The sequence below is a fragment of the Rhizobium indigoferae genome (assembly GCF_034554815.1).
Lineage (GTDB): Bacteria > Pseudomonadota > Alphaproteobacteria > Rhizobiales > Rhizobiaceae > Rhizobium > Rhizobium leguminosarum.
Genome location: NZ_CP140637.1, coordinates 632,584 through 687,865, shown reverse-complemented (window position 1 = coordinate 687,865; position 55,282 = coordinate 632,584). Strand labels below are relative to the sequence as shown.

At 61.3% G+C, this 55,282-nt stretch carries 54 protein-coding genes (2 of these 54 running past the window's edge); 22 read left to right on the top strand and 32 right to left on the bottom strand.

Annotated elements, in window-relative coordinates; all coding sequences use genetic code 11:
* Positions 1 to 707: the 3' portion of an agmatinase gene (speB, locus tag U5G49_RS29675; protein ID WP_193442689.1), read on the top strand. The gene continues 244 nt to the left of window position 1, outside the view; 707 of the gene's 951 nt are visible here — the last part of the coding sequence; its start codon lies beyond the left edge, outside the window; the stop codon is at positions 705 to 707.
* 143 nt (positions 708 to 850) lie between these two features.
* Here speB and U5G49_RS29670 read toward each other — a convergent pair whose 3' ends face one another.
* From U5G49_RS29670 to argE, 6 genes are all read right to left on the bottom strand, one after another.
* On the bottom strand, positions 851 to 2,308 hold the full coding sequence (locus U5G49_RS29670; RefSeq protein WP_193442692.1) for an NAD-dependent succinate-semialdehyde dehydrogenase: 1,458 nt from the start codon (positions 2,306 to 2,308) through the stop codon (positions 851 to 853).
* 15 nt (positions 2,309 to 2,323) lie between these two features.
* Positions 2,324 to 3,367, bottom strand: a complete 1,044-nt coding sequence (locus U5G49_RS29665; protein WP_193442694.1) for a tartrate dehydrogenase — start codon at positions 3,365 to 3,367, stop codon at positions 2,324 to 2,326.
* 9 nt (positions 3,368 to 3,376) lie between these two features.
* Entirely contained in the window at positions 3,377 to 4,840 is a 1,464-nt protein-coding gene (locus tag U5G49_RS29660; RefSeq protein ID WP_193442696.1) for an aldehyde dehydrogenase family protein, read from the bottom strand.
* 130 nt (positions 4,841 to 4,970) lie between these two features.
* The gene (locus U5G49_RS29655) at positions 4,971 to 5,324 is read right to left on the bottom strand and encodes a cupin domain-containing protein (protein WP_193442699.1); all 354 of its coding nucleotides are present in this window, start codon (positions 5,322 to 5,324) and stop codon (positions 4,971 to 4,973) included.
* Positions 5,325 to 5,349: 25 nt separating this feature from the next.
* A complete protein-coding gene (locus tag U5G49_RS29650) occupies positions 5,350 to 6,273 on the bottom strand; it encodes a 2-hydroxyacid dehydrogenase (RefSeq protein WP_193442701.1) in 924 nt (307 codons plus the stop codon).
* A gap of 27 nt (positions 6,274 to 6,300) precedes the next feature.
* A complete protein-coding gene (argE, locus tag U5G49_RS29645; protein WP_193442703.1) occupies positions 6,301 to 7,422 on the bottom strand; it encodes an acetylornithine deacetylase in 1,122 nt (373 codons plus the stop codon).
* Between the two features lie 262 nt (positions 7,423 to 7,684).
* On the opposite strand from argE, the gene U5G49_RS29640 reads away from it, so the two are divergent.
* The gene (locus U5G49_RS29640; RefSeq protein ID WP_193443040.1) at positions 7,685 to 8,605 is read left to right on the top strand and encodes a GNAT family N-acetyltransferase; all 921 of its coding nucleotides are present in this window, start codon (positions 7,685 to 7,687) and stop codon (positions 8,603 to 8,605) included.
* A gap of 31 nt (positions 8,606 to 8,636) precedes the next feature.
* Here the strand turns inward: U5G49_RS29640 and U5G49_RS29635 are convergent, their stop codons facing one another.
* Positions 8,637 to 8,837, bottom strand: a complete 201-nt coding sequence (locus U5G49_RS29635; protein WP_082229840.1) for a hypothetical protein — start codon at positions 8,835 to 8,837, stop codon at positions 8,637 to 8,639.
* Positions 8,838 to 9,265: 428 nt separating this feature from the next.
* A complete protein-coding gene (locus tag U5G49_RS29630) occupies positions 9,266 to 9,577 on the bottom strand; it encodes a hypothetical protein (RefSeq protein ID WP_193442705.1) in 312 nt (103 codons plus the stop codon).
* 260 nt (positions 9,578 to 9,837) lie between these two features.
* Here U5G49_RS29630 and U5G49_RS29625 point away from each other — a divergent pair, with 260 nt between their 5' ends.
* Genes U5G49_RS29625 through U5G49_RS29615 form a run of 3 tightly spaced genes read left to right on the top strand, consistent with a single transcriptional unit; the run spans position 9,838 to position 12,244 of the window.
* A complete protein-coding gene (locus U5G49_RS29625; RefSeq protein ID WP_047620799.1) occupies positions 9,838 to 10,743 on the top strand; it encodes a LysR substrate-binding domain-containing protein in 906 nt (301 codons plus the stop codon).
* 56 nt (positions 10,744 to 10,799) lie between these two features.
* Positions 10,800 to 11,930: an HPP family protein gene (locus U5G49_RS29620; RefSeq protein ID WP_193442707.1), complete on the top strand. Its 1,131-nt coding sequence runs from the start codon at positions 10,800 to 10,802 to the stop codon at positions 11,928 to 11,930.
* Positions 11,931 to 11,965: 35 nt separating this feature from the next.
* Entirely contained in the window at positions 11,966 to 12,244 is a 279-nt protein-coding gene (locus U5G49_RS29615) for a DUF6522 family protein (RefSeq protein ID WP_018445068.1), read from the top strand.
* 154 nt (positions 12,245 to 12,398) lie between these two features.
* Here the strand turns inward: U5G49_RS29615 and U5G49_RS29610 are convergent, their stop codons facing one another.
* The 5 genes from U5G49_RS29610 to U5G49_RS29590 all read right to left on the bottom strand — a co-directional run bounded on the left by U5G49_RS29610 (position 12,399) and on the right by U5G49_RS29590 (position 17,480).
* Positions 12,399 to 13,133 (bottom strand): ABC transporter ATP-binding protein, encoded by a 735-nt coding sequence (locus tag U5G49_RS29610; protein ID WP_193442710.1) that lies wholly within the window; start codon positions 13,131 to 13,133, stop codon positions 12,399 to 12,401.
* Positions 13,130 to 13,948, bottom strand: coding sequence for an ABC transporter ATP-binding protein (locus U5G49_RS29605; RefSeq protein WP_131598470.1), 819 nt, complete (start codon positions 13,946 to 13,948; stop codon positions 13,130 to 13,132). The genes U5G49_RS29610 and U5G49_RS29605 overlap by 4 nt, the downstream gene beginning before the upstream one ends.
* Positions 13,945 to 15,252: a high-affinity branched-chain amino acid ABC transporter permease LivM gene (livM, locus tag U5G49_RS29600; protein WP_193442712.1), complete on the bottom strand. Its 1,308-nt coding sequence runs from the start codon at positions 15,250 to 15,252 to the stop codon at positions 13,945 to 13,947. Before livM ends, U5G49_RS29605 begins: the two co-directional genes overlap by 4 nt.
* A 15-nt stretch (positions 15,253 to 15,267) precedes the next feature.
* A complete protein-coding gene (locus tag U5G49_RS29595) occupies positions 15,268 to 16,185 on the bottom strand; it encodes an ABC transporter permease subunit (RefSeq protein ID WP_018517823.1) in 918 nt (305 codons plus the stop codon).
* Between the two features lie 179 nt (positions 16,186 to 16,364).
* On the bottom strand, positions 16,365 to 17,480 hold the full coding sequence (locus tag U5G49_RS29590) for an ABC transporter substrate-binding protein (protein ID WP_193442714.1): 1,116 nt from the start codon (positions 17,478 to 17,480) through the stop codon (positions 16,365 to 16,367).
* 307 nt (positions 17,481 to 17,787) lie between these two features.
* On the opposite strand from U5G49_RS29590, the gene U5G49_RS29585 reads away from it, so the two are divergent.
* The 6 genes from U5G49_RS29585 to U5G49_RS29560 are packed head-to-tail and all read left to right on the top strand — an operon-like array spanning position 17,788 to position 26,490.
* Positions 17,788 to 19,869 carry a hydantoinase/oxoprolinase family protein gene (locus U5G49_RS29585; protein WP_193442717.1) on the top strand — a complete coding sequence of 694 codons (2,082 nt, stop codon included), beginning with the start codon at positions 17,788 to 17,790 and terminating at the stop codon, positions 19,867 to 19,869.
* A 10-nt stretch (positions 19,870 to 19,879) separates the two neighbouring features.
* Entirely contained in the window at positions 19,880 to 21,547 is a 1,668-nt protein-coding gene (locus U5G49_RS29580; RefSeq protein ID WP_193442719.1) for a hydantoinase B/oxoprolinase family protein, read from the top strand.
* On the top strand, positions 21,544 to 22,755 hold the full coding sequence (locus U5G49_RS29575) for a pyridoxal phosphate-dependent aminotransferase (protein WP_193442721.1): 1,212 nt from the start codon (positions 21,544 to 21,546) through the stop codon (positions 22,753 to 22,755). Before U5G49_RS29580 ends, U5G49_RS29575 begins: the two co-directional genes overlap by 4 nt.
* 12 nt (positions 22,756 to 22,767) lie before the next feature.
* Positions 22,768 to 23,580 (top strand): NAD-dependent epimerase/dehydratase family protein, encoded by an 813-nt coding sequence (locus U5G49_RS29570; protein WP_193442723.1) that lies wholly within the window; start codon positions 22,768 to 22,770, stop codon positions 23,578 to 23,580.
* Positions 23,581 to 23,589: 9 nt separating this feature from the next.
* Positions 23,590 to 24,783, top strand: coding sequence for an NAD(P)/FAD-dependent oxidoreductase (locus U5G49_RS29565; RefSeq protein WP_018245955.1), 1,194 nt, complete (start codon positions 23,590 to 23,592; stop codon positions 24,781 to 24,783).
* Between the two features lie 21 nt (positions 24,784 to 24,804).
* Positions 24,805 to 26,490: a thiamine pyrophosphate-binding protein gene (locus U5G49_RS29560; protein WP_193442725.1), complete on the top strand. Its 1,686-nt coding sequence runs from the start codon at positions 24,805 to 24,807 to the stop codon at positions 26,488 to 26,490.
* A gap of 150 nt (positions 26,491 to 26,640) precedes the next feature.
* On the opposite strand, the gene U5G49_RS29555 is transcribed toward U5G49_RS29560, so the two are convergent.
* Both U5G49_RS29555 and ydiJ read right to left on the bottom strand, forming a co-directional pair.
* Complete coding sequence (locus tag U5G49_RS29555) at positions 26,641 to 27,372, bottom strand: FadR/GntR family transcriptional regulator (protein ID WP_047620780.1); 732 nt, start codon at positions 27,370 to 27,372, stop codon at positions 26,641 to 26,643.
* Positions 27,373 to 27,417: 45 nt separating this feature from the next.
* On the bottom strand, positions 27,418 to 30,477 hold the full coding sequence (gene ydiJ, locus U5G49_RS29550; RefSeq protein WP_018445057.1) for a D-2-hydroxyglutarate dehydrogenase YdiJ: 3,060 nt from the start codon (positions 30,475 to 30,477) through the stop codon (positions 27,418 to 27,420).
* A gap of 98 nt (positions 30,478 to 30,575) precedes the next feature.
* On the opposite strand from ydiJ, the gene U5G49_RS29545 reads away from it, so the two are divergent.
* Positions 30,576 to 31,325, top strand: a complete 750-nt coding sequence (locus U5G49_RS29545) for an SDR family NAD(P)-dependent oxidoreductase (RefSeq protein WP_018445056.1) — start codon at positions 30,576 to 30,578, stop codon at positions 31,323 to 31,325.
* Entirely contained in the window at positions 31,318 to 32,067 is a 750-nt protein-coding gene (locus U5G49_RS29540; RefSeq protein WP_018445055.1) for an SDR family oxidoreductase, read from the top strand. The genes U5G49_RS29545 and U5G49_RS29540 overlap by 8 nt, the downstream gene beginning before the upstream one ends.
* Here U5G49_RS29540 and U5G49_RS29535 read toward each other — a convergent pair.
* The 3 genes from U5G49_RS29535 to groES form a co-directional block, all read right to left on the bottom strand.
* Positions 32,048 to 32,305 carry a hypothetical protein gene (locus U5G49_RS29535; protein WP_018445054.1) on the bottom strand — a complete coding sequence of 86 codons (258 nt, stop codon included), beginning with the start codon at positions 32,303 to 32,305 and terminating at the stop codon, positions 32,048 to 32,050. The genes U5G49_RS29540 and U5G49_RS29535 overlap by 20 nt on opposite strands.
* A gap of 54 nt (positions 32,306 to 32,359) precedes the next feature.
* On the bottom strand, positions 32,360 to 33,988 hold the full coding sequence (groL, locus tag U5G49_RS29530; protein WP_018445053.1) for a chaperonin GroEL: 1,629 nt from the start codon (positions 33,986 to 33,988) through the stop codon (positions 32,360 to 32,362).
* Positions 33,989 to 34,147: 159 nt separating this feature from the next.
* Positions 34,148 to 34,462 (bottom strand): co-chaperone GroES, encoded by a 315-nt coding sequence (gene groES, locus U5G49_RS29525; protein WP_018245947.1) that lies wholly within the window; start codon positions 34,460 to 34,462, stop codon positions 34,148 to 34,150.
* 351 nt (positions 34,463 to 34,813) lie between these two features.
* Between groES and U5G49_RS29520 the strand changes: the two genes are divergently transcribed.
* The 4 genes from U5G49_RS29520 (at position 34,814) to U5G49_RS29505 (ending at position 36,374) form a co-directional block, all read left to right on the top strand.
* Complete coding sequence (locus U5G49_RS29520) at positions 34,814 to 35,104, top strand: hypothetical protein (RefSeq protein WP_130729566.1); 291 nt, start codon at positions 34,814 to 34,816, stop codon at positions 35,102 to 35,104.
* 108 nt (positions 35,105 to 35,212) lie between these two features.
* Positions 35,213 to 35,569 (top strand): hypothetical protein, encoded by a 357-nt coding sequence (locus tag U5G49_RS29515; protein WP_018245945.1) that lies wholly within the window; start codon positions 35,213 to 35,215, stop codon positions 35,567 to 35,569.
* A 53-nt stretch (positions 35,570 to 35,622) separates the two neighbouring features.
* On the top strand, positions 35,623 to 35,949 hold the full coding sequence (locus tag U5G49_RS29510) for a DUF2934 domain-containing protein (protein WP_026188723.1): 327 nt from the start codon (positions 35,623 to 35,625) through the stop codon (positions 35,947 to 35,949).
* A gap of 5 nt (positions 35,950 to 35,954) precedes the next feature.
* On the top strand, positions 35,955 to 36,374 hold the full coding sequence (locus U5G49_RS29505) for an HD domain-containing protein (RefSeq protein ID WP_032981504.1): 420 nt from the start codon (positions 35,955 to 35,957) through the stop codon (positions 36,372 to 36,374).
* A gap of 141 nt (positions 36,375 to 36,515) precedes the next feature.
* Here U5G49_RS29505 and U5G49_RS29500 read toward each other — a convergent pair whose 3' ends face one another.
* Both U5G49_RS29500 and U5G49_RS29495 read right to left on the bottom strand, forming a co-directional pair.
* Positions 36,516 to 36,785: a hypothetical protein gene (locus U5G49_RS29500; RefSeq protein ID WP_018245942.1), complete on the bottom strand. Its 270-nt coding sequence runs from the start codon at positions 36,783 to 36,785 to the stop codon at positions 36,516 to 36,518.
* Positions 36,786 to 36,829: 44 nt separating this feature from the next.
* Positions 36,830 to 37,093 carry a hypothetical protein gene (locus U5G49_RS29495; protein WP_018245941.1) on the bottom strand — a complete coding sequence of 88 codons (264 nt, stop codon included), beginning with the start codon at positions 37,091 to 37,093 and terminating at the stop codon, positions 36,830 to 36,832.
* Between the two features lie 249 nt (positions 37,094 to 37,342).
* Here U5G49_RS29495 and U5G49_RS29490 point away from each other — a divergent pair, with 249 nt between their 5' ends.
* Entirely contained in the window at positions 37,343 to 37,849 is a 507-nt protein-coding gene (locus U5G49_RS29490) for an HIT family protein (RefSeq protein ID WP_047620770.1), read from the top strand.
* 47 nt (positions 37,850 to 37,896) lie between these two features.
* Here U5G49_RS29490 and U5G49_RS29485 read toward each other — a convergent pair whose 3' ends face one another.
* The 7 genes from U5G49_RS29485 to U5G49_RS29455 all read right to left on the bottom strand — a co-directional run bounded on the left by U5G49_RS29485 (position 37,897) and on the right by U5G49_RS29455 (position 46,006).
* Complete coding sequence (locus tag U5G49_RS29485) at positions 37,897 to 39,747, bottom strand: DUF2264 domain-containing protein (RefSeq protein WP_193442727.1); 1,851 nt, start codon at positions 39,745 to 39,747, stop codon at positions 37,897 to 37,899.
* Between the two features lie 76 nt (positions 39,748 to 39,823).
* On the bottom strand, positions 39,824 to 41,098 hold the full coding sequence (locus U5G49_RS29480; RefSeq protein ID WP_047620768.1) for an ABC transporter substrate-binding protein: 1,275 nt from the start codon (positions 41,096 to 41,098) through the stop codon (positions 39,824 to 39,826).
* A gap of 40 nt (positions 41,099 to 41,138) precedes the next feature.
* Positions 41,139 to 41,864 carry a YesL family protein gene (locus tag U5G49_RS29475; protein ID WP_047620766.1) on the bottom strand — a complete coding sequence of 242 codons (726 nt, stop codon included), beginning with the start codon at positions 41,862 to 41,864 and terminating at the stop codon, positions 41,139 to 41,141.
* Between the two features lie 20 nt (positions 41,865 to 41,884).
* On the bottom strand, positions 41,885 to 42,994 hold the full coding sequence (locus U5G49_RS29470; protein ID WP_193442729.1) for an ABC transporter ATP-binding protein: 1,110 nt from the start codon (positions 42,992 to 42,994) through the stop codon (positions 41,885 to 41,887).
* 15 nt (positions 42,995 to 43,009) lie between these two features.
* Positions 43,010 to 44,182, bottom strand: a complete 1,173-nt coding sequence (locus U5G49_RS29465) for a glycoside hydrolase family 88 protein (RefSeq protein ID WP_193442731.1) — start codon at positions 44,180 to 44,182, stop codon at positions 43,010 to 43,012.
* 4 nt (positions 44,183 to 44,186) lie between these two features.
* Positions 44,187 to 45,023 (bottom strand): carbohydrate ABC transporter permease, encoded by an 837-nt coding sequence (locus U5G49_RS29460; RefSeq protein ID WP_168298388.1) that lies wholly within the window; start codon positions 45,021 to 45,023, stop codon positions 44,187 to 44,189.
* Entirely contained in the window at positions 45,020 to 46,006 is a 987-nt protein-coding gene (locus U5G49_RS29455; protein ID WP_193442734.1) for a carbohydrate ABC transporter permease, read from the bottom strand. Before U5G49_RS29455 ends, U5G49_RS29460 begins: the two co-directional genes overlap by 4 nt.
* Positions 46,007 to 46,137: 131 nt before the next feature.
* On the opposite strand from U5G49_RS29455, the gene U5G49_RS29450 reads away from it, so the two are divergent.
* From U5G49_RS29450 to U5G49_RS29435, 4 genes are all read left to right on the top strand, one after another.
* Positions 46,138 to 47,934 carry a heparinase II/III domain-containing protein gene (locus U5G49_RS29450; RefSeq protein WP_130729575.1) on the top strand — a complete coding sequence of 599 codons (1,797 nt, stop codon included), beginning with the start codon at positions 46,138 to 46,140 and terminating at the stop codon, positions 47,932 to 47,934.
* A 124-nt stretch (positions 47,935 to 48,058) separates the two neighbouring features.
* Positions 48,059 to 48,967, top strand: a complete 909-nt coding sequence (locus U5G49_RS29445; protein ID WP_130729576.1) for a carbohydrate-binding protein — start codon at positions 48,059 to 48,061, stop codon at positions 48,965 to 48,967.
* Positions 48,968 to 49,066: 99 nt separating this feature from the next.
* Entirely contained in the window at positions 49,067 to 49,735 is a 669-nt protein-coding gene (locus U5G49_RS29440) for a response regulator (protein ID WP_047620756.1), read from the top strand.
* Positions 49,725 to 51,125 (top strand): sensor histidine kinase, encoded by a 1,401-nt coding sequence (locus U5G49_RS29435; RefSeq protein ID WP_193442736.1) that lies wholly within the window; start codon positions 49,725 to 49,727, stop codon positions 51,123 to 51,125. The genes U5G49_RS29440 and U5G49_RS29435 overlap by 11 nt, the downstream gene beginning before the upstream one ends.
* Before the next feature lie 76 nt (positions 51,126 to 51,201).
* Here the strand turns inward: U5G49_RS29435 and U5G49_RS29430 are convergent, their stop codons facing one another.
* The 5 genes from U5G49_RS29430 to U5G49_RS29410 form a co-directional block, all read right to left on the bottom strand.
* On the bottom strand, positions 51,202 to 52,083 hold the full coding sequence (locus tag U5G49_RS29430) for an ABC transporter permease (RefSeq protein ID WP_193442739.1): 882 nt from the start codon (positions 52,081 to 52,083) through the stop codon (positions 51,202 to 51,204).
* An 11-nt stretch (positions 52,084 to 52,094) separates the two neighbouring features.
* Positions 52,095 to 52,913: an ABC transporter ATP-binding protein gene (locus tag U5G49_RS29425; RefSeq protein WP_112907804.1), complete on the bottom strand. Its 819-nt coding sequence runs from the start codon at positions 52,911 to 52,913 to the stop codon at positions 52,095 to 52,097.
* Positions 52,914 to 53,008: 95 nt separating this feature from the next.
* On the bottom strand, positions 53,009 to 54,022 hold the full coding sequence (locus U5G49_RS29420; RefSeq protein ID WP_112907238.1) for an ABC transporter substrate-binding protein: 1,014 nt from the start codon (positions 54,020 to 54,022) through the stop codon (positions 53,009 to 53,011).
* Between the two features lie 239 nt (positions 54,023 to 54,261).
* Positions 54,262 to 55,272 carry a GlxA family transcriptional regulator gene (locus tag U5G49_RS29415; protein WP_130748199.1) on the bottom strand — a complete coding sequence of 337 codons (1,011 nt, stop codon included), beginning with the start codon at positions 55,270 to 55,272 and terminating at the stop codon, positions 54,262 to 54,264.
* On the bottom strand, positions 55,269 to 55,282 hold the final stretch of the coding sequence (locus U5G49_RS29410; protein ID WP_018245925.1) for an isochorismatase family protein. 565 nt of this gene lie beyond the right edge of the window; 14 of the gene's 579 nt are visible here — the last part of the coding sequence; its start codon lies off the right edge, out of view — the gene reads right to left on this strand; its stop codon occupies positions 55,269 to 55,271. Before U5G49_RS29410 ends, U5G49_RS29415 begins: the two co-directional genes overlap by 4 nt.

Genomic DNA, 55,282 nt, shown 5'->3' with positions numbered 1-55,282 from the left:
TCACCTATCTCGAAAATGTCAGGATCGTAGACATAGGCGACGCCGACATCGTGCACACTGACACGATGTCGAGCCACGCGAATATCGAGTTTGGTGTTCGCAAGATCCTTGTGGCGGGGGCGCTCCCCGTCGTGCTCGGCGGTGACCACTCCATCAACATTCCCTGTATCAATGCTTTCAGCGATCAGGAGCCCATTCATTTGGTGCAGTTCGATGCCCATCTCGATTTCGTCGATGAGCGTCACGGCGTCCGCTATGGTCATGGCAGCCCGATGCGCCGTGCCTCGGAAAAGCCGTGGGTTACGGGCATGACGCAACTCGGCATCCGCAACGTCTCCTCCACCGCTAAGGAAGGCTATGACTATGCCCGAGCGCATGGATCGGAAATCCTCTCCGTTCGGCAAATCCGCAAGCTCGGCGTGGAAAATGTGCTGGAGCGCATTCCTGCGGGAAAGCGCTATTATCTCTCCATCGACATCGATGGTTTCGATCCTTCAATCGCGCCTGGCACCGGCACGCCGAGCCACGGCGGCTTCATCTACTACGAGGTTCTGGAACTGATTGCAGGGTTAGCGAACCGCGGCAAGATCGTCGGCATCGATCTGGTCGAAGTCGCGCCCGACTACGACCATACCGGCTCGACGGCTATCCTCGCCGCCCAGATTTTGCTCAATACCATCGGTCGCACCTTCGCGGTTAGCAGTTAAGCTCAGCAGTGAATGCCGCTTTGCGAAACTCTTGTCTTTTCAGTGTGCGTAGCGGCAAGCTGCCATTCATATCGCAAAAATTGTAGCTTCGAGCCGACTGGGCTTAGTAGCGGGCGCCGCCTTTTCGGCTCTCCTCTCCTCTCTTAGGCGAGCCCACCGATGTGGAAACTCTTCATTTCCAGATATTCGTCGATGCCGCATTGGGCGCCTTCACGGCCGAGGCCGGACTGCTTGACGCCGCCGAAGGGAGCCACCTCAGTCGAGATCGCCCCCGTGTTCAGGCCGAGCATCCCGAATTCGAGCGCTTCGGCGACACGCCAGGAGCGTTTCAGGCTCTCGGTGTAGAAATAGGCCGCAAGTCCGAAGGGCGTGGCGTTGGCGATACGGATCGCCTCTTCCTCGTTGTCGAAACGGAAAAGCGGGGCAACGGGTCCGAAGGTCTCTTCGCTGGCAAGCTGCATCTCGGTCGTGGCGCCGCCGAGCACCATCGGCACCGCATATTGATCGCCTTCAGGCACGGAACCCGCGGTGGCGAGGATCCTCGCTCCCTTTTCCACCGCATCGTCGACGTGACGCTTGATCTTCTCGATCGCCGCCTTGTTGATCATCGGCCCGATATCCGTGCCGGCATCCGTACCGGCCCCGACCTTCATGGCCGATACGCGTGCGGAAAGTTTGGCGGCAAAGGCCTCGTAGACGCCGGACTGGACGAGAAGGCGGTTGGCGCAAACGCAGGTCTGCCCGCCATTGCGGAATTTCGATGCGATTGCGCCTTCCACGGCAAGATCGAGATCGGCGTCGTCGAAGACGATGAAGGGCGCGTTGCCACCGAGTTCGAGGCTGAGCCGCTTGACGCTGTCGGCCGCGCCGCGCATCAGCAGGGAGCCGACGCGGGTCGAGCCGGTGAAAGAGATCTTGCGGACGGTTTGGTTCGCCATCAGTTCGTCGCCGATGCCGGCCGGCATGCCGGTGACGATATTGATCACGCCCTTCGGGATGCCGGCGCGCTCCGACAATACGCCGAGCGCCAACGCCGAATAGGGGGTCAGGTCCGATGGCTTGATGACGACCGTGCAGCCTGCGGCGAGCGCCGGCCCGACCTTGCGGGTGATCATCGCATTCGGAAAATTCCACGGCGTGATGATCGCCGACACGCCGACAGGCTCCTTCAGAACGACGATCCGCCGGTCCGTCGTCGGCGAGGGAATGGTCGTCCCGCCGATGCGGCGCGCCTCCTCGGAGAACCATTTGATGAACGAGGCGCCGTAGCGGATTTCGCCGCGCGCTTCCGTCAGCGGCTTGCCCTGCTCCCGGGTGAGGATCAGCGCCAGGTCCTCGATATTGTCGAGCATCAGATCATGCCAGGCTTCCAGCAGTGCGCCGCGCTCGGCATTGGTCTTTGCGCGCCATGGACCGAAGGCCTTTTCCGCCGCGGCGATCGCCGCCCTCGTATCGGCTCCGTCCATGTCGGGCACCGTGCCCAGCACATGCTGCGTCGCCGGGTCGATCACCTCGATCGTGCGCCCGGCTTCAGCCCCGCGCCATTCTCCGTCGATCAGCCCCAGCTCGCGAAGCAGGCTGCTATCCCTTAATCCGTTCATTCTGTTCTCCATTGATCAGCCAAGTGCCGAAAGCACCGATGCCGTGATCGCGTCGGTCTTGTCCTTGCCGGGAATTGCGCCGATGCCGCGTGCCGTCGTCGCCTCGATGGCGGCCATCACCCTTGCGGCGGCAGCCTGTTCTCCCAAATGCTCCAGCATCATCGCGCCCGACCAGATGGCGGCGATCGGATTGGCGATGCCGAGATGAGCGATATCGGGCGCGGAGCCGTGGACCGGTTCGAACATCGATGGCGCTGAGCGATCGGGATTGATATTGGCGGAGGCTGCAAAGCCGAGCCCGCCCTGGATGGCGGCGCCGAGGTCGGTCAGAATATCGCCGAACAGGTTGGAGGCGACCACGACGTCGAGACTATCAGGCGCCATGACTATGCGGGCGGCCATGGCGTCGATATGGTAGCTGGTCACCTCGACATCAGGATATTCGGCGGAAAGCCTCTGGGTGATCTCGTCCCAGAAGACCATCGAATATTTCTGCGCGTTGGACTTCGTCACCGAGGCAAGCTTGCCGCTGCGCGCACGTGCTTGCTCAAAGCCGAAACGCAGGATGCGCTCGACCCCTTTGCGGGTGAAAATCGAGGTCTCCACAGCCACTTCATTGTCGGTGCCCTGGTGGACGCGGCCACCGGCACCGGAATATTCGCCCTCGGTATTTTCCCGAATGCAGAGGATGTCGAAGCCGTCAGCCCTTAACGGCCCTTGTACACCCGGCAGCAGCCGGTGCGGGCGGATATTGGCATATTGCACGAAAGCCTTGCGGATCGGCAGCAGAAGTCCGTGCAGCGACACGGAATCCGGCACTTTGCGAGGCCAGCCGACGGCGCCGAGCAGGATGGCATCGAAGGATCTGAGCGTTTCGATGCCATCGGCGGGCATCATGCTGCCGTTCTCCAGATAGTAGTCGCAGGACCAGGGATAGCTGGTTGCCTCTAGAGAAAATCCGTTCAGGCTAGCTGCCTTTTCGAGCACGGCCCAGGCTGCCGCCGTCACGTCGCGGCCGATGCCGTCTCCGGGCAGAAGGGCGATCTTGTAGGTTTTCATCGCAGGTCCTCACAGGCTGATGAGCACGCTCTTGCTCTTGCGGTTGGCGAGATAGGCTTCGCGGCCGAGATCCTTACCGATGCCGGACTGCTTGTAGCCGCCGGTCGGCAGGATATGGTCGCGCGAGCGGCCGTAGCGGTTGACCCAGACGGTGCCGGCCTGAAGGCGGCGGGTCACGCGGATGGCACGCGAGAGATCGCGAGTGAAGAGGCCGGCGGCAAGCCCGTAGGCCGGATGGTCGGCGAGCCCCAGCGCCTCTTCCTCATCCTCGAAGGTCTGAATGGTCAGCACCGGTCCGAAGATTTCCTCGAGAACTGCCGGCGACGTTGCCGCCACGCCGGAAATCAAGGTCGGTGCGTAGAAATAGCCCTCGCGGTCGAGGCGGCGGCCGCCGGTGAGGCACTCGGCGCCGCCGTCGATGGCGGCGCGGATAATGCCGTCCATGCGGGCGATCTGTCGTTCGGAGATGACGGGCGAATAATCGGTCGCTTCATCCCAGGTCGGGCCGGGGCGGATGGCCGCCAGCCTCTCGATAAGTGCGGCTGCGAGCGCGTCCGCCACCTTCGCCTCGACGATCAGGCGGGATCCGCAAACGCAGGCCTGACCGGCGTTGGAGAGAATGCTGCCGGCGATTGCGCCGGCTGCAAGCGCGAGATCGGCATCGGCGAAGACCAGTTGCGGGCTTTTGCCGCCGAGTTCCAGGGTCATCGGCTTGACGCCGGTGCGGGCGATGTTGGTCATGATTGCCGAGCCGGCCGCAGTCGAGCCGGTGAAGCTGACCTTGGAGATGCCGGAATGTCCGGTAATGGCATTTCCGGTGGTCGGGCCGTCGCCGAGCACGATGTTGACGAGCCCGGCCGGCAGGCCGGCGCGCACCGAAAGTTCGGCGAGATAGAGCGTCGAAAACGGCGTCATTTCCGACGGCTTCAACACCACCGCATTGCCTGCCGCCAGCGCCGGACCGAGCTTCCAGGCGGCCATGGACAAGGGGAAATTCCAGGGTGTTATGGCGCCGACGACGCCATAGGGTTCCGTCATGATCATGCCGAAGTTCGCATCGTCGGTCGGGACGAGGTCGCCGCCTTCCTTGTCGGCGAACTCGGCAAAGAAGCGGATCTGTTCTGCGGTGACGGCGATGTCGCCGGCGACGAGATGACCGATGGGCCGTGTCGAGGAGAGCGCCTCGAGCCTGGCGAGGGTCTCCGCCTCGGCTTCGATCAGGTCCGCCCAGCGCTGCAGCGCCACGGTGCGCTCGCGCGGCCGCATGCCGCCCCAATTGCTCGTCTTCAATGCGGCCCTGGCGGTTTCGACGGCGTGATCGACAAGGGCTTCGTCGGCCAGCGGACAGCCGGCATAAGCCTTGCCGTCGGATGGGCGATGCATGTCGATGACGGCCTCGGCCGGAACCAGCCGCCCGCCGATGAAATGTCCAACGGGCAGGGATATCGTGTTCGGATCGAAGCTGAGTGTCATCGCATGTCCTCGGGATGGGGCTGAGGCAAGCCTAACTGGGGAAAGCGAGCAGCATGCATCGACCGGCGATGCCGCAGCGGCGAAAAATTGCGTTTTCGCCGCTGCGGCAGTCAAATCTACGGCGTCGGCATCACGACACGGTGACGTAGATCTTGCGCACTGTCTCGATCGTCTTCCAGACGCCAACGAAGCCCGGCTTCATGACGAAGCTGTCGCCGGCCTTGTAGACCACCGGTTCGCCGCCTTCAGGCGTGATCTCGATCAGACCGGAAAGGATGTGGCAGAACTCGAACGTCTCACCCTTGATCGAGCGCGTCTCGCCGGGTGTCGCCTCCCACACGCCGCTATGAACCGTCTCGCCGCGGGCGACATCCTGCGCCCAGGTCTTGAAGGCAGGATTGCCCGAGATCAGCCGTTCGGGGAGTGGGCCGGACTCGCGCGGCCCGAAGGTCGGGTTGGTGTCGATCGTCTTGAGGAGGGACATGATTTTGCTTTCCTAGGTTGAGAGCTCAGTAGCCGCGGCTGCGATCGATCAATCCAATCGGATCGAGACCCGCCTGGTGCCGCTTGATGTTGCCGATCACGGCCGCCGCGGCGGTTTCAGCTTGGGTGACGCTCGCAATGTGCGGCGTCAGCAGGATCTTCGGATGGTTCCAGAAGGCGTGGTCCTCAGGCAGCGGTTCCGGCTCGGTGACGTCTACGACGGCGCCGGAGAGATGCCCGGCGTCGAGCGCGTCGACGAGCGCCTGATGGTCGAGCTGAGCGCCGCGGCCGACATGGACGAGGGCAGCGCCGGCCGGCAATCCGGCGAAGAGCTCGGCATTCAGGAAGCCGCGCGTCTCATCGGTCAGCGGCAGCAGGCAGACGAGAATGTCGGTGGTTGCAAGCAGAGTATCGAGGCCGTCGCGGCCGCTCAGGCATCGGATGCCGTCGATTTCGCGCGAGCTGCGGCTCCAGCCTGAAAGCGGAAAGCCGAAGGGCCGCAGACGTTCGAGCACTGCGCTTCCAAGCATGCCGAGCCCGAGCACGCTGATGCGGCGTTCGGAGGCCTGTACCGGCGCGATCGTCTGCCAGGCTCGACGCCGCTGCTGGTCGAGATAGGTCGGCAGGTCGCGATGGAGCGCAAGTACGGCCAGCGTCACATATTCCTGCATCATCCTGATGATGCCGTCCTCGACCATGCGCACGACTTTGACCGATGCCGGCACGGCATCGATGCGGAACTGGTCGAAGCCGGCGCCGATCGAAAAGAGGATTTCGAGATTGCGATAGCACGCGAGATCATCCGGCACCGTCCAGGTGATCAGGTAGCGCACGGCGTCCGCGTCGACCGACTTGGGATCCATGGAGAAGGCAATGTCGGGCAGTTCGCGCGCGAAGGCTTCGGCGAAGATGGCGCCGCGCTTCGCATCGGAATTGAAGAGAAAGGTCATTGCGTCGGCTCCTTGATCTCGATGTCATCAGGCGCAGCGGCGACCAAGCGCCTCGACCATCGCCTGGCAGGCGAGCAGTTCGCCGGTGACGATGAATTCGTCCGGCTTGTGGGCGCGGCCGATGTCGCCGGGGCCGCAGATGATCGCATCGATGCCTGCGCGCTGGAAAAGGCCGGCCTCCGTGCCGTAGCTGACGGCGGCGAGCGGCTCGATGCCGGTCAGTTCGCCAAGCAGCGCTGCAAGCGGCGCATCGGCGGCAAGCGAAAGCGCCGGATAGGCGCTGAGTTCGCGCCATTCCACCTGGAAGCCGAGCGGCGACAGCGCCTCGGCCGATGCTCGGAGCGGCGCCAGCAACGTTGCGGGATCGACGCCGAAAATGGCCCGCGCTTCGAACTCTGCCTCGCAACTGTCAGGAATGATGTTGACCGCCTGGCCGCCCTTCAGCGTGCCGACCTGAAGGGAGGAGTAGGGCGGTTCGAAAACATGCTCGAGCGGGCCGGAGGCGAGCCGTTCGGCTTCGTCGCGAGCTCGAGCCAGTATATCGGTGATGGCATGGATTGCGTTCAGTCCCTGGTCCGGACGCGAGGAATGGCCGGACCGGCCCCTGACCGTCAGCCGGGCGGCGGCCTTGCCTTTGTGGGCGCGGATCGCCCGCATGCCGCTCGGCTCGCCGATGATCGCGCCAAGCGGGGCTGCACAGAGCTCCGGCAGGCGGGCGATCATGTGCGGCACGCCGCGGCAGCCGGCCTCCTCGTCATAGGAAAAGGCAAGGTGGACGGGCTGGCGAAGTGGCATGGCAGCAAGCGCCGGGACGGCCGCGAGAACGACGGCCAGGAAGCCCTTCATGTCGGTGGCGCCGCGACCGTAGAGGCGGTCCGCTTCGGCGCGCAGGCGGAACGGATTGGTGGTCCAGCCGATTTCGGCGGCGGGGACCACGTCCATATGGCCGGAGAGGATATAGCCCGGCGTTTCCTTCGGGCCGATCGTGGCGAAAAGGTTCGACCGGTCGCCCTCCGGGCCGGGAAGCTCCGTGACGACAGCGCCGTGGCTTTGCAGATAGTGCCGGATCCACGCCACGATCTCGCCGTTCGGCGTGCCGACGACGGAGGGGAAGCCAACGAGCCTTTCGAGAATTTCAATTGCCTGCATGGGATTCCTCACAGTGCGGGGATCTTCGAGGTGCTTGCAACTGGGCTGACGGGAGGCGACATTCCAGGTTCTCACGGTGAACGGCGACTGCGGTCGGTCGGGCCTGGTCAATGACTTTAGAGGACGGTCCAGGCTTTATTTGCCGAAAGCGCAGCGGATTTGGTCGATTGTTGTGTTTGCGCCGGCCTCACCAGTGAATTGTATCGAACGATCTGTTCTAGTCTGGACAGAGAAGTTTCCGGGCGCCGGCTTGGCCAGAAAAATGCGGCAGGGGGTGGGAGTGAGTGAACTGACATCCGAATCCAGGTTCGTCGATAGTTTCGAGACGCACATTGCCGGGATCGACAGCGTTGCCCTCGACAAGTTGCATGCGCTGTCGATGACCGTCGCCTGGCCGCATCGTGGCGAAGACTGGCAGTTCTTGCGGGAATTCGGCCAGGGTATCGTGGCGATCGATGAAATCGGCCGCATCCTGGGCTCTGCGATGTGGTTTCCCTACGATACCCAATTTGCTACGATCGGTATGGTCATCACCTCGCCGCGTCTTCAAACCAATGGCGCCGGGCAATGGCTCATGGGCCACGCGCTGGAGCAGGTCGCCGGGCGGAACCTCGGGCTGAATGCGACGCGCGCAGCGCGACGTCTCTATCGTTCCCTGAACTTTGTTCGCGAGGCGCTCGTCTTTCAATGCCAGGGCGAAGCGATCTCGCCGCCGGATGTGGAGCTGCCGTCCGGTGCTGCAATACGGGCAGTGGAGGCTGGCGATCTGGAAGCGATCGCCGAATTGGACTGCGTGGCCTTCGGCACCGATCGCAAGCTACTGCTGGGCCGGCTGATGGCATATTCCAAGGGCATCGTGCTGACCCGCGCCGGCAGGATCGAGGCTTTCTCGCTTTGCCGGCGGTTCGGGCGTGGCCATGTCATCGGTCCTATTGTGGCGCGCAGTGACGCGGACGCGATCGCTGTCGTCCGCCCGCATGCGGCCGAGCATACAGGAGCGTTCCTGCGCCTCGACACACGCGAGCAGGGCGGGACCTTTTCCGATTTCCTCTCCCGCTGCGGTCTTCCCGTTTACGACATCGTAACGACCATGTCGCTCGGCGGCCCTTGGCTTCCGGTTCCGGTGCATCAGCCGGCACATGAGCCGAGGACCTATGCACTCGTCAGCCAGGCACTCGGTTGACGCAAGCCTAGCTGGCGATGGTTGTCGGGTTTTAAGCGCCCGGACAGACCGGCATGTCGATCAGAGCCTGCCGGCGTTCAAATTCGGGCCGGAACGAACGATATTGCCAGAGACCTTCCGGGCTTTCCCGTCGGTATACGGTCTCGAGCCAGAACACTGAGTCATCGATCGGCAAGACAGGATGCCACGCATACCATTCCGACCAGATTTTTCCTGCCGGGTCGCTGTCCATGATCGCCACTCGCCTCCGCATCGTCAGCGCAAGTGGAACATCCGTGCGGCACGGGAGCCGCTGTCGTTACGAAACCGGATTTCGGCATCGGTCACGATCAGGTCCCGGGATCGATGGTCTCGATTTCCTGGAGTCGAGAGACACCGATCGCGAGAGGTCCGATTTCTGCTTGCTGCGATCCCAGCGTGCTGCGGCGAATGTTCTATAATACAGAATAGCAGCGGAAGAATATTCTTCAATAGAGATCATTTTCTCGTATTGCGCGAACTCTTCCTCTTCCCCCGTCGGGAGATGTTTCAGGTTGTGAGATGTGGCTCTGTTGACGAATGATTTCGTCGGTGGATGTAGTCGCCTCGATTGGGCTTCGACACCGGCGATAAGTTGCGGTGTTCAATCGCCACTGATCTGTTTGCGTGATGGTTGGATGCTCAGCCGATCGAACGCAGCCCGAGGTAGGCTGCCAGACTGATGGCGGAGAGGGCGATCGTCAGCCTGGGTCTCGCATCGTCAAACATGGCTGCCAGCGAAAGGCCGAGCATCAGGATGACGGTTTTTGCCCAGAGATCTTGATCGGAGACGGTGAAAGCGATTGCCCCCAGAAAGACGGCGCTTGCGACGATTGTCACAGGGGCAGATTTCTCGGCGAGATCGCCGCCTGGGAAATACGGCAGAAGAAAACGCCGCATGCTCAAGCCTGAAGCGACGCTCAGAAGAAGACAGGTCAAGACAAGTTGCAACATAGGGTCGTCGCCGATCGATCCGCAGATAGCCCTAAGCATGCAATCCTCATGCCAGCCTCAAACCCTCAAAACGTCGTCCGACAGAGGCAACGTCGCGGCTTGCATGGCTATTTCCTCGGCGTCGCGACCCTTTTTTCGGCAATCGCTCGTCTGCTTGGGCTCATGTTTTTCGTCCGATGCCGAAACCGGCTTGAGCTCACGCAATGATTTTTATATAGAGAATTATCTATCGTCTTAATTCCGCAAACGAGATCCTTTCATTGGACCTTTCATCGATCGAGATATTCCTCGCCGTTGCCAGCGACCGCAGCGTTACCAAGGCTGCCAAGGCCGTAGGGCGGGCGCCGTCGAATGTGACGACGCGCGTCCAGCAATTGGAGGAGGACCTCGGCGTTTCGCTCTTCAGCCGTGACGGCAAGAAGATGACGTTGACGCGCGAGGGCGGGACGTTTCTCGCCTATGCCAACCGGCTTATGGCGCTTGCGCTCGAAGCGCGCCAGGCCGTGCGGCCTCTGGCCCCATCCGGGACATTGCGGGTCGGCACCATGGAGAGCACGGCGGCAAGCAGGCTGCCGGCGGCGCTGACGCAATTCAATCAGATGTGGCCGGAGGTGTCGCTTCATCTGACGATGGGGGCGTCCCGCGATCTGATCCGCGACGTTCTCTCTGATGCACTGGATTGCGCGCTGATTGCCCGTCCACCGAAGACGATGCGCGAGGAAGACGCGAGCTTCGATGCCGAACTCAAGGCGCTGGAGATGGAGCCGGTCTTCGTCGAAGACCTGTTGATCGTGTTGCCGTCCGGGCATCCCTCGATCAAGTCAGCCGCAGACCTGCGTGTCGGATCACTCGCCGCTTTGGAACCCGGCTGCACCTATCGCCGGATCGCCGAAAACTGGGCGCGCAAATCGAGCGCCCTGCCGACGAGCGAACTCGGCTCCTACCACGCGATCCTGGCAAGCGTTGCGACCGGCAATACGGCCGGCGTCATGCCGCGATCCGTCCTCGATCTCATGCACTGGCCGACGCCTCTCCAGACCCATCAGCTCGGGCCTGTCGAGACGCTGCTCGTCTACCGCAGGAATGATCGCCCAAGCGCGTTCAACGCATTCCACGAAGTCCTCAGCGCGACAAGGGGCAGAGATATCAGGCTGGCAACAAACTAACCTGAACGTCTTCCTCCTTCGCCGCCAGATAATCCTCGCTTAAAATTGGTCTTGTCATGCAGTATCCCGTTTCCCCGAAGGTGGGACCGAGCCGCTTCCGCCGCTTCCGTTTGTTTTCACCTATTCTGGCCGGTGCGACCTTACGAGAGCGATTGATTGGATGTCTCGGCGCTTTGCTGGCCATTGGTCTCACCGGCGTCATCAGCGGCTATCTGTTCGGCCAGGGGCCGCATCTTCCCCTGATCGTCGCGCCGATGGGGGCGTCCGCGGTGCTTCTTTTCGCGGTGCCGGCAAGTCCGCTTGCGCAGCCTTGGTCGATCATCGGCGGCAATACGATTTCCGCCCTGATGGGGATCATTGCCGCCTATTTCATTCGCGATCCGATCATCGCGACAGGCGTCGGCGTTTCGCTTGCCATCGGCGCGATGTCGTTCACGCGCTGCCTGCATCCACCGGGAGGAGCCGCCGCACTGACCGCCGTGCTCGGCGGCCCTGTCGTTGCCGGCTGGGGATTTCTTTTTCCCTTCGTGCCCGTCGCTTTGAACTCCTGCATCCTCGTCGGCCTTGGCCTGTTGTTCCACAAGCTTTCCAAGCGGAATTATCCGCACGTCGTTCCGAAACCCGCGGAGAACACCCATCAGACAGTGGACCTGCCATCTGCCGTGCGGGTGGGTTTCCGCGAAGAGGATGTCGATGCGGCCCTCGAAGCGCTCGACGAAACCTTCGATATCGATCGGGCAGACCTCGGCCGGCTGTTGCAGCAGGTCGAGCTGCAAGCGGTCATCCGCTCAAACGGCAAGATCAGCTGTGCCGATATCATGTCGCGTGACGTGATCGCCATTGGCGAAGCCTCGGAACCGGATGCTGCACGGCATCTTCTCTTGAAGCACAATATCCGCACCTTGCCGGTGAAGGATCCGGAGGGCCGCCTCGTCGGCGCCGTCGGCTTGCGGGAATTGTCCATGAGCACCGAGACCATCGCGCACGCGATCTCGAGGCCGGCGGTGGCCAGACCTTCGGATTCTGCTCTGTCGCTGTTGCCTGTTCTGACGGACGGTCGCACGCATGCCGTCATCATCGTCGACGACGACTACCGGATCCTTGGCCTGATATCGCAGACGGATCTCCTGAGCGCAGTGGCGCGACTGCTGCCAAAGGAGGACAATGCGATTCCGGCGGTGGCCTGAGCGGTGAGCGTGGAACGTAGCTGGAGAAAAAGTCGGTGCTGATCGAGCGCGATTCAAATGGCGATTTTATCCTGGAATCATCGGAGCTCGCGAAACGGTTCGGATTGTCGCTGGCCGATCTTCGCCGCCACATGCGCCATGGCTCCGTCGTCAGCTCCGTGGAAATAGGTACTGCTGAACACGAGGGGACGAAACGGGTGTCGCTTCGGCTCGGCAACCGGCTTTGGCAAGCCGTTCTGAACGACGAAAATGAAGTGCAGCAGGAGCAGATGACCGTTCTTCGGGGTAAATCCTCCGGACGGCATCCGCGCTGACCCCGTCCTATGGATGATCCGTGACGCCGGTTTGCTGCACCGCTCGGCCCTGTTCGCGCGGACCGAAAGAACGATCCCTTGCGGCCGCCGAGCGGCACGTGGAAGTCGACGCTGGCGATCGGCAAATTGACTATGCCGGCTGGAAGCCCCTTGTTCAGTGCAGTCCGAGGTAGGCCTTGCGGACGTCTTGGTTATCGAGCAGGGCGGCGCTGTCGCCGGAGAGATGAATGCGGCCGTTGACCATGACATAGGCCCGCTGCGAAAGCTTCAGTGCATGGTTGGCGTTTTGCTCGACGAGAAATATCGTTTTGCCCATCGCAGCAATCTCCCGCAAAACTTCGAAAACGCGCTTGACGATGAGCGGCGCTAAGCCGAGCGACGGTTCGTCGAACAGGATCAGTTCCGGCCGCGCCATCATGGCGCGGGCGATGGCGAGCATCTGCTGTTCGCCGCCCGACATGGTGCCGGCGGTCTGATTTCGGCGCTCCTTGAGGCGCGGGAAGAGCTCGAACATGGTGTTCCGGTCTTCTTCGAAGTGGGTCATGCCGATCGGTGTCGTGCCCATCATCATATTCTCTTCGACCGACATCTCCTGGTAAATCTGCCGGCCTTCCGGGACGAGTGCTATGCCGCGCCTGGAAATCCTGCTGGTCGGCATCTGCGAGATGTCTTCGCCACGATGCAGGATCTTGCCCGATGAGGCGCGCGGCGCCCCGAAGATAGAAGAAAGCAGCGTGGACTTGCCGGCGCCGTTTGCGCCGATCAGGCTGACGATCTCACCGGCTGAGATATGGACGTTCACCGCCTTCAGCGCTTCCACCGGGCCGTAATGGGCATGAACGCCGGCGAATTCGAGAAGCGGTACCTGGGTGTCGGACGACTGACTCATGCTGGTACCTCTTCTTCGCTGACACCGAGATAAGCGGCCACGACGGCCGGATCGTTGGCGACATGCTGCGGCGTGCCGTCGGAGATCACCTCGCCATGATCGAGCACGACGATGTGGTTCGAAATGCGCATGACGAGACCCATGTCGTGCTCGATGACGAGAACCGTCTGCTTGTGATCGGCACAAAGCCGTTGGATGACCTCGGCCAGATCCAGCGTTTCGGAAGGGTTGAGGCCGGCAGCCGGTTCGTCGAGGCATATGAGGCTCGGGCCCGTGCACATGGCGCGGGCGATCTCGACGCGGCGCTGCCGGCCGTAAGGCAGTTCGCCGGCCAGGCGGTTGGCGTCTTCTGCAAGCTTCATCTGCCCCAGCCAGTGATAGGCCCGGTCGACAGCCTCTGCCTCGGCCTTGCGGAACGCCCGGGTCCGGAAAACGCCACTGAGGATGTTGTTGCGGGTGGCGAGGTGTTGGGCGATCAGAAGGTTCTCGATGACCGACATTTCCTTGAACAGGCGGATGTTCTGGAACGTCCTGGCAATCCCGGCGCGCGTCACGAGATGCGAGCCGCCGGTCATCGGTTTGGTCACCAACTGGCCGATATCCGTCGGACCATCGCGTCCGTTCAGCATGATGCGGCCTTCGCTGGAGCGATAGAATCCGGTGATGCAGTTGAACATCGTCGTCTTGCCGGCGCCGTTGGGACCGATCAGGGCGGTGACCGCGCCGCGCTCGACCGAGAAGCTGACGTCCCGGTTGGCGACGATGCCGCCGAAACGCATGGTGACATTCTGTACTTCGAGGATGGGTCCGTTCATCGTCCCGCCTCCGCCTTGCCCTCAAAGGACAGTTCGGTGCCGATGCCTTCTTTCATCGAGCTCGGAAAGAATGCCGGGCGCTTGATGCGGACCAGGCCGCGCGGCTTCCAGATCATCATCACCACCATCAGGATACCGAAGACCAGAACGCGGTATTCGGCGAACTCACGCAGAAGCTCCGGAAGAATGGTGAGAACGAGTGCGGCCGAGATGACGCCCGCCGTCGATCCGAGGCCGCCAAGGACGACGATGGCGAGGATCAGCGCGGATTCGAAGAAGGTGAAAGAGGTCGGGTTCACGAAACCCTGTTGTGCGGCGAAGAAGACGCCGGCGAGGCCGCCCGTGGAGGCGCCGAGCATGAAGGCCGTGAGCTTTGTGAAGACGTGATTGACGCCGAGCGAACGGCAGGCGATCTCGTCTTCGCGTAGCGCTTCCCACATGCGGCCGAGAGGGATGACGCGCAGTCGCTCCACGGCGTAGATGACGAAGCAGACGACAAGAAACAGCACGAAATAGAGAAACCAGAACCGGTAGTCCGCGCTGTAGGCGATGCCCAGATATTCATGAATGGGAACGCCACCCTGTTTGGCGGTACGGGTGAATTCGAGGCCGAGGAAGGTGGGTGCCGGAACCGGGGCGCCATTCGGCCCGCCGGTGAATTCCAGCCAGTTGTTCAACACCAGACGAATGATCTCGCCGAATCCGAGTGTCACGATGGCAAGATAGTCGCCATGCATCTTCAGAACGGGAAAGGCGAGGATCATGCCGAAGAGGCCGGCCAGGAATGGGGCAAGGATGAGCGCGCCCCAGAACCCGATGCCGAGATATTGCGATCCGAGCGCCAGGAGATAGGCGCCCACGGCGTAGAAGGCGACGTAGCCGAGGTCGAGCAGGCCAGCAAGCCCGACGACGATGTTAAGCCCCAGGCCGAGCAGGCAATATATCAGGGCGAGGATCGCGATACCCAGGAAGTACTTGTCCGCGAAAAACGGCAGACTCAGCCCGGCAAGAAACAACAGGGAAAGGACCAGCAGCGGCGACCTTTCCGTGCCGGTCATGACGGTCACACCGCCGTTGCCGGCCATGCGCCGGGTGAGTTTTCGACCGAGGCTGCTGATCTGGAACAGCGAGAGCGCTAGACGTCCTGCCGTGACGACGGCCGCCAGCAGTACCGCGCGCATCAGTTTGTTGGTGAACGAAAATCCCTCGAGCACCAGCCCCGAGATCGGGCCGAACAGGATAAGGGAGACGGTAAAAGTGAGGAGCGCTTGCTTGAAGAGTGCGCGAAGGCGGTTGGATTCCATGGTTCTTGCTCCTCCTCAGACTTTCTGGATTTCCGGCCGGCCAAGCAGGCCATAGGGTCGGAAAAACAGGAGGGTGATGAGCAATGCGAAAGCGAAGACGTCCTTGTAGTCGGTGCTGACATAGCCGGCGAACAGCGCCTCGGTCAGGCCGAGGACGATGCCGCCGAGCACGGCGCCGGGCAGCGAGCCGATCCCGCCGAGCACCGCGGCCGTAAAGGCCTTGATACCCATGACGAAGCCGATGAAGAAGTTGAAAGAGCCGTAGTTGAAGGTGACGAGCGTGCCGCCGACGGCGGCAGTGGCCGCACCCATGACGAAGACCGTCGAAATGATCCGGTCGGTATTGACCCCGAGTATCGCGGAGATCCGGATATTCTGCTGGGTGGCGCGGCATTCGCGGCCGATTCTGGTGTAGTTGATCACATAGGTCAGTACCCCCATGGCGATAAGCGACGCGAACAGGATCACCGTCTGCATATAGGTGATCTGCGCGAAGTGGGTATCGTTGCCGATGCGAAACGCCCCCTGGATCAGCGTCGGCACACCCTGGTCGCGCGCGCCCTGGGCGATCTGGACGTAGCTCTGCAGCATCAGCGAGATGCCGATGGCCGATATCAGCGGAGCAAGCTTGGTCGAGCCGCGAAGCGGCCGATAGGCGACGCGCTCGATCACCCAGCCATAGACGGCCGTGATTGCGCAGCTGATCACCAGCACTGAAATCAAGGCGAAGGGAACTGACTGAACGCCGAAATAGCCAAGGACGGCAAGCGTGATGGCGGCGATATAGGCCGATACCATATAGACGTCGCCATGGGCAAAGTTGATCATCCGGATGACGCCGTAGACCATGGTGTATCCGACCGCGATCAGGCCGTAGATCGTCCCCAGCGTGATGCCATTGAACAATTGTTGAACCAGGATGTAAAAGTCCATGGTGAACCCCTCTTATGGTTTTCGGGGATAGATAAGCCGGCCGAACCTAAAGCGCGTCGCGATCTTTCAGAGTCTCTGATCGCGCTTTAGGTCTTTATTTTTTCGCATGTCGCTACCGCAAAACCGCTGCACACTTTTGCGCGACAAGCTTTAGGTCCGGCCGGCTTGGGCAAAATGCCTTACTTCACCAAGACAGGGGTTCCCTTGTCGTCGAAGTTGTAGAATACGAACTTGAAGTCCTTGATGTCGCCCTTGGCGTCCCACGTGATCTTGCCGATGGCGGAATCGACGGTGTTGCTGCGGAGATAGTCGGCCTGGGCCTTCAGTTCGTCGCCGGCCTTCAGCGCGGCTACGACGGCCTGCGCATTGGCATAGCCATAGAGCACGTAGTTTGCCGGCGTGATGTTGGCCTTCTTCAGTGAATCCTGGACGCCCTGCGTGGAGGGATCCGCCAGCGGGTCCGGTGTTGCCGAATAATAGACGTTCTTCAGATTCTTAGCGCCACCGGCTGCCGCGACCAGTTCCGTCTGGGCGAAAGCGTCACCGCTGACGATGACCACGTCGACACCCTGCTCCTTCAGCTGGCGGATCAGCGGACCGCCTTCGGGAATGAGACCGCCGAAGTAGACGGCATTGGCGCCGGAGCTCTTGATCTTGGTGACGAGCGCATTGAAGTCACGTTCGCCACGGGTCAGGCCTTCGTACATTACAGGCTTGATTCCGCGCGCTTCGATCGTCTTCTTGACGGCGTCCACCAGGCCCTGGCCGTAGGTGTCCTTGTCATGGATGAGGGCGATCTTGTCCCGCTTCAGCGTATCCAGAATGAAGCTGCCGGCGACGACGGCCTGCTGGTCGTCACGGCCGCAGCCACGAAACAGATTGTCGAAACCGCGATCGGTGACGGTCGGATTGGTGGAGGACGGCGTCATTTCGAGGATGCCGGCATCATTGTAGATTTCGGAAGCAGGGATCGTGTTGGACGAGCAGAAATGCCCGATCACCGCCTGGACCTTGTCCTGGTCGACGAAACGATTGGCTACGGCAACGGCTTGCTTCGGTTCGCAGGCGTCGTCACCCTTCACCAGTTCAATCTTCTTGCCGTTGATGCCGCCCGACGCGTTGACGTCGGTGACGTAGGCGGACACGCCGCTGAACACCTGCTCGCCAAAGGTCGCATTGGCGCCGGTAAAGGGGCCGGCGACGCCGATCTTGATCGTGTCGGCCGCCAAAGCGTTGGAAAACAGCAAGGCGGAGGCGACGGCGGTGGCGCTAAGAAGTGTCGATATGGATTTCATGTGTTTTCCCTCTGGTTGAAGCTCATCGATTTTTAGTCGTTCTCGACGCGGTTTAAGCCCGCGTTCATGCTTCGCATTAAAGGCGAAGCTATTATTTTTGTTGTGTAATTTCTCTTCTCTGAAGTTGCGTGGAAGAGCGGATTTCGAGATTTCCGGTCCTTTTCTTAATTGACACTTATATGATAAGTGACATATACGAAGACGGTCAAGCGGAAATGTTGCGGCATCGCTTGCAACAGTGAAGAATGGCAGGATCGATGATCGCGCAAGCGCGGCCTCGAACGTTAAGAAAGCGGGGAACAAGACGGTGAGCAGCACGCCACGAAACTGCCGGGTGGGCGTCGATATCGGCGGCACCTTTACGGATATCGCTCTCGACCTCGACGGGACGCTTCACTCGACGAAGATCCTGACGGACTATACGGCGCCGGAGAGGGCGATCCTCAAGGGTGTGAAGGCCGTCGCCGACATGGCGGGCATCGCTCTTTCAGAGATCGGCATCCTCATTCATGGGACGACGCTTGCCACCAACGCGCTGATCGAGCGGCGCGGCGCCAGGACCGCCTTCGTGACGACGGAAGGTTTTCGCGACGTGCTCGAGATGCGCACCGAGAACCGTTTCGAGCAATATGATCTCAATATTTCCCTGCCGCCGGCTCTCATCGCGCGCGCCGACCGCTTCGTCGTCCGTGAGCGTATCGATGCAGCGGGCAAGGTTCTGCTTGATCTGGACAATGCTTCGGTTGCCGCCGTCGTCGAGAAGGTCGCGGCAGGCGGCTATGAAAGTGTCGCGATCGGCTTCATTCATGCCTATGCCAATGGCGCACACGAGATCGCCGTCCGCGATGCGATCCTGAAGCGCCTTCCTGGCCTCTCCGTTTCGATCTCGTCGGAGGTTTCTCCGCAGATGCGCGAATTCGAGCGCTTCAACACGGTCTGTGCCAATGCCTACGTCAAGCCGACGATCAAATCCTATCTCGACCGTCTCGTCGTGTCGCTGAAGGATATCGGCGTCGGCTGCCCGGTCTTCATGATCCACTCCGGCGGTGGGATCGTCTCGGTCGAGAGCGCCTCCGAATTTCCGGTGCGCCTCGTCGAATCCGGTCCAGCGGGCGGCGCGATCTTCGCGGCCGACATCGCTCGTCAATACGGTCTCGATACGGTTCTTTCCTTCGACATGGGCGGCACGACTGCCAAGATCTGCCTGATCGAAAATCAGGTACCGAAGACGGCCAAGACTTTCGAGGTCGCGCGCACCTATCGGTTCCGCAAGGGATCCGGCATGCCGATTTCCATCCCCGTCGTCGAGATGGTCGAAATCGGCGCAGGCGGCGGTTCGATCGCTTCGGTCGACGCAATGCGCCAGATCCGCGTCGGCCCGCATTCGGCAGCCTCCGAGCCGGGCCCAGCCTGTTATCAGCGCGGCGGCAAGAACCCCACCGTGACCGATGCGGACCTGATCCTCGGCAAGCTCGATCCCGCCAATTTCGCGGGCGGCGCGATCCCGCTTTCCGTCGAGGCGAGCCGCCAGGCGATGAGCGACGATATCGGCGCGGTCATCGGCCTCGACCCGGAGGCTTCCGCTTACGGCACGTGCGAAATGGTCGACGAGAACATGGCCAATGCCGGCCGCGTTCACACCGTCGAGAACGGCAAGAACATTTCCGATTTCACCATGATCACCTTCGGTGGCGCAGGACCGCTGCATGCCGCACGCCTCTGCGAAAAGATGGGAATCTCGACCTTCCTCGTTCCGCCGGGTGCCGGCGTTGGTTCCGCGATCGGTTTCCTCAAGGCGCCCTTCGGCTATGAGTCCGTCCGCAGCGCCGTCTTCAACCTGTCGAAGTTCGAATATTTAGAGGCCAGCCGCCTCCTGCAAGCCATGAAGGCCGAAGCACTCGGCTTTGTCGAAGGCGGGCTCGACACCGGCGCCCCGGTGATCGAACGAACGCTATTCATACGCTATGCCGGGCAGGGCTGGGATATCCCGGTCCCGCTTGCCGACGACAATTTCGACCCTGCGAGCGCCGAGACGATCGCGGCCTCTTTCGAAAAGGAATATGAGCGCTTCTTCGGCCGCGCCATCGAGGGTCTCGATATCGAGATCGTCAGCTGGTCGGTCAAGGCGAGTTCGCCGCTGCCGCCGGTCGAACGCATTCCCTCCGTCGCCGAAGGCAATATCGTGCAGCCGGGCAAGACCCGACGCCTGTTCGAGGCCTCCCAAGGCGCCTATCTCGAAGCCGGCATTCACGAGCGCACCGGCCTGAAGTCCGGCGACGTGATCAAGGGCCCCGCCGTCGTAGTCGAGCGTGAGACCTCAACCGTTCTCACTTCCTCCTTCAAGGCCATCGTTCAGCACGACGGCTGCCTTCTCGCAACCCGGATCTGAGGATAGCCACATGAACCAATCCATGATCGATATCCATATGCAGGTCATGTGGAACCGGCTGATCTCAGTCGTCGAGGAGCAGGCGCAGACCCTGATCCGCACGGCCTTCTCCACCTCGGTGCGCGAGGCGGGCGATCTGTCGGCCGGTGTCTTCGACCTGGAAGGCCGTATGCTGGCGCAGGCGGTGACCGGCACGCCCGGCCACGTCAACGCCATGGCGGAATCCGTCGCGCATTTCATTCGCGACATCGGGCCGGACAATATATTTGAAGGCGACGTCTACATCACCAATGATCCCTGGAAGGGAACGGGCCACTTGCACGACATCACCGTCGTCACGCCCTCCTTCCATCACGGCAAGCTGGTCGGTTATTTCGCCTCGACCGCGCATGTCGTCGATGTCGGCGGCCGCGGTTTCGGGCCGGATGCCCGCGAAGTTTATGAAGAGGGTCTCTTCATTCCGATCATGAAGTTCTTCGAGCGCGGCGAGCTGAACCGGACGCTGATCCATATCGTCCGAAACAATGTTCGCGAAAACGATAAGGTCGTCGGTGACTTCTATGCGCTCGCCGCCTGCAACGAAACGGGCCAGCGCCGGCTCGTCGACATGCTGACGGAATTCAATCTCCCTGATCTGTCGACGATCGGCGGCTTCATCCTCAAGCACAGCCGCGAGGCAACGCTGGAGCGGCTGAAGAAGCTGCCGCATGGCTCCTGGAACTACAGCCTCGATCTCGACGGCTATGATGAGCCGGTGCATCTCGCCGCCAAGCTGAGCATCGGCCCCGAGGGGATCGTGGTCGATTTCGACGGCACCTCAGGCATGAGCAAGTTCGGCATCAATGTGCCGCTCGTCTATGCCAAGGCCTATGCCTGCTACGGCATCAAATGCGTCGTGGCGCCGGAAATTCCAAATAACGCTGCCTCGCTTGCACCTTTCGAGGTGGTGGCGCCGGAAGGTTGCATCCTCAATGCCAAGCGGCCGGCGCCGGTCGCTGTCCGCCACGTTCTCGGCCATTTTGTCCCGGATCTCGTGCTGGGCGCGCTGCATCAGGCGCTTCCAGGCCAGGTGCCTGCGGAAGGTGCCAGCGCACTCTGGAACCTGCATATGAGCGTGCGCCCCGTCTCCGATCAGATCGGCGGCAAGGGCGCAGAACTCCTGATGTTCAATTCCGGCGGCACCGGCGCACGCGCCGTTCTCGATGGCTTGAACGCCACCGCCTTTCCGAGCGGCGTGCACACCATGCCGATCGAGGCGACGGAGAATGTCGGCCCCGTGATCATCTGGCGCAAGGAATTGCGCGAGGGGTCGGGAGGTGCCGGCGCCCAGCGCGGCGGTCTCGGCCAGATGATCGAGATCGAAGCGGCCGAAGGCTTCAGCTTCCGTTTCTCCGCCATGTTCGACAGGCTTGGCCACCCCGCCCGCGGCCGCGAAGGCGGACTGAACGGCACGGCCGGCGCAGTTGCTCTCGACGACGGTACGGTTCTCAAGGGCAAGGGGCTGCAATTCGTGCCCGAAGGCCGGCGCCTGGTTTTGTCGCTTCCGGGCGGCGGCGGTTACGGCGATCCGGCACATCGCCCGGCTGAGGCGATCGAGCACGACCTGAAGCATGGATACATCACCGAAGAACAGGCTGAAGCCTACGGCAGGAGCCGGACTAAGGGAGGCAAGGCATGAATATGATTGCATTCGAAAGCACACGCGTCGCGACGATCAAATCCTCGCCGTCCATGGCGGTGTCGGTCGCCGCCAAGGCGATGCGGGCCAAAGGAGAGCATGTCGTCGACCTGTCGCTCGGCGAGCCTGATTTCGACACACCTGATCATATCGTTCAGGCGGCGATCGAGGCCATGCGCAAGGGGCTTACCCGCTATACCGCGCCGGACGGACTGCAGGAGCTGCGCCAAGCGATCGTCGCCAAGTTCAAACGCGAGAGCGGCCTCGACTACGTCATGGACGAGATCTCCATCGGCAACGGCGCCAAGCAGATCCTCTTCAATGCATTCCTGGCCACCCTGGAGCCCGGCGACGAGGTGGTCGTGCCGGCGCCTTACTGGGTCTCCTACACCGACATCGTCGTCCTGCATGGCGGCATTCCCAAGATCGTGCCTTGCGGTGTCGAGGATGCCTTCAAGATCACAGCCGAGCGGCTGGACGCAGCCATCACGCCGAAGACGCGTTGGTTCCTGTTCAATTCTCCGTCCAATCCGACGGGGGCGATCTATACGGCGGACGAACTGAGGGCGCTTGGTGCGGTGCTGGCGCGGCATCCCCACGTGGCGATCATGTCGGATGAGATCTACGAACATATCGTCTGCGGCGACGTGCCCTTCACGTCGTTCGTCGTCGCGTGTCCGGAGCTGAAGGACCGCACGCTCATCATCAACGGCGTATCCAAGGCCTATGCCATGACAGGATGGCGGCTCGGCTATGCGGCCGGTCCGCGCGAACTGACCAGGGCGCTGAACAAGCTTCAGTCCCAGAGCACGACTTGCCCGTCCTCGATCACCCAGTTTGCCGCCGCCGCCGCGCTCAACGGTCCCCAGGACTTCGTCACGACGGCGGTTGCCGAATACAAGGCGCGCGGTCAACTGGTCGCAAGGGGCTTCAGCGCGATACCCGGTCTTGATGTGCGGGCTCCGGAAGGAGCCTTCTACCTCTTTCCGAAATGCGCCCACTATATCGGCAAGACGGCGCCCGACGGCGCCAGGATTTCCAACGATACGGAACTGGCCTCCTATCTCCTGAGGGAGGGCAAGGTCGCAACCGTCCCCGGTGCCGCTTTCGGTGTCGAACCCTATATTCGCCTTTCCTTCGCGACATCGCGTGACAATCTTGCCATCGCCATCGAGCGCACCGCCGATGCACTGGCCAAACTTCGCTAAATGGAAAATTCGATGACCGATTATCAGCGCACGCTTCTGACCGGCGCGGCCGGCGCTCTGGGAACCCAGCTGCGCAAGTCAGGAACAAGGCTTGGCAAGATCGTCAGACTGTCTGCACGCAAGCCCTGCGAGAACCTCGAACCGCACGAGGAGAATTTCCCGGCCGACCTTTCCGACTTCGACGCCGTTTCGAAAGCCGTGGAGGGTTGCGACGCCATCATTCATATGGGCGGTCAAGGGCTGGAGGCCCCCTGGAACACCATCCTCAACGCCAACATCGTCGGCAGCTACAACATCTATGAGGCGGCCCGGCAGCATGGCGTCAAGCGCATCGTCTATGCCAGCTCCGTTCACGCCATCGGCTTTTACGAGCGCACCGAGACGATCGACGGCGATGTTCCGACCCGTCCTGATAGTCTCTATGGAGTGTCGAAGACCTTCGTCGAAAACCTCGGCCGTTACTATTTCGACAAGTTCGGGATCGAGACCGTGAGCCTGCGTATCGGCTCGTCTTTCCCCGAGCCGACGGACCGGCGCCATCTCATCACCTGGCTTTCCTATCGCGATTGCCGCCAGCTCGTCGAAAAGAGCCTGTCGGCCGAACGCGTCGGCTTCATGGTCGCCTATGGCATGTCCAACAACAGCCGGGCGTTCTGGGACAACCGCACGGCGGCATCGCTCGGATACAGGCCGGAAGACAGCGCCGACGATTACGCGGACAAGGTTTTCGAGAATACGAAACAGGGCGATCCCAACGATCCGGCGGTGCGCTTCCAGGGCGGCAGCTTTGCCGCCGCCGGCCACTATGAAGACGAGAAGAAGTGAGACGCCCTTATGCAAGCTTCCAAGTCGTCCTATGACGTGGTGATCGTCGGCGGTGCAGTGGTCGGCAGTTCGACGGCATATTTTCTGGCGACCAACCCCGACTTCAACGGATCGGTCCTGGTGATCGAGAAGGACTGGACCTATCAGCGATCGGCGACGGCACTGTCTTCCAGCTCCATCCGCCATCAGTTCTCGAATGCGATCAATGTAAAAGTCTCGCAGTTCGGGACGGAGTTCATCCGCCACTTCAAGGAAAACGTCATTGTCGACGACGACACGCCCGAGATTGGTTTTCACGAGGCCGGTTATCTGTTCCTCGCCGAGGACGATCGCGGCGATCAGGTTCTCCGGCGCAACCACGAGACCCAGGTCTCGTGCGGCGCGGAGGTGACGCTGCTCGATCCGGATGGTCTCGGCCGCCGGTTTCCCTGGCTGAACCTCGAAGGATTGACGCTCGGCAGCACCGGCGAGCGGGGCGAGGGCTGGTTCGACAGTGTCGGTCTGCTGCAGGGCTTTCGCAAGAAGGCGCGCTCGCTCGGCGTCGAATACATCGAAGACGAAGTCGTCGCCATCAACCGAGAGGGAGACCGCATCGTTTCCGTGTCGACGAAGAGCGGCCAGACGATTGCCTGTGGCACGATGGTCAACACCTCAGGCACCAACGGCAAGAAAGTCGCTGGGATGGCTGGGCTCGACGTCCCCGTGGAGCCACGCCGACGCTCGCTGTTCGTCGTCGATTGCCGAACGCCCCTGGAAGGAAAGGTGGGGCTGACGATCGACCCCACCGGCGTTTTCTTCCGGCCCGAGGGCAAGTTCTATCTGATGGGCACCTATCCCAAACATGACCCTGAGGTAGATCCGAACGATTTCGACGTCATGCATGACGAATTCGACGAGGAAATCTGGCCGATCCTGGCGAACCGGGTGCCGGCCTTTGAGGCGATCAAGGTCGTCAATTCCTGGGCCGGCCACTACGACTATTGCACCCTCGATCACAATGTCGTCCTCGGACCGCATACTGAGGTCAGCAATTTCCTCTTCGCAAACGGCTTCTCGGGGCACGGTCTCCAGCAGTCGCCGGCAATGGGACGGGGTCTCTCGGAACTGATTGCCTATGGCGGCTTCAAGACGCTTGATCTTTCGCCATTCGGCTACGAGCGGGTGGCAGCTGACCGCCCCTTCCTTGAAGACGCCGTCATTTAAAGCATAGGAGAGGGGCTCCCGATGAAAAACGAAACATCCAAGCGCAGCGGCGGCCAGGCGCTCGTCGATGCCTTGCGCATCCATGGTGTCGAGCGCGTGTTCGGCGTGCCGGGCGAAAGCTATCTTGCTGCCCTCGACGCCTTTCACGACGTGGAAGACGCCATCGAATTCATCGTCTGCCGGCAGGAAGGCGGCGCCGCCTACATGGCGGAAGCCTACGGCAAGATGACCGGCAAACCCGGCATCTGCTTCGTCACCCGCGGGCCGGGCGCGACGAACGCGTCCGTGGGCGTGCATACCGCCTTCCAGGATTCGACACCGATGATCCTGTTCATCGGGCAGGTGGCGCGCGATCAGATGGAGCGCGAAGCGTTCCAAGAGATCGATTATCGCCGCATGTTCGGCCAAATGGCAAAGTGGGTAGTCGAAATTGAGGATGCCGCCCGCATTCCCGAGCTCATCAGCCAGGCATTCCACCGAGCTGTCAACGGCAGGCCGGGACCGGTGGTCGTCGCTCTTCCTGAAGACATGCTGACCGATATGGTCGATGTCGCCGACACCCCGCCCTACAAGCGAGTTGAGGGCTTTGCCGGCCCGCCGCAATTCGAGGAATTGCTCGGCCTTCTCTCCGAGGCGAAACGCCCGATGGTTGTCGTTGGCGGCGGCGGCTGGACGCAGCAGGCCGTTGCCGACCTGAAGGCGTTTTCGGAAGCCTTCTGCCTGCCTGTCGCAGCTTCCTTCCGCTGCCAGGATCTGTTCGACAATACGCACGAAAACTATGCCGGCGACCTCGGTCTTGCCGCAGGGCCGAAGCTGATCCGCCATGTGAAGGATTGCGACCTTCTGATCTCCATCGGCGCCCGTCTCGGGGAGATGACCACTGGCGCCTATACGCTGATCGACATTCCGGTCCCGAAGCAGTTGCTCGTTCACATTCATCCGAGCGCGGAGGAGCTGGGGCGCGTTTATCACGCGCGATTGCCGATCAATGCCAGCGTCGCGGGTTTCCTCTCGCAGGCGGCAAAGCTGAAGCCGCGGGCTGCGCCGGTGTGGAAGGACTGGACCAGGACGGCCCATGCCGACTATCTCGAAAATCTCGCGCATCCTGAGGTGCCCGGTCCGGTGCAGATGGGCGATATCATGGAATGGCTGCGCGGCCATCTCAAGCCGGACGCCATTCTGACCACCGGCGCCGGCAATTATTCCGCCTGGGCGCATCGCTTCTATCAGTATCGCACCTTCCGCACCCAGCTCGGACCGACAAATGGTTCCATGGGCTACGGCGTGCCGGCGGCGATCGCCGCCAAGATCACCGATCCCGCGCGCACGGTCGTTGCCTTTGCCGGCGACGGATGTTTTCTGATGAACGGTCAGGAACTCGCAACCGCCATGCAGTATGACGCTCGCGTCATCTTTCTGGTCATCAACAACGGCATGTATGGCACGATCCGCATGCACCAGGAGCGTGAGTATCCGGGCCGCGTCTCCGGCACCCGCCTGACGAACCCTGACTTTGCCTCGCTGGCGCGATCCTATGGCCTCCACGGTGAGACGGTGGAAAAGACCGAGGACTTCGCCGGCGCCTTCGAACGCTGCGAGACTTCAGGCAAGCCGGGTCTCATCGAAATCCGGATCGACCCGGAAGCGCTGACGCCGAAAATGAGCCTGACGCAAATTCGCGACCAGGCGATCGCCCAGGGAAAGTGATCGCAAGAAGAGGCGCGGCCTGGGACACCCGGGCGGCGCCTCAGCAGACAGGCGGAAAGTGAGGTCGCTCACGGGTGATGGACCTCAACGGCGGCCGGCGTTCTTATGATGTCGCTATCCCAAAACCGCTCCGTGCTTTGGGCTCACGCATCAATCCTCCGTTTCGCTACTCGCCGGCTCATTGAGCATCGTGCGATAACGATGGAGGCTTTCCTCCAGATGGACGATCAGCGCGGCCTTCGCAGCCTTGGCATCACCCTGGGTGATGGCGGCCAGGATTGCGGCATGTTCCTTGTTGATCTTCTTCAGGTAGGTGCTGTAGCCGCGCGCCGATTGGCGATGCTTGAGCACGAGGTCGAAATTGATGCTCTCTATCACCGCTTCCAGAAAACTCGGGAAGTGGGGATTGCGGGTGGCGCGGGCAATCGCTAGGTGAAACTCGAAATCAGCGCGTGCCTCGACCTCGGCATCGTCCGTCACCAGGTTTTCGAGGTTGTCGTAGGCGCGGGCAATTTCAGCCAGCGCCTCCGGCGTGCGCCTTGACGCGGCAAGGGCGACGGATTGGATCTCAACGCCGAGCCGCAATTCCAGGATCTGCATTGCGGAGCGAATATCCTCGATGCGGCTGATCTCGAAATTGAGGGTCTTTGCGTCCTTGTCGCTCACATAGACGCCGGCACCCTGTCGCGCGGTCACACGTCCGCCAACCTTGAGAGAGGTGAGCGCCTCGCGAATGACGGTTCGGGACACGCCGAACTCTTCGCACAGCTGGGCACTTGACGGAATTTTCTCGCCGGGAGCATAAAGACCGGAGTCGATCCGTTCCATCAGCTTCGCAACGACGATTTCCGCGAGATTGCCTCGTTGCGTGATGATTGACACTGGTTTGCTCCGATTTTCACGATCAAATTTAGCACATATCACATATCATGCCACGTCTGATTGCGGAATGTCGGCTCTTTCAGACATTATCTTATCGATGACCTGAAAGGGGTGCGGGAGGCGCTTGTTGTCGATTTCCTTCACCTGCGAGCGGCATGAATATCCGGTGGCCATGAGACTGTCGTTGTCGCCGGCGGCATCGACCTCCGGCTTCCAGCTCATCGCATAGAGGCGCTCGGAGATCGGTCGATTGCGGGCCTCGTGGCCAAAGGTGCCGGCCATTCCGCAACAGCCCGTTTCTGCTGTCTGAAGGTCGATGCCGAGGTTCGCGAACACTTTTTTCCATTGTGCGATGGAGGCCGGCGCATTGGTGCGTTCGGTGCAATGGGCCATCAACCGGAAGCTCCTGCCTTTGGCGGCGGAGGGTGAAGCGGCAAGCCGGCCGAGGTTGGCGGCCAGCCATTCCTGCGGAAGGAGAATGTTCGCCTTCAACATCCCTTTGTATTCGCTGCGGAACGCAAGCGTCATCGACGGATCGAGCCCGACAAGCGCCATGCCCGCGTCATCCACCTGCTGAAGATAGTGCGCGGTCCGCCCGGCCGCAGCCTCGAAACGTCCGAGATAGCCATGAACGTGCAGGGCTTTGCCATTGACGTGGGACGCGGCGAGGAAGGGCGAAAGCCCCATTTTCCGCGCAAGCCCGATTGCGGCAAGGGCGACCTCAGGATCGAAATAGGCCGTAAACGCATCGGCGACGAAGATGACGCTCTGCTCCCTCTCACGCGGCGACAAGGCCTCGATCCGCCGAGGGGTCGCAAGCGGCACGCCAAGGCGGGCGGCTTCCTTCGCCAGAGAGATCCGCGGCAGGCGAGGCAGGGACGTCAGGCCGGCAACGCGCATCATCATCCTGCCGGCTCGCGTGCCGACGACCAGGTTGTAGGCAGGTCGTATCCGGTGGACCAGGGGCAGGGTGGTCTCGATGGCTGCTACCAGCGGATCCTTCAGCGGGCGGAGGTAGCGTCCGTAGTAAAGCTCCAGGAATTTGGAGCGGAAGGCCGGGACGCTGACTTTCACGGGACATTGCCCCGCGCAGGCTTTGCACGCCAGGCAGGTGTCCATCGAAGCGCGGACCTCGTGGGAAAAGTCGTCCCGATTTTGAGGGTTCAGCGAGTTGAAGACACGCAGCGCGAAGCTCGCGAGCGGAACGCTCTGCCGCAAGCGTTTTGCCTCCTGGCGAGCATCGATACCTTTCTCGGCAAGCAGCCTCAGCCATTCCCGCATCAGAGCGGCGCGGCCCTTGGGCGAAAAACGCCGGTCGCGTGTCGCCTTGTAGGAGGGGCACATGGGACTCGTTTCGTCGAAATCGAAACATGCGCCGTTGCCGTTGCAATAGGCAGCGTTGTCGAAGGCTGCGCGGATCTCGTTGCCAATGATGCGGTCGACGTCTCCCCGCAGCGGAACCTCGTCGATCTTCAGCAGCGCTTGGCCGCCGGAAGGCGTTGCGATCTTGCCGGGGTTGAGACGGTTTTCCGGATCGAAAGCCCGTTTGATCTCCTGCAGGCTGGGATAGAGGTCGCCGAAGAATTCAGGCACATATTCGGAACGTACCCCCTTGCCGTGCTCCCCCCAGAGCACGCCGCCATATCTACGCGTCAGCGCCACGACGGCGTCGCTGACCTCCCGGACTAGCCGGACATGGTCATCGCGGGTGAGATCGAGGGCAGGCCGCACGTGCAGGACGCCGGCATCGACATGGCCGAACATGCCGTAGGAAAGGCCCGCGCCATCAAGCAATGCGCGGAACTCGCGGATATAGGCCGCGAGGTTTTCCGGCGGCACGGCGGTGTCCTCGACGAAGGCGACAGGCCTGACCGGTCCGTCCACATTGCCGAGCAGGCCGACCGCCCGTTTGCGCATCGACCAGATCGCCTCGACATCGGCATGATCCCGCGCGATCGTATAACCCAGGTGACGGGCATTCGCGCCCGTGGCAAGCGCGGCGGTCACCTCGGCCAGTTTGCGTTCGAGTTCAGCCTCATCGTCGGCGAGCACTTCGGCGATATTGATGCCGTTCGTGGTTCCGCCTGCATTGTCGGGAAAAAAGCGGGCAATGCCCGTCCAAACGATGTCGCCCCTGGCGAGCCCGAGAACTTTCTCATCGACCGTTTCCACCGAGGCGACCTTGAGTGCCACAAGCGTGCGGGCATCCTCCAATGCGGTGTTGAAGTCCCCGTAGCGAATGTTGATCAACGCCGCATGGGCGGGGATTGGCAGCAGGTTGAGTTCGGCTTCGGCGATCATCGCCAGCGTTCCCTCCGAGCCGCAGAGGATGGCATTGAGGTCGAAGCGTCCGTCGTCCCGCCGGATGTGAGCGAGGTCGTAACCGGTCATATAGCGGTTGAGTTTCGGAAAAATCTCGGCGATCCGGTCGTGTTTTTCGCGCGCGATGCGGTCGACCGTCCTGTGGATTTCGCCGACACGGTCCTGTCGCCCGGCGATCTCCGCGAGTACCTCAGGATCGAGCGGGCGCGACCACCAGTCGGTCCCATTCGCAAGCACGATGCGCAATCCCAGCACATGGTTGCTGGTTTTGCCGTAGAGGCATGAACCCTGGCCGCAGGCATCGGTGGAGACCATGCCGCCGATGGTGGCGCGATTGGAGGTGGAGAGTTCAGGCGCAAAAAACAGGCCGTAGGGTTTCAGCGCCCGGTTCAACTGATCCTTGACCACACCCGCCTGGACCCGCGCAATTCTCCTGATCGGGTCGATCTCAAGAATGGAATTCATATGTCGCGAGCAGTCGACGACGATGCCCGACGTGAGGGATTGACCGTTCGTGCCGGTTCCGCCGCCGCGCGGGGCGACAGTGATCCCGCGAAAGGCCGGTTCCGACAGCACTGCCGCCGTAATCTGCAGGTCTTCGATGCCCTTGGGGAAGAGGATACCGGTCGGCTCGATCTGATAGATGGAATTGTCGGTCGAAAAAACGGTCCGGCTCGCCGCACCGGTTTCGATGTCGCCATCGAACCCTGCCTCGATGAGCCGCTGGAAGAATCCCACAGCGGGAAGGGGGATTGAACCGTTCGGCCGGAGGCGTGGAATCATTTCGAGACCTTCAGAATGCACTTGAGCTTTGTCGAAGTTGGCATATAAGTGATAACATACAATACTAGCGGCGTAACTGAAAATACTGAGGTGGAACTTTGAAGAACCAGACCGCAATCATCGTCGGCGGCGCTTCCGGGCTCGGATTGACGACGGCCAAGCTGATGATCTCGCATGGGGCGACCAGGATTGGGCTCATCGATCGCAATGAGCAGCTGCTCGACGTCTCGGCCGCGGCGCTTCGCGCTCTCGGCGCCGAGGTGGCAACGGCGGTTGCCGACATTTCCCGGGCGGAAACGGCTCATCGCGGGTTCAACGAGATCGCCGGCAAGCTCGGTCGGATCCACGTGCTCGTCAACAGCGCCGCCATCTATCCGAGACGCCCTATTCTCGAGATCACCGACGAGGAATGGGACCTCGAAAATGCGATCAACGTGAAGGGTACCTATCATATGATGGTGGCCGCCGTTCTTCATATGCGCCAGTACGTGAACGCGCCTGCGGTTACCGGGCGGATCGTCAACGTGACCTCGGTCGATGCTTTCAAAGCTCATCCCCAGAATGCGCATTACGCCGCAACCAAGGCGGCTGTCGTCAGTCTGACGAAATCCTTTGCCCAGGAATGCGCCAAGGACCAGATCCTTGTCAATTCCGTCGCCCCTGCCGGTTTTGCGACGGATCGCGCCAAGGAGCTGGGATTCCTTCCGGAACTGGCCAAGGCCAGTGCGCTTGGCCGCGCGGCCGAGCCGGTCGAAATGGCGGAGTGGATCGTCATGATGGCATCGAGCCGCAACACCTATGCCACCGGCGAAAATGTCGTCGTCAGCGGAGGCTATATCTATGTCTGAGCCGCTGCCCTATCAGGTTGCCCTTGTCACCGGTGCGACGAGCGGCATCGGTCGCGCCACCGTCGGCAAACTACGCGAGATGGGGCTGATGGTTTATGCCGTTGGCCGAAACGCAGAGGCGCTCGATGAACTGGCGCGGGAAAGCGGGGCGAAGCCGGTCCGTGCCGATGTGCGCGATACCGCCGAAATCGTCAAGCAGCTTCACGGAACAGACGTCGACATCCTGGTCAACAATGCCGGCATTCTCTCGACACGGGCGACATTCAGCGAGATCGAACCGTCCGAGATCGATGCCATGATCGACATCAATCTCAAGGCGCCGATGCATCTGACCCGCGCATTCCTGCCTGCTATGGTCGAGCGAAAGCGCGGCCACCTGATCTATATCGGTTCGAGCGGCGGCCAGGCACCCTATCCGAACATGGCGGCCTACGGCCCGTCGAAGGCCGGGCTCAGCCTGTTTTGCGACAATCTGCGCTGCGACCTGCTCGGGACCTCGGTTCGCGTGACCGAGGTGGTGCCGGGCCGTGTTCAGACGGAGCTTTATCGAACCGCAATAGCGGGCAACCAGGCGCGGACCCTGCTTTATGACGGCTACCGTCCGATCCAGCCTTCCCACATCGCCTCGATCATCTCCAACGCCATCGGGCTTCCCGTCTTCGTCGACGTCGCCAGGATAGAGGTCTTCCCGACGGACCAGGCGACCGGCGGCGGCACCATGGTCAAATTCCCTGAGCAGTAGGCGGGCGCTCGCTCGCTTCGAAGATGCCGCGGGCCGCCTCGACCATCGACTGCAGGTGATCGGGGTCGCGCACGCCCTGTCGGTAGAGCTCGATGACGATGCTCGCCATTCGTTCGGCTTCGTCGCTGTCCCTTGCCACCCCGTAATCGGCGCTGAGCCTGTCGAAGACGCGCTGGCAGGTTTCAAGATCGCGGGAGTCCAGCGGCACCTGCGATCGGTTTTTGATCGTTTGAACCATCTCTATTCCCTCGGATGAGGCCCGCCCGGCGAGGCCGGCGGGCCGGCAAACGCCTTAGAAGTCCATGCCGGGGCCGGCGGGCATTGGCGGCGGCGCGTCCTTCTTGGGCTTCTCGGCGATCATGGCTTCCGTCGTGACGAGGAGGCCGGCGATGGAGGCCGCATCCTGCAGCGCGGTGCGAACCACCTTGGCCGGATCGATGACGCCCTGTGCATAAAGGTCGCCATATTCGCCCGTCTGAGCGTTCCAGCCGTAGGAGAACTCGCTTTTCTCGCGCAGCTTGCCGACAATGACCGAGCCTTCCGCCCCGGCGTTTTCGGCGATCTGGCGAGCCGGCGCCTCGACCGCGCGGCGAACGATGTCGACACCGACGCGCTGGTCACCATTGGCGGTCTTGACGGCGTCGAGCGCCTTGACGGCGCGCAGCAGCGCCACACCGCCGCCCGGCAGAATGCCTTCCTCGACCGCCGCGCGGGTTGCATGAAGCGCGTCGTCGACGCGATCCTTCTTCTCCTTCACTTCGACTTCCGTCGAGCCGCCGACGCGGATGACGGCAACGCCGCCCGCGAGCTTGGCAAGACGTTCCTGCAGCTTCTCTCGGTCATAGTCGGATGTGGTCTCTTCGATCTGGGCCTTGATCTGGGCCACACGACCTTCGATGTCGGACTTGGCGCCCGAACCGTCGACGATTGTGGTGTTCTCCTTCTCGATCGACACCTTCTTGGCTCGGCCGAGCATGTCGAGCGTGACGGATTCAAGCTTAATGCCGAGATCTTCGGAGATGACGGTGCCGGCGGTCAGGATGGCGATGTCTTCGAGCATGGCCTTGCGGCGGTCGCCGAAGCCGGGCGCCTTGACGGCAGCGATCTTGAGGCCACCGCGCAGCTTGTTGACAACGAGGGTTGCCAGGGCTTCGCCTTCGACATCTTCAGCGATGATGAGCAGCGGCTTGCTGGACTGGACGACGGCTTCGAGAACCGGCAGCATCGACTGCAGGTTCGAGAGCTTCTTCTCGTGGATGAGGATATAAGGGTCTTCGAACTCCACCCGCATCTTGTCGGCATTAGTCACGAAGTAGGGGCTGAGATAGCCGCGATCGAACTGCATGCCTTCGACAACTTCGAGTTCGGTTTCGGCGGTCTTGGCTTCTTCGACGGTGATGACGCCATCATTGCCGACCTTTTCCATGGCTTCCGCCAAAAAGCGGCCGATTTCGGCATCGCCATTGGCGGAGATCGTGCCGACCTGGGCGATTTCGGAATTGTTTGAGATCTTGCGGGCATTGGCCTTCAGTTCCGCGACGATGGCGGCGACCGCAAGATCGATGCCGCGTTTCAGGTCCATCGGGTTCATCCCTGAGGTAACTGCCTTGGCGCCCTCCTTGACGATCGCCTGGGCCAGCACCGTTGCGGTGGTGGTGCCGTCGCCGGCAATGTCGCTGGTCTTCGAAGCAACTTCGCGGACCATCTGGGCGCCCATATTCTCGAACTTGTCTTCGAGTTCGATTTCCTTGGCGACCGAAACCCCGTCCTTGGTGATGCGCGGGGCGCCGAACGACTTGTCGATCACGACGTTGCGGCCCTTCGGGCCGAGGGTCGCCTTCACGGCGTTGGCCAGGATGTCGACGCCACGCAACATCTTCTCGCGGGCTTCGGTGCTGAATTTGATTTCTTTAGCAGCCATGTCCTCACTCCTTCATAGGCAGCCAGAGCAATTCCAGGAAAAGTGCGTAGCGGTTTTTCCGTTCGGAATTGCGTCAGAAATAAAAGCTTGGAGCGGTTCTGCGTTTCCATGAAAAGCTGATGCGCTCCTGCCCTGCATTGACTGATGTCCGCAGGGATCTCATGCGGCCTGCTTCTTTTCGCCCTGGGCTTCGATGATGCCCATCACGTCGCTTTCCTTCATGATCAGCAGGTCTTCGCCGTTGATCTTGATCTCGGTACCGGACCATTTGCCGAATAGGATGCGATCGCCGGCCTTGACGTCGAGCGCCTGTATCTGGCCGGCGTCGTTGCGTGCGCCGGGGCCGACGGCGATGACCTCGCCTTCCTGCGGTTTCTCCTTGGCGGTATCGGGAATGATGATGCCGCCCTTGGTCTTTTCTTCTGAATCGACCCGGCGGACGAGAATGCGGTCATGAAGCGGTCGGAACGACATGTCTTCCTCCATCGACAAACAATGATGACGTTGTTCCCTAGCCGGACCGGATGACCAATCCGGGCGGGTGCGCAGCGCGCGAGCCGCGAGCCGTGCGAGAATGATTTGGTTCGACGGCTTTGCAATTCAAGAGGGATGAAAGAAAAATTAGCACTCCCTGCCCGTGAGTGCCAACGCCTGGCAGGGAACAGAAAATCGGCTCCCGCGTTCGAATGATGAAGGCGATGGCGCCGTACCGGAGGCGAGTTCGAGCTATACTGAACTTGAATCCGGATTTCGGCGTTCCCAACTCTTTGATGATCGAGGCTTAATGAGCTCGAGCAGCGTCCCACGTCTTTTGGAGTGAGTGACATGGAAGAGAAGACCAACATAATCAAAGACCTCAGTATCGAAGAACGCGAGGAAATCCTCGTCGATATCGCTAGAACGCTGGAGGACACGGCGCGTGAGGCCTATGTCGAAGGCAATACGCATTTCGCGACGCTTTCCAACAACATGGCTGAAGCGATCCGCGTCAATGCCGATGAACTCGCCCGTGACGATCCAGAAAATGCCGAGCTCGTATTTCAGCAGGCGACGGCGATGATCTCGCAATTCGAGGCCGTGCACCCCTATCGAATGGTGAGTATGGCCGTTCATTGATTGCCGCCCGGACGGTGCGGCTCGATCGCCCGCTCAAATCAATCGCAACCCACGCGGAACTCTCACTGCTTGCAAAGGTTATTGGATCACAACATCGAGAGGTGATCCATGATGACTTCCAGATCCAACGTGCCGCCCGAGAGCGGGACAGATGACGCTCGTTCCGCCGATACGGAGCGAGCCGAGACCGATCGCAAGCGAGCATTGGAAAATGCCCGGCGCAACGTGAGTTCGACATCAGATCGCGATAGCGGCACTGAAACCCCAAGCCTGAAGCTTGCGAAAGAATATCTCAGCCTTGGCGGCCACCGTCGGTCCATGATCGACGACAACATCACCGATGTTCGCCAATGGGATGAGGATCCACCCGAGGCCGAGCGGTTCTGGAAGGAACGGGTGGAGACGCTTTCGAAGGGCAAGCGCAAACAGGTGGAGGATTTTCTTCCAACCGTCAACACGCCGTGAAAGCGACTGGGCCCGTTCCTCGGATGGCTCATCAAATGCCCTTGGAGGCGATCATGGCTATAGACAAGCACGAGCAGATCCGTCGCCGTGCCTACGAGATCTGGGAGGCCGAGGGCCGCCCGGATGGCGCCGACGAGCGCCATTGGCTTCAAGCCTGCGACGAACTTGCCGGCGAGGATGAGCATGAGACGCTGCAGAACCTGCTCGATGAAGACGATAGGGATGATGCAGCCCTGCTTCAAGGCGCCGGTGAGAGCGGCGATCTCGATCGGCGGCCGGCGAGGCCTGTCCAGGCCGCCGTGGCTCCCGTCCCTGGCATCGAGATGACGACGGGCGAAAAGCCTTCCCGACGGAAGATCAGGAAGACCGAGGGACCGTGATCGCCATGCAGCATCTTGACCATGCCATCCAGATCGCTCTTACGGCCCATGAAGGTAAGGCGGACAAAACCGGCCGGCCGTTCTTCGAGCACTGCCAGCGGGTAGCCCTTCTGGTTTCCGGTGACGAGACGCGAACGGTCGCCTACCTTCATGACGTCGTCGAGAAGGGAAGTGGCTGGACGCTCGACAGGCTGAGGGAAGAAGGCTTTCCGCCGGCGATCATCTCGGCGGTGAATGCTCTGACAAGGCGGCCGGACGAGCCGGATGACGACTTCGTCAGACGTGCGGCATCAAACCCGCTGGCCTTGCCCGTCAAACGGGCCGATCTCGAAGATAATCTCCGGCAGGCCGAACAAGCTGGCAAGAAAACGGAAAAATACCAGCGCGGCCTGGATCTTCTGCGCGACATCAGGAACGGACAATAGGAGTTCGGACAAATTTGCGCAGTTCGCCTGCAACTGCCACCAAAATCGGCGCAAGAGCGCACTGCTCGGCTTCCATGTCATGTGCCGAGCGCGACCGCAACCTGGCCTCCGCTTGCACCGGCGGAGGTCGTTGGCTCTATTTCATGCTTTGTTGGTAAACCACACGGTCGGCGCGCCGAGCACGCCTCCCGTGCGCATCGCCGTCTTCAACTCGTCCAGCTTGCTGAACGTTTGCGCCGCTTCAAGCGTGGCAAACTCGTGGGTGACGGTAATATCGTTCGGATTGTCGATGGCTCGATAAACGGCTTGCGCCGTCACCCCATTGGCCTTCTGCACCGGCGAAAACGCATCATATATCTTGCGCCAGGCGGCGTAATCGGAGACCTCGTGCCTTACGAATAACGTCGTCATATCATCCTCCCGCGTTGCATTTCCAGGTTTGGTTGAGAGGCGTTTTACGATTGCACGAGGAACACCATGGTCTCGGGCAAGACACCATCATTCGCCATCGCATCGGCCGCTGCCTTGGTCTGCATGAAGGCCATCAACTTTTCCATATCAGCAACGTCCATGACCAAACCAACGCGATTAGACGTTTGAGGGTCTGTAAACGTGCGAATGTTCGTGACGCCAATCGGTTCCAATACCTGCTTGCGGATGGGTGAAGCGAGCCAGTGCTTCGTATCTTTGACATTGTGATGGACCATTATGGTAGGCATTGCATCCTCCTCTGGCCTTGAAAAATGAAAGGCCAGTACATCACTACGCTTTGCTAAACTTTAGTTCAACAATATTGCGATGAGGGGGTGTTTTGCTATTTCTACCGAAGATATAAATATAATTATTTGGAGTAATCCGAAAATATTACGGTTGGCCACCGGTTTTGGCGCGTGTTATTTTTCCGGCAATGGCTTTCGCAATAGTTCAGGCGTCCGCGACCGCCGCGCGAGAGACGACGGAGGTTCAGGATGAACGAACGCCGACCATTTGATCTCAGGGCCTATGTGCACGACATCGGAACAAGGTCATGCTTTATCTGCGGATTGGTCAGGAATGACCCCGACTTCTTTCATCATCGCGTTTTTGAAGACGACGAGACGATCATCTTCCTGAGCAAGTATCCCACTCTGCCCGGCTATTGCCTTGTCTGTCCGAGGGAGCACCTCGAGGATCTGGCGCGAGACATGTCGACCGATGAATATCTTCGACTACAGGAGAATGTGCATATTTTGTCTCGCGCGCTCAAAAGCGTGTTCGACGCCGAACGAATTTATGTGCTTTCGCTCGGCAGCCAGCAAGCCAATAGCCACCTGCATTTTCATGTCGTTCCCTTACCCTCTGGTGTGCCTCTTGAAGAGCAGCAATACCACGCGCTGATGGCGGAGTACGGGGTTCTGCAGATACCTGACGATCAAATGGCACAGTTGGCGCAGCGCATTGCCGAAGCATATCGTTCCGAGTTGACCGCCCGATAATCAACCGTCCGGCTCGCGGTTGAAACCCGGAAGCCAGTGCCTCCAAGCTACGTCCCGAGAGCGAATGCCGGCACCCCCGCGCCTTTCTCTCGAAAGAGCCGCTCCACCTCGTCGAGGCGGGGGTTGGCGGGCGGGTTATCGAGCGCATTTGCCCAATTCTCGCGACTGGGAAGCGCCATTGCCGCAGTTGCGAGCACGATGGTTCCGGGGCCGATTTCGCCGCGCAGCTGCGGCAGCAGGGTCTTGGCGTGGATGAGGTTGGTGTTTGGGATCGGGCTCATCGCATGGCCGGCCCTCGGATTGGGCGATAGATCCACGATAGCGCTGACGTCGGTCTGCCCGTACCAGACAGCCCGGCCATCGCTTACATCGGAGCGGTCGGCATTGAAATCCGCGCGTTCGATCGCAAAGCCGCCTTCGATGGTGCTGAGGGCGCGCGGCGTAGCGATGCGGTGTAGGCGGATGTGCCACGGGTTTTCGGGAAGCAGCCAGGTTTCGATGGTGACGTCGTTCCAGGGGCGCCAGCGCGAATAGAGCAGGTCGCCTGTTATCAACGCCTCTTCGAGGGTTTCCCGCATGCGGAAATGGACGCCGTCGTCTGAGAGACCGAGCATGCCGTCGAAGCTTGCGGCGGAGAAATTCCGGTCGTCGGCTTCGATGTTGAAAGCGTAGCGCGTGGAATAGACGAATTTCGAATATTTCTCGTTTGCGCCGAGCATCTTGTCGTGCTGCTGCCCTGAGGAGAGCACAACCACGTTTCCCGGCGTGTGCATGGCGACCATTCCCGCCGGCGTCAAAGCGACCGGCTCCGGAAATTCCGGCTGCTGCGCCTCCTCGGCGGTCCAGAACGGATGATCCCCCGCAAGAGCGAGCGGCAGGAAGAATTTCAGCGCCCAATAGGGTGACGCGGGAGAATTGTAGCTCTCGCTCATGAAGAGGTTCGGATAGCCGTAGCCGACGGAGAGAACGCCGTCGCGCTCGGCAATCGGCATCGCCGACCACCAGCGGATATGGCGCATGTAATAGCCCTTGATCTCAGCCCAGGGCAGCGCTTCGACGCCGGCAAAGGCAAGCGCACCCCAAAAGCCGCCCGCCGCGAAGCGGTAGGTCTGGCTGCGGCCGAAGGCAAGTGCCGCGCCATCGGGGCCGAACCAGTGGCGGATATCCCCGGCAAAGGTCTGGGCGCGACGCCGGAAGCGGTCCTTGCGCGCCTCGTCGCCTCGCGCCAGCACCGCATAGATCAGGCCGTAGAAATGCATGGCGAAGGGAATGTAATGATCGACCCGCCGGACCGGTCCGTCGCGATACCAGCCTTCCCCGAGGTCGAAAGCTTCCAGTTCTTCGAGATAGGCGAGGGTTTTCCGGTGATCGAACGCCACGCTTACGCGTTCCAGCCCGAGATCGATGAGCACACGAAAGAATTTCCAGTTGTTGTCGATGAATTCCAGCTCGCGCGCTCTGAGAAGATAGGCAGCGACCGTCTTCTTATCGCTGTCGTCAAGCGGTTCCCAGATATGCTCGGGGACAAGCGCCAGGGCGAAGCCGACGGCGGCGAGCTCGACCAGCCGCTGATTGCGGTCGGTAAGATCGCCCCAATATTCGGGATGAGCAGGATTGGTGCCGTTTGCGAGCCCGCGCCGATAGAGCTCCCAATGCGGGAACGCACCGCCGCCGGCAGCGAGCGGAACAATTCCCCAGAGCGGCCGCGCAAATCCTTCCAGATCCGCCGCTGCCCGGTCGAAGATCGCGCCGGCTGCACCGAGGCGCACACGAGCGCCGCCTTCGGAAAAATACGGCAGCAGCGGTTCGAACAGATCGATGACGGCCTTGGAGAGGTCGTCGCGTGTCTTCAGGGGATTGCCGAAAAGCGGATTGGCCCGGGCGGGATCATATATCATTGTCAGCTCAAAATTCATGGAAAACCCAATCGGCCGCGGGCGGATGGTAACCCGCGGCCGTCGATATCTCGTGGGCCTACTTGATGGCCTTCACGCCTTCGGTCATTTCCTTCAACCCGTCGTCGACGGAGGTGTTGTCGGTCATGATCGCGTCATGCACACGGTTGAGCACCACCTCGATCTTGGCGGCGTTCGGGTTGACCGCCATCTCAAGGTAGGTTTTCAACGGCTTCAGCGCCTCCTTGCTGGCCGCATCCTCAGGAAAGCCGGGCGTTGCCGCGATCTTGGCGCTGACGTCATCCGTCTTGAGCGCGGGGAAGGTGCCCGTCGACGCGATGACATCAGCGCCCTCAGGACCGGTGACGAACTTGATGAAATCGAGAGCTGCATCCTTGTGGTCGGAATTGGCGTTGACCGCCAGCCCGGAGATCTGCGCGGCCGTTGTCCCGGCCGCGACGCCATCGGGATGCGGGAACTTGACGATGCCCCAGTTCTTGCTCTTCGATTCACCCGATTTCACCTTGGTGATCTGGGTGCCGACGAACCAGGTTCCCATCGGCAGCATGCCGATCGTGCCGTTGAAGAAGAGCGCCGAATAATGCGTGTTTGACGTCTTCAGGAAGGCGTAGGAGGGAATCGCCCCATCCTTCTGCAGGGTGAGCGCCCTATCGTACCAGGGCTTGAGGAAGTCGTAGTCGCCGTCGACCAGCGTGTGTTTTCCGTCGAGGACGCCGGGCAGCTGAACGGTCGACCGCCAGGTATGCAGGAGCGCGCCGTAGGTCTTGTTGGTGCCCATGCCGCCGGTAAGCTTCTCGGCAGTCGCGTCGAATTGCGCCCAGGTCATGTCATTGGTAGGGTAGGGGACGCCTGCTTTGTCGAATATGTCTTTATTGTAATAGACGATCCAGAAGTCGGAGCGGAACGGCAGCGAATAGACCTTGCCGTCGATGGTCAGTTCCTCGATCAGGCCGCCATAGGGAGCCGGGTCGATCTTCTGATCCTTCACGAAGCTGCTGAGATCGGCGATGTTGCCGGCGCGCACCAGGTTGGTGTAGCCCGGCACATCCTTGATGGTGACGATGTCGATATCCTTGGAGCCGCCGGTCAGCTGCGTCGAGATCATCTGCTGATAGTCCTGCGAGCCGAGGTCCATCGGCTCGAACTTCACGTTGGGGTGTTTGGCCTGATAGGCCTCGATCAGCGGCTTGTAATAGGCGGTCTTGTCCCAGTCCCACAAAGCCCATTTGAGCGTCACAGCGTCCTCAGCAAGCGCTGCGCCGGCAGTCGTTGCGGCCAAGGTGAAACCTGCCAAGGCAAGTCTCATCGTCCTCCCGAATTTATCCAAATACATTCCCGTTCTCCTTCCCTGGATCATCTCTGGATCAGTTGTTTTATGAAGCGTCTCGTGCATGCGGTTCGCGGTGCGGCTGCGTTGCGTTTGGCAGGTCTAGAACCGTCACCGCCGCCCGATGGACGCCGAATGCGACGGCGAACATTCCGAGTGAAAAATTGAAGGTTGCCGGCATGAACACCGAAACCGGATAGAAGAGGATATGCGCCAGCCACAGGCAGGCGGCGAAGGCGAGCGCGGCAAGCGCCGGGAGCGGACGGATGACGGAGGCGAGCGCGGCGAGGCGCAGCAGCCTCAGAGCCGGCAGATCGCGCATCACCATGAGAACGATGAGATGGCAGGCGAGGACCGCGATGAAAGCGGTGGCGACGAGGGCGATCGTCAGCGGTGCGCTGAGCAACAGATTGTCGCGTGCGCCGGCGGCATAGGTGACAATCGCATGGATGCCGATTGCGAGCGCGCCGCACAACGCCAGGCCCCAGGCGGTGGCGCGCCAGAAGTAGCGCAGAAAGGCTTCCGTGAAGTCCCGCAGCAGATAGGTGTTGCGATCTTCCACCAAGGCTACCGAGACCCGGGCCATGGCGGCGAGGGCTGCCGGCAGGGTCACGACGAAGAGGCCGGCCAGGATGAAGAGGATGTTCAGCTTGACCATCTCCCACCATTCGCGGACGAGGATCTCGGCGAACAGAGCAAGGCCGGTCCTCTTCGGCGCATCCTTCGCAATGCCCGGTCCCTCCCTCGTCCACATGTCCCGCAACCACTGCATAGCCGTCTCCCGCACGCGCCTCAGTATAGAATCGAGCGTTCCGTTTCCTTGTCGAACAGCTGCGCATTGGTCATATCGGCGACCAGCGTCGCCTCCTCGCCGATATCAGGCCGGTAGCGCGGCGACACGCGGGCGATGAGATTGCGCCCGCCTGCCACCATGTTCAGGTGCACTTCCGAGCCCATGGGCTCGGCAAGTTCCACGACCGCCTTGAGGGGCGCCAGGTTCTCCGGTGCGATGTCGGCCGGCGGCAGCTCGTGGAAATTCTCCGGACGGATGCCAAGCACCAGTTCGCGGCCCTCGTAGGGGGCGATCCTGCTCTTGTCGAAATGGGCAGGCAGCGGCAGTTCCCGGCCGTCGAAGACGGCGACGTAGCCATCGCCCCGGCGCAAAATGGTCGAGGGCAGCATGTTCATCTGCGGCGCGCCGATGAAGCCGGCGACGAACATGTTGACGGGACGGTCGTAAAGGTTCTGGGGCGTATCCACCTGCTGGATATGCCCGTCCTTCATGACGACGATCCGGTCCGCCATGGTCATGGCTTCCACCTGGTCGTGAGTGACGTAGATGAAGGTGGCGTTGAGGCGCTTGTGCAGCTTGGTGATTTCGGAGCGCATCGTGCCGCGCAGCTTGGCATCGAGATTGGAAAGCGGCTCGTCGAGTAGGAAGACCGCCGGATTGCGCACCATGGCGCGGCCAAGCGCGACGCGCTGGCGCTGCCCGCCCGAAAGCGCCTTCGGCTTGCGGTTCAGGAGATGAGAGATGTCGAGGATCCTCGCGGCGTCCTGCACCTGGGCATCGATGAAGTCGCGCGATACCTTCCTGAGCTGCAGGCCGAACGCCATGTTCTTGTAGACGGTCATGTGCGGGTAGAGCGCATAGTTCTGGAAGACCATGGCGATATCCCGATCCTTGGAAGGGACGTCGTTCATGACGTCGCCACCGATCTTGAGCTCTCCTCCCGATATCTCCTCGAGGCCGGCGATCATCCGCAGCGTCGTCGATTTACCGCAGCCGGAGGGGCCGACCAGGATGATGAATTCCTTGTCAGCGATTTCGAGGTTGATGTCGTGGACGACGGTGAGCGCGCCGTAGGATTTGTTCAGGTCTTTAAGCGAAATGCTGGCCATCGGGTCCTCCTGAATTCACCAATAGGAAGACCAGTTGCGCGAAAGGCGCGTCAAAGCTTCCATGTAATAATAATCTCCCCAGGAGACGCATTCATCGACACCCTCGCCGCGGCAGGTGTTGAAGGGCGATTTCTTCGAATAGGTGGCGTGCAGCACCAGGCCGTTGGAGACGGCTGGGTCCTTGACCGCGTAGTGATCGGCAAGGCTCTTCATCATGCGGCGCGCCAGGGTGCGATAGCGTGCGGCCGGTTCCGGCTCGACGAGATCGGCCATTTCCAGAAGGCCGCAGGCCGCGATCGAGGCCGACGAGCTGTCGCGCGGCTCGCCGTCGCCGTCCGAAAAGACGAGATCCCAATAGGGCACCATGTCGGCCGGCAGCCGGTTGAGATAGAACGCGAGCAGCCGGTCGAAGGTTTGGCGGTATTCCTCGATCCGCTCATAGCGATAGGAGAGCGCCATGCCCGAGATGGCCCAGGCCTGTCCGCGCGCCCAGGCGCTGTCGTCCCTGTAACCTTGCTTGGTGGCGCCGCGCACCGGCGCTCCCGTGACCGGGTCCATGTAGAAGGTGTGATAGGTGGAATCGTCTGGCCGAACCGAATTGGCGAGCGTGGTGCGGGCGTGAATGAGAGCGATCTCGCGGTATTTCGGATCGCCGGTCTCGCGGCTCGCCCAGTAGAGAAGCGGCAGGTTCAAGAGGCAATCGATGATGTAGCGGTATTCTTCCGCCACCCCCTTGCGGCCCCAGGCCTGGATGAACTGGCCGACGGGCTGGAAACGCTCGATCAACTGGTCGGCGGCCAGGATGGCGGCCCTGCGGCCATCCTCATCTCCGACAAGCTTCCAGGCGGCGATGCAGGAGGGCGAATAGAGAAAGCCCATGTCGTGATGATCGGTCTCGATGCGGTTCACGATCCGATGCAGGAACGACTGGACCTGGACCTGCGCAGCATCGCGGAAAACGGCCTCGCCGCTGTGCTCGAAAGCGAGCCACAGCTCGCCGGGCCAGAATCCCGCGGTCCATTGTTCGTTCGCCACGGCGGGATAGAAATTTCCGACGCTTGAATGGTTCTGCGAGGCATAGGTGAAGGCGGGAAGGTTGCGCCTGATCTGCCCGACGGCAAGGTCGAGCGCGGCTTTGACCTCCTGGTCGGTGATCGGCTGCGGGGCGACGGACGAAACGGCGTTCATGGATTTAACCCTTCAGTCCCGTTGAGGCGATGCCCTCGACGAAGAAGCGCTGGAGAGAGAGGAAGACGACGAGAACCGGAATGAGGGCGACGACGGAGGCTGCCATGATGAGCCCGTATTCGGCCGAATATTGCGAGATGAACATGCGCAGGCCGATCTGGACGGTCTTCAGCTCGGTCTTGGTCAGGTAGATCATCGGCCCGAGAAAATCGTTCCAGGTGGTGACGAAGGTGAAGATCGTCAGCGTCGAGAGCGCGGGCTTCGACAGCGGCAGCATGATGCGCGCCCAGATCTCGTACTCGTTCATGCCGTCGATGCGGGCCGCCTCGCAGAGCTCGGTCGGGATCGACATGTAGAACTGCCGCATCAGGAAGACGCCGAAGGCGGTGAAAGCCTGCAGGCAGATCAGTGCCAGATGGGTGTTGTTGAGGCCGAATTCGCGCATCAGCAGGAATTGCGGCACCATATAGACCTGCCAGGGCATGGCGATGGTGGCGATATAGCCGAGAAACAGGGTGTTCTTGTAGGGGAAATTCAGCTTGGCGAAGGCGTAGGCCGCAAAGCTGGAGGTCAAAAGCTGCAGCAGCGTGACGATGATCGTCAGCTTCGAGGTGTTGTAGATGAACAGCGCAAGCGGGATCTTCGTCCAGATATCGACGTAGTTATGCCATTGCGGCTCGGACGGTATCCACTCGATCGGGAAGGCGAAGACGTCGCGGCTGAGTTTCAGGGATGCCGAGAGCATCCAGGCGAAGGGCATCAGCATGATGAGCGTGACGGCGATGACGATGGCGTAGATCGCGACCGATTTGAGGCTCACCTTGCGTCCTGCGATCCTCATTCACCATCCTCCCTCTGGCGCCGGAACTGGAAGACGGTGACGGCGAGCACGAGGAAGAACAGAACGAGCGCAACCATGCTGGAATAGCCGAGATCCCAGGAAATGAAGGCCTCGTTGTAGATGTGGTAGACGAGGACGAGCGTCGAGGTGCCGGGTCCGCCCTGGGTGATCATGTAGATCTGGTCGAACACCTTGAAGGACTGGATCGTCAGCATGACGGTGACGAAGAAGGTCGTCGGCCCGAGCTGCGGCACCGTGACATGGATGAACTTCTGCCAGGAATTGGCGCCATCGAGATCGGCGGCCTCATAGAGCTCCGAATTGATGCCCTGCAGGCCGGCCAGATAGATGACCATGTAGTAGCCCATGTTCTTCCAGATGCCGAAGAGGATCACCGTCACCATCGCCCAGTGGCGATCGGCCGCCCATCCCGGCATGTTCTTGGGATCGAGGCCGAGCGTGTAGAGGATCATGTTCACCGGTCCCATCTCGGGATTGAAGATCATGTTCCAGACGACCGCGACAGCCACCAGCGAGGCGACATAGGGGAAGAACATCGCCGTGCGGAAGAAAACGCGCCCCGCGATCTTCTGGTTGAGAAGTACGGCAAGGCCGAGCGCGCAGATGAGTGTCGCCGGCACGGAAGCGACCGTATAGATGACCGTGTTCCAGAACGCCGCGATAAAGGCCTTGTCATCGAAGAGTCGCCAGAAATTGTCGAGGCCGGCGAAGGTGATCGCATTCGAACCGTCCCAATGCATGAAGGCAAGCACGAAGGCGAACAGGATCGGGCCGAGCGTGAAGACGGCAAAGCCGATGAAGTTCGGCGCGATGAAGGAATAGGCGACGAGCGCGTTGCGGATCCTGCGCTGGCGCTTGGACAGGACCGCGACCTTCCGACCGGAGGTTGCCAGGGCGCCATCCGTCGCGATGACCGAATTCGATAGGGACACCGATGCCTCCTCTTCCTCCCGCAACGACATAGCACATATCCGGTATTGGTCAAACAAGTTCTGAACAGGTCATACGAATTTTATGGAAAGCGCAAAATACATATGATAGGTGAGCATGCAGACCAAACGCCCATCGATGCTTTTCCGGTACGGGGAGAGACATGCTCAGCGAGATTTCAGGGGAGCTGCCGGATGTGCTGGGCGATTTCACGCCCGGGGCGGTCTGCTCCGATCGCGCCAGATGGAGCGCTGTGCCGCAAGCGGTACGGGATCTGATCATTCGCGAGGCCGAAGAGACGCTTGCGCGCGCCTGGCCGCTGATTGCGGCTTCGGATTACCGGGAGTTCACCGCAACGGGCAACCGCGCGCGCTTCGAGGAGCTTTATTTCACGCGGCGGCGGATGCTCAACAATCTGGTGCTCGGCGAACTCATCGAAGGCAAGGCGCGGTTCCTGCCGAAGGTCGTCGACGGCATCTTCCTGATTGCGGAGGAGAGCGGCTGGCAGCTTCCGGCGCATAACGCCTATGAACGAAGCGGCGCGCGCCTGCCGCTTCCCGACAATTCGCAGCCTGTCGTCGATCTCTTCGCCGCCGAAACGGCGGCGCTGCTTGCCACCATCGTTGCATTGCTTCGCGACGAGCTCGACGGCATCAGCCCCGAGATTACGGCACGCGTGGAACGCGAGATCGAAACCCGCATCCTTTCGCCCTATCTCGGCCGGCATTTCTGGTGGATGGGCCGCGGTCAGGAGCGGATGAACAACTGGACGGCGTGGATAAGCCAGAACGTCCTGTTGACGGTCTTCTCCCTGAAAACCGATCAGCCCACGCGTCACGCCGTCGTCAGAAAGGCGCTCGGCAGCTTCTACGCCTTCCTGAAGGACTATGCCGAGGACGGGGCCTGCGAAGAGGGTGTGCTCTACTACCGCCATGCCGCACTCTGCCTGCATGGCGCGTTGACCATCCTGGATGCGGTGGCGCCCGGCCTGTTCGCCGGGGTCTGGCAGCAGCCGAAGATCCGCAACATGGCCGAATATATTGCCCATATGCATGTGGCCGGCCGCTACTATTTCAACTTCGCGGATTCCTCCGCGGTGGTTGAACCCTGCAGCGCGCGGGAATACCTGTTCGGACAGGCGGTCGGCTCTGAGATGCTGGCTGAGTTCGCTGCATCCGACAGGGCCGCTTCCGACAATCCGCACCTGCCCGGGGAATGGAACCTCTGGTATCGCGTGCAGGAACTGCTGGTCGGCCCTGCAATCCCCGCCGCCGCCGAGCCACCTCCTGCATCCGGGCGCGATATCTTCTATCCCGGCATCGGCCTGTTCATCGCCCGCGACCGGCAGTTTTCGCTTGCCGTCAAGGGCGGCAACAATGGCGAGGGCCACAATCATAACGATGTCGGAAGTGTCACGCTTTACAAGAACGGACATCCGTTCCTGATCGATGTCGGCGTCGAGACCTATACCGCAAAGACCTTTTCGGCGCGGCGCTACGAGATATGGACGATGCAGTCGGCTTTCCACAACCTGCCGACATTCGCAGGCGTCATGCAGTCGGCCGGCGAAGCCTTTGGCGCGCGCGATGTCGAGGTCGAGTTTGACGAGGAGCACGCGCGCATATCGCTCGATATATCAGGCGCCTATTCCCCCGAGGCGCAGCTGCACAGCTACCGACGCGTCGTTTCCCTGCTGCGCGGCCGCCACGTCGAGATCGTCGATACCTATGACGGGGGCAAGCCGGCGGTCCTGTCTCTGATGACATGCGTGGTGCCGACTGTCGGCCCCGACAGGATCGATCTGGCCGACCTCGGCAGCATTTTCGTCGATGGCACCGGCGAGATCGAAATTGATGAAATCGTCGTGGACGACGCCCGGCTGAGATCGGCCTGGCCCGAGAAAATCTATCGGCTGCGCCTGCCGTTTGCCGGCAGGCTCCTGAGATTGCGGATCGTCTAGAACAGGATGATTTTAGGCCGGGTCGGCCTGAAATCTGAATCCTGTTCTAAATTAAAGAGTTAGAACATGATGTCGTCCGAAAATCGCTCACACTTTTCGGCATCATGCTCTGGGGAGGACGAGCATGGAATTGACGCTGAAGATCGTGGATGCCGATGGGGCGGTGCTGGCCAGTTCCGCAGGCCGGGACGAGACGTTCCTGGTGTATCGCCAGAGCTATCGCGAAGGCGATCGCGTGGTCGTGGAGGTCTCCGAGCCCGGACATGTCTTCCTCTCCCTTGATGGCGCGACCCAACCCGGCCTGGTCTATATGAAGGAATGTGCCTATTCGCTCGCTGTGCCCTTCGGCGACAAACGCAAGCCCTATTCCCCGAATGCCTTCAGGGGCGATATCCACCGGCTATCAGCGCGAAGCACGCGGCCGGACGAGATCATTCACCGGCGCAATCTCGCCCTGAACCCCTGGGACGATCACGCCAATCGGACGCTGTTTCCGCATGCGCGCGCCAATGTCGAAACCCGGGGCGAAGCGGTCTTTGCCGCGCGTAACGCGATCGACGGCGAAAAGGCCAACGATGATCACGGCTTCTGGCCCTATACGAGCTGGGGCATCAATCGCGATCCTCACGCGGCGCTAACGGTGGAATTCGGCAGGCTGGTCAGGATCGACGAGATCGTTTTCTATCTCCGGGCCGACTTTCCGCATGATTCCTGGTGGGAAAAAGCCAGCGTCACCTTCTCGAACGGCAAGACCTCCTGTTTTCCGTTGGTGAAATCAGGCGTCGCTCAAGCCTTTCCGATAGAGCCCTGCATCGTCGAATGGGTGGAACTGCACGGTCTGATCAAGGCCGAGGACGCCTCGCCCTATCCGGCGCTGACCCAGATCGAAATCTGGGGAATCGAGGCGCCGGGCGCCGGAGACCAGGACGTCCCGGTTGCGGTCGAAAGAGATTCCGGGAGCGCTCATGGGCGCCTGAAAACTTCCGTTCCTGTCAGCGTTCGTCTTGACGACGCGGAGACCGATCGCAGGTGATACCATCTCCTTCTGCTTCGGTCGGGAACAGAGGCCAAGCATCCGCGGTGGAAACTGTGTCACGCTTGTCAGACCGTTTGCACGTGCTAGGAAGGTCAGATGAGACTGCTTGTGGTGGAGGACAACAAGGATCTGGCGGCCTGGCTGGGTAAAGCCCTGCGACAGGCGCAATACGCTATCGACATTGCCCATGACGGCGAGGACGCGGAGCATATGCTCAAGGTGGCGGAGTATTCGGCGATGATCCTCGATCTGGCGCTGCCCAAGCTTGACGGATTGACGCTGTTGAAGCGATTGCGGCAGTCCGGAAACAAGCTGCCGGTCATCATCTTGACCGCGAATGCGAGCCTGGACGGCCGTGTTGCAGGGCTTGACAGCGGCGCCGACGACTATCTCGCCAAACCCTTCGAAATCGCCGAGCTCGAAGCGAGAATCCGTGCGGTGGTCCGCCGCGGCCAGGACCGGGCATCATCCGAGATTACCGTCGGCAACCTGCGCTTCTCCGGCGGGACGCGGCAGTTTTTCGTCGCAGGCGAGCCGTTGCAGCTGACGCCGCGCGAATATGCCGTGCTTGAACAGCTCGTCATGAAGCTTGGCAACACCGTCTCGAAAGCCGCCCTTTCCGAAAGCGTGTTCGGTTTCGACGACGAGGCGGATCCGAGCGCCATCGAAATCTACGTCCACAGGCTGCGAAAGAAGCTCGAGGGCAGTACGGTTCAAATTGCCACGTTGCGCGGACTTGGTTATCTCCTCAGACATGTCCAGTAGCCTCGTCACCAAGGTGGGCGCGACGATCGCGCGGCTCAGCCAGAGCCTGAGGGTGCAGTTGCTCTGCTGGGTGCTGCTGACCCTGTTCGGCGCGATCGGCTTCAATCTCTACGACAGCTTCTGGACGGCGGACGCCACAGCAAAGCTGGTGACGGATCGAACACTTCTGGCATCGGCGCGCGTCATTGCCGAAGCCGTCCGCGTCGACGAGGGCGGCAATGTTCAGGTGGACGTGCCGCCTTCCGCGCTGGAGATGTTTGACACGGGCTTCGGCGACCGGGTGTCTTATCAGGTGATTACCGCATGGGGCAGTCTGGTCAGCGGCTTTCCCGACCTGCCGTTGCCGGCCGTCCAGCGCACCGGTGAGGATCGCACGTTCCACGGTGCCGATGTGCGCGTCATGATGCTCGACCATCCTGTCGTCGGCCTTCCCGATGACGGCGCGATCTCCGTGACCGTCGCCGTTACGCATAACAGCCAGTATGCGATGCGAAGGCAATTGTGGCTCTCAGACTTTTCGAAGCAGTTCGTGCTCGTCTTCGTCGCAAGCCTGGTGACCATCCTCGGCCTTCAGCGTGGCCTGGCCCCTGCGCTGAGGCTGCGGGACGCCCTGCGCCAACGCGGGCGCAACCGTCTCGATCCGCTGTCGCCGGAGATGGTGCAGAGCGAGCTGCAGCCGCTCGTTTACGCCCTGAACGACTACATGGAGCGCGTCCAGAACCAGATGGCCGCGCAGCGACGGTTCGTATCGAATGCGGCGCATCAACTGCGAACCCCCCTGGCGCTGATTTCGACGCAGGCGAGCGTGGCGGCCCGCGAAGCCGATGCGGCCCGCCGCGACGAGGCGCTTTTCGCCCTTCGCAGCAGCACGAAGCAGATTTCGCGTCTCGCCAGCCAGCTCCTCACCTTGTCGCGGGCCGAGCCCGGAAGCCGGCGCCCGCGCAGCGATGCGACCGACCTTACGAAGGCTGCCCGCGAGATCCTGGAAGCGCATGCCGAAGAGGCGCTCAAACGCAACATCGACGTCGGCCTGGAAGCCGTCCGCCCGGTCATTGTCGACGGCGACGCGACGATGTTGCGCGAGATGTTGGTCAACCTCATAGACAATGCGATCCGCTATACCCGTCCGAATGGGCAGGTGACCGTCGCGGTCGGGGAGGCGGACGGCAACGCCGTCGTGACCGTCGAGGACAACGGGCCGGGTATTCCGAGCGGGGAGCGCGAACAGGTTTTCGAACGCTTCTACCGGATCATCGGGACCGAAGCCGAGGGGAGTGGTCTGGGGCTTGCGATCGTTCGGGAGGTCGTCGAAGGCGCTGGAGGTTCAGTCTCGCTCGATGACGCGGAAGGCGGTGGGCTCGTCGTGACGGTGCGGCTGCCGCTCGCTTAGACCTAAGTGCATCAAAGAAGGCCGGGCATCGCGCCCGGCCTTCTGGTCGATCTGCCTTGGGAGGAGGTCGATTTGATCACTGGGTATCGAGCTGCTGCTGCGGACGCCATTTCGCAAGGCGGTTCTCGATCAATGTCATGATGTATTCGGCAAAAAGCGTGACGACCATGACGAGGAGGATTGCCGCGAACATGCCGGCGGCGTCGAACGTACCCTTGGCGATCGAGATGAGCTGGCCGATACCGAAGCGGGCGCCGACGAATTCGCCGACGATTGCGCCGATGATCGCGAAACCGAAGGACACGTGCAAACTGGCGAAGATCCAGCTCATGGCCGATGGGATGACCACGGTGCGGGTGACCTGCCAGTCCGAGGCGCCGAGGATACGCGCGTTGGCGATCATATTGCGATCGGCCTCGCGCACGCCCTGGAAGGCGTTTGCAAACACCACGAAGAAGACCATGATGAAGGCGAGAGCAACCTTGGAGGGCAGGCCGAGACCCATGATCATGATGAAGATGGGGGCGAGAACGACGCGCGGTATCGAGTTGATCGCCTTGATGTAGACGGAGAAAATGTCCGACAGGAAGCGGTTGCGGCCAAGACCAATGCCGACGAAGACGCCGGTGATCGAACCCGCGAAGAAGCCGATCAGGGCCTCCTCCATCGTCACCCAAAGATTATACCAGAGCGAACCCTCCGTGGTGCCCTCGGTTGCCCATTCGTAGAGGCGCTGAACGACGCCGCTTGGGCTCGAATAGAAGAACGGATCGATCCATTGCATGTTGGAAGACAGCTCCCACATGCCGATCACGAAGACCAGGATGGCGATCTGCCAGAAGCGCACCAGCGTCTTGCGCCGGCGCATCGCCTTCAGCGCCGATGCCTCGATTTCCGTGTCCGACGTGCCCGGCCGAAACATGGTGGCCGAACCGGCCTCAAGTGTGGTGTGTGCCATGATATCCTCCCTCAGGCCGCTTCGCTTGCGCGGCGGTAGCTGGTCTCGACCTCTTCGCGCAGGTCCTCCCAGATCGTCTTGCAGTAGTCGATGAAGCTCTGCTCGTAGCGGATTTCCGATACGACGCGCGGGCGGGGGAGATCGATCGTGTAGACCGACTTTACCGTCGCAGGGCCGGCGGTCAGGACGTAGACCTTGTCGGCAAGGGCGACAGCCTCTTCGAGGTCGTGGGTCACGAACACCACCGAGGCCTTGCGCTCCGCCCACAGTTTCAAGAGCTCTTCATGCATGACCGTGCGGGTCTGCACGTCGAGAGCCGAAAACGGCTCGTCCATCAGCAGGATTTCCGGCTCGTTGATGAATGTCTGGGCCAGGGAGACGCGCTTGCGCATACCGCCAGAAAGCTGGTGGGGATAGTGATGGAGAAATTTCGAAAGGCCGACGCGGGCCAGCCAGTCGCGTGCGCTCTTTTCCGCTTCAGTGCGCGACTTGCCCCGAAACAGCGGGCCGGCCATGACGTTGTCGATCACGTTCTTCCAGGGAAAGAGTGCGTCGGTCTGGAACGCGAAGCCGACACGCGGGTCAATGCCGGTGATCGGCCCGCCCATCAGCCGGACTTCACCGGCGCTCGGGCGTGCGAGACCCGTCACAAGATTGAGCGTCGTCGATTTACCGCAGCCGGTAGGGCCGACGACGGCGACGAACTCTCCGCGGGCGACCGTCATGTTGAAATCGCGCAAGGCCGTAAGGGACTTGCCGGTCGGCGAGACGAAGCGGCGGCTGACGTTGATCAGCTCGATCGCCGGGATCTGGTTCTTGTCATATTGCATGATGATACCTGAGGCGTGCTTTGGGCGCGTGCACGCAATGCCCATGGATCGATCGGGAGGTCGCTTCCGGTTGGGGCCGGAAGCGACGCGACGCCTTACTTGACGTTCTTGACGAACTCCGTCGTATAGGTCTTGGAAAGGTCGATCTGCTTGCCCTTGACGTTCTTGGAGAACTCCGAGAGCACGGCAAGCACGGTCTTCGGACCGTCTTCCGGCATGACGCCATCCGATGTGAACATGCCCTTGCCGTCGTCGAGAGCCTTGATGTAACCGTCCTTGTCGCCGACGTAGAAGTCTTTCGGCATCTTGTCCGCGATCTCGGCAGCTGAATGCGTGTTGATGTAGCGCAGCGTCTTGACGAAGGCGTTGGCGAGCTTCTGCGCTTCTTCCTTGTGTGCATCGACCCAGGAGGCTTCCATGTAGAGCGAGGCGGCCGGATAGGTGCCACCAAGCGCCTTACGGGTCGACTCGACCGTGCGCATGTCGACGAGCACGCTCGCCTCGCCGGTCTTGATCATGCGCGAGATCGTCGGCTCTGTCGTCATGCCGGCCTGGATCTGGTCCTGTTGCATGGCGGCGATGAAGGTGCCGCCGGCGCCGACTGGAACCGTGACGACATCACCGGGTTTCAGGCCGGCCTTCGAGGCCATGAAGAGGGTCAGGAAGTTCGTGGACGAGCCGAGACCAGTGACGCCGAGGCTCTTGCCCTTGAAGTCGGCCGGCGACTTGATGTCAGGGTGCTTGCTCGAAACCATCTCTACCTCGCCCGGCGCCTGGCTGAACTGGACGATGGATTCGACGAATTTGCCTTTGGCCTGCAGGTCCACACAATGGTCGTAGAAGCCGACCACGCCCTGGACGGCGCCGGCCAGAAGCTGGTTTTCGGCATCGACGCCGGCAGCTTCATTCAGCAGTTCGACGTCGAGACCCTCGTCCTTGAAGTATCCCAGCGATTCGGCAAGCTTGGCGGGCAGATAGATCTGCTTCTCATAACCGCCGACCATGATGGTGATCTTATCGGCCGCATGTGCGGCGCTGGTAGCCAAAGATGCTGCGGCGAGAAGCGTCGAAAAAGCGACGGTGTGAAAAAGGCTGCGTGAAGAACGCATGGAAATCTCCTCCTGTGGTTTGCTAGCATCGTCGTCTCGCCACTTTGACTGTGTCTCCTCCACGATGCTGCCCCTTCCTATGACGTCGAAGCTTTCAACTAGCTTTCAGTCACGGATGGGTAAGCAGCCCGTGGAATTCCATCCATGCATCCCCCGTCGTGGCAAGCGCTTCAACGTGAAAATTGGGAGAGAATATGTCCGCGACCGTCATCGCGATCTGGTGACCGGTGGTGAGCAGCCTATGAACCTGCGGGCAGCCTTGCCCGCGCCGCGCTCGGCGGGCCGTCATTCAAACGGTTCCAGGCGCGGCGGAGCTGCCGCGCCGAGCCGAAGCCGGCGCGCATCGCGACGACCTCCATGTCCAGCCGCGAACCAGAGAGCATCTCGCGGGCAAGAGCCACGCGCATGCGGTTGACGAAATCCGTAACGCTCATGCCCGTCTGCTCGTTGAACAGCCGTGAAAGGTTGCGCGGGCTGGCGCCGCTGAGGCGGGCGAGGGAGGCCACCGACCAGTCCTGAGTGGGGTTGGCGACCACCGCATCCTGTGCACGGTGAATGACCGGGTGAATATGGTTGCGACCTTCAAGCCAGGGCGAAAGCTGCGGATCCGAGCCGCCGCGCCTGAGATAGACGACAAGATATCGCGCCACCGCAAGCGCGCAGGCATGCCCCGCCGCTTCGGCGACGATATGCAACATCAGGTCTATGCCGGCGGTGATGCCGGCACTCGTGAGGCGGTCTCCGTCCTCGACATAGAGCCGGTTGTCCCGGACGCGCGCGGTGGGCGCGAGCCTGATCAGATCTTCCATACAGCCGTGATGGGTGGTGCATTCGCGACCGTCGAGCATTCCGGCCTCGGCAGCGAGCAATGCGCCCGAGCAGATCGAAGCCAGTCGAATTCCCGGACGGATGGCGCGCTTCAGCCATGCGATAATGGCTGCCTGGTCAGCGCGTTCCTGTTTGTCCCACGGACGACTGTTTGCCATCGGGGCGTCGGCGCTGCCGGCAATGACGACAAGCGCGCTATCGGGCAAGCGTTCCGGCAATGCGACGACACCCGTAACGGCAAGACCGATCGAACTGCCGACCGTCGCTGATGGGCCGATATAGGTGACGGTAAAGCGGACTGTGCGCTGTTCGAGGTTCGCCTTGCGCAGCACTTCGATCGGGCCGGCGACGTCGAGCAGCAGCACGCGCGGCGGCACGACGACGAAGACCGGGATATCGAAGGGCTGCGCGGCGTCCGTCATGCGGCGAGTG

Excerpts from the sequence above, each read along its gene's own strand:
- U5G49_RS29670 (WP_193442692.1), bottom strand. The coding sequence starts at position 2,308 with ATGAACGGATTAAGGGATAGCAGCCTGCTTCGCGAGCTGGGGCTGATC.
- U5G49_RS29665 (WP_193442694.1), bottom strand. The coding sequence starts at position 3,367 with ATGAAAACCTACAAGATCGCCCTTCTGCCCGGAGACGGCATCGGCCGC.
- U5G49_RS29660 (WP_193442696.1), bottom strand. The coding sequence starts at position 4,840 with ATGACACTCAGCTTCGATCCGAACACGATATCCCTGCCCGTTGGACAT.
- U5G49_RS29655 (WP_193442699.1), bottom strand. The coding sequence starts at position 5,324 with ATGTCCCTCCTCAAGACGATCGACACCAACCCGACCTTCGGGCCGCGC.
- U5G49_RS29650 (WP_193442701.1), bottom strand. The coding sequence starts at position 6,273 with ATGACCTTTCTCTTCAATTCCGATGCGAAGCGCGGCGCCATCTTCGCC.
- argE (WP_193442703.1), bottom strand. The coding sequence starts at position 7,422 with ATGCAGGCAATTGAAATTCTCGAAAGGCTCGTTGGCTTCCCCTCCGTC.
- U5G49_RS29640 (WP_193443040.1), top strand. The coding sequence starts at position 7,685 with ATGCGGCAGGGGGTGGGAGTGAGTGAACTGACATCCGAATCCAGGTTC.
- U5G49_RS29635 (WP_082229840.1), bottom strand. The coding sequence starts at position 8,837 with ATGGACAGCGACCCGGCAGGAAAAATCTGGTCGGAATGGTATGCGTGG.
- U5G49_RS29630 (WP_193442705.1), bottom strand. The coding sequence starts at position 9,577 with ATGTTGCAACTTGTCTTGACCTGTCTTCTTCTGAGCGTCGCTTCAGGC.
- U5G49_RS29620 (WP_193442707.1), top strand. The coding sequence starts at position 10,800 with ATGCAGTATCCCGTTTCCCCGAAGGTGGGACCGAGCCGCTTCCGCCGC.
- U5G49_RS29610 (WP_193442710.1), bottom strand. The coding sequence starts at position 13,133 with ATGAGTCAGTCGTCCGACACCCAGGTACCGCTTCTCGAATTCGCCGGC.
- U5G49_RS29605 (WP_131598470.1), bottom strand. The coding sequence starts at position 13,948 with ATGAACGGACCCATCCTCGAAGTACAGAATGTCACCATGCGTTTCGGC.
- livM (WP_193442712.1), bottom strand. The coding sequence starts at position 15,252 with ATGGAATCCAACCGCCTTCGCGCACTCTTCAAGCAAGCGCTCCTCACT.
- U5G49_RS29595 (WP_018517823.1), bottom strand. The coding sequence starts at position 16,185 with ATGGACTTTTACATCCTGGTTCAACAATTGTTCAATGGCATCACGCTG.
- U5G49_RS29590 (WP_193442714.1), bottom strand. The coding sequence starts at position 17,480 with ATGAAATCCATATCGACACTTCTTAGCGCCACCGCCGTCGCCTCCGCC.
- U5G49_RS29580 (WP_193442719.1), top strand. The coding sequence starts at position 19,880 with ATGAACCAATCCATGATCGATATCCATATGCAGGTCATGTGGAACCGG.
- U5G49_RS29575 (WP_193442721.1), top strand. The coding sequence starts at position 21,544 with ATGAATATGATTGCATTCGAAAGCACACGCGTCGCGACGATCAAATCC.
- U5G49_RS29570 (WP_193442723.1), top strand. The coding sequence starts at position 22,768 with ATGACCGATTATCAGCGCACGCTTCTGACCGGCGCGGCCGGCGCTCTG.
- U5G49_RS29565 (WP_018245955.1), top strand. The coding sequence starts at position 23,590 with ATGCAAGCTTCCAAGTCGTCCTATGACGTGGTGATCGTCGGCGGTGCA.
- U5G49_RS29560 (WP_193442725.1), top strand. The coding sequence starts at position 24,805 with ATGAAAAACGAAACATCCAAGCGCAGCGGCGGCCAGGCGCTCGTCGAT.
- ydiJ (WP_018445057.1), bottom strand. The coding sequence starts at position 30,477 with ATGATTCCACGCCTCCGGCCGAACGGTTCAATCCCCCTTCCCGCTGTG.
- U5G49_RS29540 (WP_018445055.1), top strand. The coding sequence starts at position 31,318 with ATGTCTGAGCCGCTGCCCTATCAGGTTGCCCTTGTCACCGGTGCGACG.
- U5G49_RS29535 (WP_018445054.1), bottom strand. The coding sequence starts at position 32,305 with ATGGTTCAAACGATCAAAAACCGATCGCAGGTGCCGCTGGACTCCCGC.
- groL (WP_018445053.1), bottom strand. The coding sequence starts at position 33,988 with ATGGCTGCTAAAGAAATCAAATTCAGCACCGAAGCCCGCGAGAAGATG.
- groES (WP_018245947.1), bottom strand. The coding sequence starts at position 34,462 with ATGTCGTTCCGACCGCTTCATGACCGCATTCTCGTCCGCCGGGTCGAT.
- U5G49_RS29520 (WP_130729566.1), top strand. The coding sequence starts at position 34,814 with ATGGAAGAGAAGACCAACATAATCAAAGACCTCAGTATCGAAGAACGC.
- U5G49_RS29515 (WP_018245945.1), top strand. The coding sequence starts at position 35,213 with ATGATGACTTCCAGATCCAACGTGCCGCCCGAGAGCGGGACAGATGAC.
- U5G49_RS29510 (WP_026188723.1), top strand. The coding sequence starts at position 35,623 with ATGGCTATAGACAAGCACGAGCAGATCCGTCGCCGTGCCTACGAGATC.
- U5G49_RS29505 (WP_032981504.1), top strand. The coding sequence starts at position 35,955 with ATGCAGCATCTTGACCATGCCATCCAGATCGCTCTTACGGCCCATGAA.
- U5G49_RS29500 (WP_018245942.1), bottom strand. The coding sequence starts at position 36,785 with ATGACGACGTTATTCGTAAGGCACGAGGTCTCCGATTACGCCGCCTGG.
- U5G49_RS29495 (WP_018245941.1), bottom strand. The coding sequence starts at position 37,093 with ATGCCTACCATAATGGTCCATCACAATGTCAAAGATACGAAGCACTGG.
- U5G49_RS29490 (WP_047620770.1), top strand. The coding sequence starts at position 37,343 with ATGAACGAACGCCGACCATTTGATCTCAGGGCCTATGTGCACGACATC.
- U5G49_RS29485 (WP_193442727.1), bottom strand. The coding sequence starts at position 39,747 with ATGATATATGATCCCGCCCGGGCCAATCCGCTTTTCGGCAATCCCCTG.
- U5G49_RS29480 (WP_047620768.1), bottom strand. The coding sequence starts at position 41,098 with ATGTATTTGGATAAATTCGGGAGGACGATGAGACTTGCCTTGGCAGGT.
- U5G49_RS29475 (WP_047620766.1), bottom strand. The coding sequence starts at position 41,864 with ATGCAGTGGTTGCGGGACATGTGGACGAGGGAGGGACCGGGCATTGCG.
- U5G49_RS29470 (WP_193442729.1), bottom strand. The coding sequence starts at position 42,994 with ATGGCCAGCATTTCGCTTAAAGACCTGAACAAATCCTACGGCGCGCTC.
- U5G49_RS29465 (WP_193442731.1), bottom strand. The coding sequence starts at position 44,182 with ATGAACGCCGTTTCGTCCGTCGCCCCGCAGCCGATCACCGACCAGGAG.
- U5G49_RS29460 (WP_168298388.1), bottom strand. The coding sequence starts at position 45,023 with ATGAGGATCGCAGGACGCAAGGTGAGCCTCAAATCGGTCGCGATCTAC.
- U5G49_RS29455 (WP_193442734.1), bottom strand. The coding sequence starts at position 46,006 with ATGTCGTTGCGGGAGGAAGAGGAGGCATCGGTGTCCCTATCGAATTCG.
- U5G49_RS29450 (WP_130729575.1), top strand. The coding sequence starts at position 46,138 with ATGCTCAGCGAGATTTCAGGGGAGCTGCCGGATGTGCTGGGCGATTTC.
- U5G49_RS29445 (WP_130729576.1), top strand. The coding sequence starts at position 48,059 with ATGGAATTGACGCTGAAGATCGTGGATGCCGATGGGGCGGTGCTGGCC.
- U5G49_RS29440 (WP_047620756.1), top strand. The coding sequence starts at position 49,067 with ATGAGACTGCTTGTGGTGGAGGACAACAAGGATCTGGCGGCCTGGCTG.
- U5G49_RS29435 (WP_193442736.1), top strand. The coding sequence starts at position 49,725 with ATGTCCAGTAGCCTCGTCACCAAGGTGGGCGCGACGATCGCGCGGCTC.
- U5G49_RS29430 (WP_193442739.1), bottom strand. The coding sequence starts at position 52,083 with ATGGCACACACCACACTTGAGGCCGGTTCGGCCACCATGTTTCGGCCG.
- U5G49_RS29425 (WP_112907804.1), bottom strand. The coding sequence starts at position 52,913 with ATGCAATATGACAAGAACCAGATCCCGGCGATCGAGCTGATCAACGTC.
- U5G49_RS29420 (WP_112907238.1), bottom strand. The coding sequence starts at position 54,022 with ATGCGTTCTTCACGCAGCCTTTTTCACACCGTCGCTTTTTCGACGCTT.
- U5G49_RS29415 (WP_130748199.1), bottom strand. The coding sequence starts at position 55,272 with ATGACGGACGCCGCGCAGCCCTTCGATATCCCGGTCTTCGTCGTCGTG.